Origin of the sequence: Sulfitobacter mediterraneus, assembly GCF_003054325.1 — a bacterium.
GTDB lineage: Bacteria > Pseudomonadota > Alphaproteobacteria > Rhodobacterales > Rhodobacteraceae > Sulfitobacter > Sulfitobacter mediterraneus.
On sequence record NZ_QBKU01000009.1, the window covers coordinates 1 to 57,005 of the forward strand.

51 protein-coding genes and 1 tRNA gene (1 of these 52 running past the window's edge) are annotated in these 57,005 nt (G+C 60.4%); 27 read left to right on the forward strand and 25 right to left on the reverse strand.

Annotated elements, in window-relative coordinates:
- Nucleotides 1-103: 103 nt before the first annotated feature.
- The 3 genes from C8N31_RS14395 to C8N31_RS14405 all read right to left on the reverse strand — a co-directional run bounded on the left by C8N31_RS14395 (nt 104) and on the right by C8N31_RS14405 (nt 2,592).
- Nucleotides 104-178, reverse strand: a tRNA-Gln gene (locus C8N31_RS14395).
- Between the two features lie 57 nt (nt 179-235).
- Nucleotides 236-1,555, reverse strand: coding sequence for a mechanosensitive ion channel domain-containing protein (locus tag C8N31_RS14400; protein WP_037917559.1), 1,320 nt, complete (start codon nt 1,553-1,555; stop codon nt 236-238).
- Nucleotides 1,556-1,599: 44 nt separating this feature from the next.
- Nucleotides 1,600-2,592, reverse strand: a complete 993-nt coding sequence (locus C8N31_RS14405) for an NADPH:quinone reductase (RefSeq protein ID WP_025046667.1) — start codon at nt 2,590-2,592, stop codon at nt 1,600-1,602.
- A 58-nt stretch (nt 2,593-2,650) separates the two neighbouring features.
- Between C8N31_RS14405 and C8N31_RS14410 the strand changes: the two genes are divergently transcribed.
- Nucleotides 2,651-3,559, forward strand: coding sequence for a haloalkane dehalogenase (locus C8N31_RS14410; protein ID WP_025046666.1), 909 nt, complete (start codon nt 2,651-2,653; stop codon nt 3,557-3,559).
- A 40-nt stretch (nt 3,560-3,599) separates the two neighbouring features.
- Here the strand turns inward: C8N31_RS14410 and C8N31_RS14415 are convergent, their stop codons facing one another.
- Entirely contained in the window at nt 3,600-4,109 is a 510-nt protein-coding gene (locus C8N31_RS14415) for an SH3 domain-containing protein (protein ID WP_025046665.1), read from the reverse strand.
- Between the two features lie 124 nt (nt 4,110-4,233).
- Here C8N31_RS14415 and C8N31_RS14420 point away from each other — a divergent pair, with 124 nt between their 5' ends.
- From C8N31_RS14420 to C8N31_RS14430, 3 genes are all read left to right on the forward strand, one after another.
- On the forward strand, nt 4,234-5,220 hold the full coding sequence (locus C8N31_RS14420; protein ID WP_025046664.1) for a 2-hydroxyacid dehydrogenase: 987 nt from the start codon (nt 4,234-4,236) through the stop codon (nt 5,218-5,220).
- 110 nt (nt 5,221-5,330) lie between these two features.
- On the forward strand, nt 5,331-7,109 hold the full coding sequence (gene ggt, locus C8N31_RS14425; protein ID WP_025046663.1) for a gamma-glutamyltransferase: 1,779 nt from the start codon (nt 5,331-5,333) through the stop codon (nt 7,107-7,109).
- A gap of 13 nt (nt 7,110-7,122) precedes the next feature.
- Complete coding sequence (locus C8N31_RS14430; RefSeq protein ID WP_025046662.1) at nt 7,123-8,529, forward strand: FAD-binding oxidoreductase; 1,407 nt, start codon at nt 7,123-7,125, stop codon at nt 8,527-8,529.
- Nucleotides 8,530-8,570: 41 nt separating this feature from the next.
- Here the strand turns inward: C8N31_RS14430 and C8N31_RS14435 are convergent, their stop codons facing one another.
- On the reverse strand, nt 8,571-10,148 hold the full coding sequence (locus C8N31_RS14435) for an MHYT domain-containing protein (RefSeq protein WP_025046661.1): 1,578 nt from the start codon (nt 10,146-10,148) through the stop codon (nt 8,571-8,573).
- Between the two features lie 338 nt (nt 10,149-10,486).
- Between C8N31_RS14435 and C8N31_RS14440 the strand changes: the two genes are divergently transcribed.
- Complete coding sequence (locus C8N31_RS14440) at nt 10,487-12,979, forward strand: GcvT family protein (RefSeq protein ID WP_025046660.1); 2,493 nt, start codon at nt 10,487-10,489, stop codon at nt 12,977-12,979.
- Nucleotides 12,980-13,050: 71 nt separating this feature from the next.
- Here C8N31_RS14440 and C8N31_RS14445 read toward each other — a convergent pair whose 3' ends face one another.
- From C8N31_RS14445 to C8N31_RS14465, 5 genes are all read right to left on the reverse strand, one after another.
- Nucleotides 13,051-13,668, reverse strand: a complete 618-nt coding sequence (locus tag C8N31_RS14445) for a GH25 family lysozyme (RefSeq protein WP_338063687.1) — start codon at nt 13,666-13,668, stop codon at nt 13,051-13,053.
- A 174-nt stretch (nt 13,669-13,842) separates the two neighbouring features.
- Nucleotides 13,843-14,493, reverse strand: coding sequence for a DUF938 domain-containing protein (locus tag C8N31_RS14450; protein ID WP_025046659.1), 651 nt, complete (start codon nt 14,491-14,493; stop codon nt 13,843-13,845).
- Nucleotides 14,490-15,569, reverse strand: a complete 1,080-nt coding sequence (locus C8N31_RS14455) for an NAD(P)/FAD-dependent oxidoreductase (protein WP_025046658.1) — start codon at nt 15,567-15,569, stop codon at nt 14,490-14,492. The genes C8N31_RS14450 and C8N31_RS14455 overlap by 4 nt, the downstream gene beginning before the upstream one ends.
- Complete coding sequence (locus C8N31_RS14460) at nt 15,562-16,506, reverse strand: aldo/keto reductase (protein WP_025046657.1); 945 nt, start codon at nt 16,504-16,506, stop codon at nt 15,562-15,564. Before C8N31_RS14460 ends, C8N31_RS14455 begins: the two co-directional genes overlap by 8 nt.
- A gap of 47 nt (nt 16,507-16,553) precedes the next feature.
- Nucleotides 16,554-17,162 carry a glutathione S-transferase family protein gene (locus C8N31_RS14465; RefSeq protein WP_025046656.1) on the reverse strand — a complete coding sequence of 203 codons (609 nt, stop codon included), beginning with the start codon at nt 17,160-17,162 and terminating at the stop codon, nt 16,554-16,556.
- A gap of 70 nt (nt 17,163-17,232) precedes the next feature.
- On the opposite strand from C8N31_RS14465, the gene C8N31_RS14470 reads away from it, so the two are divergent.
- Nucleotides 17,233-17,628: an ectoine synthase gene (locus C8N31_RS14470; protein WP_025046655.1), complete on the forward strand. Its 396-nt coding sequence runs from the start codon at nt 17,233-17,235 to the stop codon at nt 17,626-17,628.
- A 12-nt stretch (nt 17,629-17,640) separates the two neighbouring features.
- Here C8N31_RS14470 and C8N31_RS14475 read toward each other — a convergent pair whose 3' ends face one another.
- Entirely contained in the window at nt 17,641-18,183 is a 543-nt protein-coding gene (locus C8N31_RS14475; protein ID WP_025046654.1) for a winged helix-turn-helix transcriptional regulator, read from the reverse strand.
- A 39-nt stretch (nt 18,184-18,222) separates the two neighbouring features.
- On the opposite strand from C8N31_RS14475, the gene C8N31_RS14480 reads away from it, so the two are divergent.
- Complete coding sequence (locus C8N31_RS14480; RefSeq protein ID WP_025046653.1) at nt 18,223-18,603, forward strand: VOC family protein; 381 nt, start codon at nt 18,223-18,225, stop codon at nt 18,601-18,603.
- 437 nt (nt 18,604-19,040) lie between these two features.
- Here C8N31_RS14480 and C8N31_RS14485 read toward each other — a convergent pair whose 3' ends face one another.
- From C8N31_RS14485 to xdhA, 9 genes are all read right to left on the reverse strand, one after another.
- Entirely contained in the window at nt 19,041-20,060 is a 1,020-nt protein-coding gene (locus tag C8N31_RS14485) for an NAD(P)H-dependent flavin oxidoreductase (protein ID WP_025046652.1), read from the reverse strand.
- A 211-nt stretch (nt 20,061-20,271) separates the two neighbouring features.
- Nucleotides 20,272-21,345, reverse strand: a complete 1,074-nt coding sequence (locus C8N31_RS14490) for a BMP family ABC transporter substrate-binding protein (RefSeq protein WP_025046651.1) — start codon at nt 21,343-21,345, stop codon at nt 20,272-20,274.
- A gap of 58 nt (nt 21,346-21,403) precedes the next feature.
- Nucleotides 21,404-22,324 carry an ABC transporter permease gene (locus C8N31_RS14495; protein WP_025046650.1) on the reverse strand — a complete coding sequence of 307 codons (921 nt, stop codon included), beginning with the start codon at nt 22,322-22,324 and terminating at the stop codon, nt 21,404-21,406.
- A complete protein-coding gene (locus tag C8N31_RS14500; protein WP_025046649.1) occupies nt 22,324-22,620 on the reverse strand; it encodes a hypothetical protein in 297 nt (98 codons plus the stop codon). Before C8N31_RS14500 ends, C8N31_RS14495 begins: the two co-directional genes overlap by 1 nt.
- Entirely contained in the window at nt 22,620-23,702 is a 1,083-nt protein-coding gene (locus C8N31_RS14505) for an ABC transporter permease (protein WP_025046648.1), read from the reverse strand. The genes C8N31_RS14500 and C8N31_RS14505 overlap by 1 nt, the downstream gene beginning before the upstream one ends.
- 48 nt (nt 23,703-23,750) lie before the next feature.
- Nucleotides 23,751-25,271, reverse strand: a complete 1,521-nt coding sequence (locus C8N31_RS14510) for an ABC transporter ATP-binding protein (protein ID WP_025046647.1) — start codon at nt 25,269-25,271, stop codon at nt 23,751-23,753.
- Entirely contained in the window at nt 25,268-26,215 is a 948-nt protein-coding gene (gene xdhC / locus C8N31_RS14515; RefSeq protein WP_338063688.1) for a xanthine dehydrogenase accessory protein XdhC, read from the reverse strand. Before xdhC ends, C8N31_RS14510 begins: the two co-directional genes overlap by 4 nt.
- Nucleotides 26,215-28,608, reverse strand: coding sequence for a xanthine dehydrogenase molybdopterin binding subunit (gene xdhB, locus C8N31_RS14520; RefSeq protein ID WP_025046645.1), 2,394 nt, complete (start codon nt 28,606-28,608; stop codon nt 26,215-26,217). The genes xdhC and xdhB overlap by 1 nt, the downstream gene beginning before the upstream one ends.
- Nucleotides 28,605-29,993 (reverse strand): xanthine dehydrogenase small subunit, encoded by a 1,389-nt coding sequence (xdhA, locus tag C8N31_RS14525; protein ID WP_025046644.1) that lies wholly within the window; start codon nt 29,991-29,993, stop codon nt 28,605-28,607. The genes xdhB and xdhA overlap by 4 nt, the downstream gene beginning before the upstream one ends.
- A 213-nt stretch (nt 29,994-30,206) precedes the next feature.
- On the opposite strand from xdhA, the gene dnaE reads away from it, so the two are divergent.
- Both dnaE and C8N31_RS14535 read left to right on the forward strand, forming a co-directional pair.
- On the forward strand, nt 30,207-33,713 hold the full coding sequence (gene dnaE, locus C8N31_RS14530) for a DNA polymerase III subunit alpha (protein WP_025046643.1): 3,507 nt from the start codon (nt 30,207-30,209) through the stop codon (nt 33,711-33,713).
- Nucleotides 33,714-33,783: 70 nt separating this feature from the next.
- Complete coding sequence (locus tag C8N31_RS14535) at nt 33,784-34,788, forward strand: hypothetical protein (RefSeq protein ID WP_025046642.1); 1,005 nt, start codon at nt 33,784-33,786, stop codon at nt 34,786-34,788.
- Between the two features lie 139 nt (nt 34,789-34,927).
- Here the strand turns inward: C8N31_RS14535 and C8N31_RS14540 are convergent, their stop codons facing one another.
- Nucleotides 34,928-35,122 carry a SlyX family protein gene (locus C8N31_RS14540; protein ID WP_025046641.1) on the reverse strand — a complete coding sequence of 65 codons (195 nt, stop codon included), beginning with the start codon at nt 35,120-35,122 and terminating at the stop codon, nt 34,928-34,930.
- Nucleotides 35,123-35,288: 166 nt separating this feature from the next.
- Here C8N31_RS14540 and hisS point away from each other — a divergent pair, with 166 nt between their 5' ends.
- From hisS to hisG, 3 genes are read left to right on the forward strand one after another with little or no spacing between them, the layout of a single operon-like run.
- Nucleotides 35,289-36,785 (forward strand): histidine--tRNA ligase, encoded by a 1,497-nt coding sequence (gene hisS, locus C8N31_RS14545; protein ID WP_025046640.1) that lies wholly within the window; start codon nt 35,289-35,291, stop codon nt 36,783-36,785.
- Entirely contained in the window at nt 36,785-37,864 is a 1,080-nt protein-coding gene (locus C8N31_RS14550) for an ATP phosphoribosyltransferase regulatory subunit (RefSeq protein ID WP_025046639.1), read from the forward strand. The genes hisS and C8N31_RS14550 overlap by 1 nt, the downstream gene beginning before the upstream one ends.
- Nucleotides 37,861-38,550, forward strand: a complete 690-nt coding sequence (gene hisG / locus C8N31_RS14555) for an ATP phosphoribosyltransferase (protein WP_025046638.1) — start codon at nt 37,861-37,863, stop codon at nt 38,548-38,550. The genes C8N31_RS14550 and hisG overlap by 4 nt, the downstream gene beginning before the upstream one ends.
- Nucleotides 38,551-38,635: 85 nt before the next feature.
- On the opposite strand, the gene C8N31_RS14560 is transcribed toward hisG, so the two are convergent.
- Nucleotides 38,636-39,067 carry a DUF1489 family protein gene (locus C8N31_RS14560; protein ID WP_025046637.1) on the reverse strand — a complete coding sequence of 144 codons (432 nt, stop codon included), beginning with the start codon at nt 39,065-39,067 and terminating at the stop codon, nt 38,636-38,638.
- Nucleotides 39,068-39,260: 193 nt separating this feature from the next.
- Here C8N31_RS14560 and C8N31_RS14565 point away from each other — a divergent pair, with 193 nt between their 5' ends.
- The 8 genes from C8N31_RS14565 to C8N31_RS14600 all read left to right on the forward strand — a co-directional run bounded on the left by C8N31_RS14565 (nt 39,261) and on the right by C8N31_RS14600 (nt 50,128).
- Complete coding sequence (locus tag C8N31_RS14565; RefSeq protein WP_025046636.1) at nt 39,261-41,528, forward strand: adenosylcobalamin-dependent ribonucleoside-diphosphate reductase; 2,268 nt, start codon at nt 39,261-39,263, stop codon at nt 41,526-41,528.
- A gap of 38 nt (nt 41,529-41,566) precedes the next feature.
- Nucleotides 41,567-43,183, forward strand: a complete 1,617-nt coding sequence (locus tag C8N31_RS14570) for a GMC family oxidoreductase (RefSeq protein ID WP_025046635.1) — start codon at nt 41,567-41,569, stop codon at nt 43,181-43,183.
- 69 nt (nt 43,184-43,252) lie between these two features.
- Nucleotides 43,253-43,939: a DUF2461 domain-containing protein gene (locus C8N31_RS14575; RefSeq protein ID WP_025046634.1), complete on the forward strand. Its 687-nt coding sequence runs from the start codon at nt 43,253-43,255 to the stop codon at nt 43,937-43,939.
- A gap of 228 nt (nt 43,940-44,167) precedes the next feature.
- A complete protein-coding gene (locus tag C8N31_RS14580) occupies nt 44,168-45,187 on the forward strand; it encodes a BMP family protein (protein ID WP_025046633.1) in 1,020 nt (339 codons plus the stop codon).
- Nucleotides 45,188-46,738, forward strand: a complete 1,551-nt coding sequence (locus C8N31_RS14585; RefSeq protein ID WP_025046632.1) for an ABC transporter ATP-binding protein — start codon at nt 45,188-45,190, stop codon at nt 46,736-46,738. It begins immediately after the preceding gene.
- A complete protein-coding gene (locus C8N31_RS14590) occupies nt 46,728-47,777 on the forward strand; it encodes an ABC transporter permease (RefSeq protein ID WP_025046631.1) in 1,050 nt (349 codons plus the stop codon). The genes C8N31_RS14585 and C8N31_RS14590 overlap by 11 nt, the downstream gene beginning before the upstream one ends.
- Nucleotides 47,777-48,721 carry an ABC transporter permease gene (locus C8N31_RS14595; RefSeq protein ID WP_025046630.1) on the forward strand — a complete coding sequence of 315 codons (945 nt, stop codon included), beginning with the start codon at nt 47,777-47,779 and terminating at the stop codon, nt 48,719-48,721. Before C8N31_RS14590 ends, C8N31_RS14595 begins: the two co-directional genes overlap by 1 nt.
- 126 nt (nt 48,722-48,847) lie before the next feature.
- Nucleotides 48,848-50,128, forward strand: a complete 1,281-nt coding sequence (locus C8N31_RS14600) for an amidohydrolase family protein (protein WP_025046629.1) — start codon at nt 48,848-48,850, stop codon at nt 50,126-50,128.
- Here C8N31_RS14600 and C8N31_RS14605 read toward each other — a convergent pair whose 3' ends face one another.
- Nucleotides 50,129-51,007 (reverse strand): glucosamine kinase nucleotide-binding domain-containing protein, encoded by an 879-nt coding sequence (locus C8N31_RS14605; RefSeq protein ID WP_025046628.1) that lies wholly within the window; start codon nt 51,005-51,007, stop codon nt 50,129-50,131. It abuts the gene before it with no gap.
- Nucleotides 51,008-51,190: 183 nt separating this feature from the next.
- Between C8N31_RS14605 and gap the strand changes: the two genes are divergently transcribed.
- Entirely contained in the window at nt 51,191-52,219 is a 1,029-nt protein-coding gene (gene gap / locus C8N31_RS14610; RefSeq protein ID WP_025046627.1) for a type I glyceraldehyde-3-phosphate dehydrogenase, read from the forward strand.
- Nucleotides 52,220-52,414: 195 nt separating this feature from the next.
- Here gap and C8N31_RS14615 read toward each other — a convergent pair whose 3' ends face one another.
- A complete protein-coding gene (locus C8N31_RS14615; protein WP_025046626.1) occupies nt 52,415-52,942 on the reverse strand; it encodes a winged helix DNA-binding protein in 528 nt (175 codons plus the stop codon).
- Nucleotides 52,943-53,164: 222 nt separating this feature from the next.
- On the opposite strand from C8N31_RS14615, the gene C8N31_RS14620 reads away from it, so the two are divergent.
- Complete coding sequence (locus C8N31_RS14620) at nt 53,165-54,238, forward strand: Hint domain-containing protein (protein ID WP_025046625.1); 1,074 nt, start codon at nt 53,165-53,167, stop codon at nt 54,236-54,238.
- Nucleotides 54,239-54,303: 65 nt separating this feature from the next.
- On the opposite strand, the gene C8N31_RS14625 is transcribed toward C8N31_RS14620, so the two are convergent.
- Entirely contained in the window at nt 54,304-54,873 is a 570-nt protein-coding gene (locus tag C8N31_RS14625) for a TlpA disulfide reductase family protein (protein ID WP_025046624.1), read from the reverse strand.
- A gap of 22 nt (nt 54,874-54,895) precedes the next feature.
- On the opposite strand from C8N31_RS14625, the gene argH reads away from it, so the two are divergent.
- The 5 genes in view from argH to lysA are tightly spaced (at most 41 nt apart) and all read left to right on the forward strand, a layout consistent with a single transcriptional unit that may run on beyond the window.
- The gene (gene argH / locus C8N31_RS14630) at nt 54,896-56,287 is read left to right on the forward strand and encodes an argininosuccinate lyase (RefSeq protein ID WP_025046623.1); all 1,392 of its coding nucleotides are present in this window, start codon (nt 54,896-54,898) and stop codon (nt 56,285-56,287) included.
- Complete coding sequence (locus C8N31_RS20390) at nt 56,284-56,454, forward strand: hypothetical protein (protein WP_156026849.1); 171 nt, start codon at nt 56,284-56,286, stop codon at nt 56,452-56,454. Before argH ends, C8N31_RS20390 begins: the two co-directional genes overlap by 4 nt.
- The gene (locus C8N31_RS20395) at nt 56,451-56,624 is read left to right on the forward strand and encodes a hypothetical protein (protein ID WP_156026846.1); all 174 of its coding nucleotides are present in this window, start codon (nt 56,451-56,453) and stop codon (nt 56,622-56,624) included. Before C8N31_RS20390 ends, C8N31_RS20395 begins: the two co-directional genes overlap by 4 nt.
- A gap of 1 nt (nt 56,625) precedes the next feature.
- Nucleotides 56,626-56,943: a DUF2834 domain-containing protein gene (locus tag C8N31_RS14635; RefSeq protein WP_025046622.1), complete on the forward strand. Its 318-nt coding sequence runs from the start codon at nt 56,626-56,628 to the stop codon at nt 56,941-56,943.
- A 41-nt stretch (nt 56,944-56,984) separates the two neighbouring features.
- Nucleotides 56,985-57,005: the beginning of a diaminopimelate decarboxylase gene (gene lysA / locus C8N31_RS14640; RefSeq protein WP_025046621.1), read on the forward strand. The gene runs 1,245 nt beyond the window's last position; 21 of the gene's 1,266 nt are visible here — the first part of the coding sequence; it begins with the start codon at nt 56,985-56,987; the stop codon falls past the right edge of the window.

The window sequence follows — 57,005 nt, forward strand, 5'->3', positions numbered from 1 at the left end:
ATAGGACCTCCCCTCAGGAATACCAAGTCAGGGGGGGCATTTTCGGGGGCATTCCTGGCCTCAGAGACACCCCAGAAGTAACGGTTCATCATGTACGGAAGAGTGGCTGGGATGGTAGGATTCGAACCTACGGTACACTGTACCAAAAACAGTTGCCTTACCACTTGGCTACATCCCAACTGAGGGGCTAATTAAGGGGACTGGGCGCTGGGTGCAAGCCTGTTTTCGCAAAAAGTTATTCCTCGGACGCATTCATATTCAGAAGATCGCGGCGGGCCAGTTCTGCGCGCTCTTGATCGACGATTTTTTCAAGCTCTTTGTCGGCTGTCGCTTCCACGTCCTGAACCGGTGCAGGGGCAGGGGGGCGCGTTTGCTCCGATTTTGTTGACGTTTCTGCGGGGGCCTTCAAAATCTCAGGCAGATTTTCAATCCGGTAGCTGGGCACGGGCGCGGCCATGTCTGCCCCGTCCAGCGCCGCTTGGGTCAGGCGGATCGCCTCGCTCCGGGCCAGAACGATGCTGGTCTCATTTTGATCAATCCACGCCGCCATCATCAAAGTGATCCAGAAATCATCGACCGATTCCACCCAGACCGACACCTCGGGGCTGTCCAGCACAAAAGGCAGATCGTTCAATGTCTGCAACGCCAGTTGACGTGCGGCGTCCAGATCTGTGTCCGAGGCGACACACAGCGCAAAGGTAAAGCGGCGCTCTGCGTTGCGGGAGAAGTTCACGATGCGGCTTTTGAAGACGGTCGCATTGGGGATCCGAATGTGATTGCCATCAAAGCTGAGCAAGATAGTGGCGCGGCTGGTCAGACGGATCACCTTGCCGGTGTCGCCGTTGATCTCGACCGTATCATTGGGGCGGAAGGGCTGGCGGATCGACAGCATGATCGAGGCGATGAAATTCTCCACCGTGTCGCGCACCGCAAAACCGATGGCGAGGCCGACAATCCCGGCCGCGCCCAAAATGCCCGACAGCAGCGCCGTTGCGCCGACGATGTCCAGCGCCACAACCAAGCCGCCGATCACAAACAACAGACGCAGGATCTGGCGGTAGATATCGGCGATAAAGGCGTTGGGCGACAACCTGTCCCAAGGCTGACGCAAACGGGCGATGAAAAACCCGGCAAACACGATCAGGACAAAGACACCCAGCGCGATCAGTGCCAGCGGCAAGAACGCCACCAACTGCACGGCGCGGGCCTTGAAACGGTCCACCGCGGGGTTCAGCCGGCGGGCCACATCCGTGGTCTCGAACACCTCGTTCTCGATCGCAACCACGCCCTCGACCCGGCCCACCAGCTCTGACAGGCGCACCGCCGTTGCCGTATCAAGCGTTGTGCCGCGCAGGGTGACAATGCCGGAGGACACTGTCACGCTGATGTCTTCATAGCCCTCCAGCTCGCCCAGAATATCGCGGATGCGCGTGGCAATCGCGGCATCGGCGCTGGCGTTGTCTTCGATGGCGATGGTGCCGTTGGGTTGGTCCACGCTTTGGGCGAGGGCGGCAAACGGCAGGAACAGGCACAAGATCAGGGCAGAAAGGCGCATAACAATATCCGTGGTAAAATCCGCCCCGATCTTAGGTTGCGCCCCTAGCTTTGACAATCAATCAGGATCGCCCCGGATCGCTCGGCGGCCTCAACCGCTTGATGCGCTTGCACGGTTTCGGCCAGCGGATAGATTTTCTCAACCGGGCAGTCCAACCCACCATCGGTCAGCGCGTTGTGCAGCCGGGTGATGGTCTGCTCCCGCTCGGCGGGGGGCAGCAGATAGATCAGGATGATGTCGATGGTCACCGCCTTGAACAGCAGCGGATAGAACGGCAGCGTGGGTGAGAGCTCCTTGGCCGCGCCATAGGCGGCAATCCGGCCATTTGGCGCGATCACCTCGGTGTCCATGGCGATGTTGATGCCGAACTCCACCTCGACAATGGTTTCGACAAATGCGCCATCATTGGCCGCCAATACTTGCGCAGGCAAATCATCGGCGCGGTAGTCGATCACATGGTCGGCGCCGGCCGCCCGTACCGCTTCCATATCCTTGGGGCTACAGGTCGCGATCACCTTTGCGCCGCCCCATTTCGCCAACTGCACGGCCAGCAGCCCCACGGTCCCCGCGCCGCCTTGGATCAAAACGGTGTCCCCCGCAACATCGCCGCCGCCAAAGACCGCATGGCAGGCGGTCAGCCCCGGAATGCCAAGGCTTGCCCCGGTTTCAAAACTGACGGCATCGGGCAGGGGCACGGCTTGCTGCGCAGGCAGGGTGATGTGGCTGGCCGCTGTGCCAAAGGGGCGTTGCCATTGGCCATTCCAGATCCAGACCCGTTGCCCGACGCGGGCCGCATCCACGCCTGCGCCGACCGCAACGACTTCGCCTGCGCCATCACTGTGCGGAATGATCTGGTCAAAGGCGGGTTTGGTCACGCCGGGCCGCCCGCCAGCGCGGGATTTGACGTCGGAGGGGTTCACCCCGGAATAGACCAGCTTGACCGTGACCTCGCCCGCCGCCGGATCGGGGCAGGGCAGGTCGGCGGATTTTAATACATCTGCGGCGCTTCCAAAGCTGTCATAGGTGATGGCGTGCATGGTTTGGTCCTTGAATGGGGAATGTGTCACGGCTTACCCTGATGCAAAGGAGAGACCCATGCAATTCCTACGGACCGATGATGCCCACTTTGACGGGCTAAGCGATTATGCTTTTTCCCCCAATTACCTAGAGGTGGATGACACCGAAGGTGGCGTCTTGCGTGTGCATTTTATTGACGAAGGGCCGCGCGATGCTGCGCCTGTACTGTTGATGCACGGGGAGCCGACCTGGAGCTATCTTTATCGCCATATGATCCCGCCGCTGGTGGCCGCAGGGCACCGGGTGATTGCGCCGGATCTGGTTGGGTTTGGCCGGTCCGACAAACCCACCGCGTTGGAAGATTACACCTACCAGCGGCACGTTGATTGGATGGTGTCCGCCGTGCAGCAGTTGGACCTGCAAGGGATCACGCTCTTTGCGCAGGACTGGGGCGGGCTGATCGGCCTGCGGCTTGTTGCCGCGATGCCGGATCGTTTTGCCCGCCTTGTGGTTGGCAACACCGCGCTGCCCACAGGAGATCAACCGATGAACAAGGCATTTGAAAGCTGGCGGGAATACGCATTGACAGTGCCGGACTTCAACGTAGGCCGGATCGTCTATGGCGGCACCACCACCAAGCTGACAGAGGCCGAGGTTGCCGCCTACAACGCGCCATTCCCCGAGGGCCGGTATCAGGCAGGCGCGCGTAAATTTCCGGCACTGGTGCCCTGCACACCGGATGATCCGGCGGCCCCGGCAAACCGGGCGGCATGGCAGGTGCTATCGGGGCTGAGCCTGCCAGTGCTGACCACCTTTGGCGCGGATGACAAGATCATGGCTGGGGTGGAAAAAGTGTTTCAAAGCCAGATGCCCGGCGCGGCAGGGCAGGATCATGTGATCTTGCCGGAAGCAGGACATTTCCTGCAAGAGGACGTTGGCCCGGAACTGGCGCGCCGCATCGCTGAATTTATTGAAAAGACCTGCTAAGGGTTGTGGGTGGTTTGGCCAAGTCCCTGAGATTGCGCTGTTATTTTCGGATCTCATGGGCGGCCACGCCCCAAACCCGTGCCTTGGGAGCCCATCCTTTGTAACCGCCTGAGCGCAATTCACACCATTCGGTGCCGCAATCGCCAAGCCGTGCCACCACGCCAATTTCCAGCGCCGCAGTCACAGGGGCATTGGGGTCAGGGCGCACATGCAGCGGCAACATGTCTTGCTCAACCAGAACCGTGCGGGTGCCCGACAGCAGCGAATAATGCACCCAGCCGCCCATGCCGTCGCGGTCTTCGACGCGGCGCCAATGGCCATGCTCAGCGGTGATGCGCAGCGGCATATCGCGGCGCTTGAACACCCAATCAATCCGGTGCGACAGGGACGGGCCGCGGCGCACATTGCCCTCAGAGGCCTTCATCGACACAAACCGCGGGAGCGGCAGATGGGTCACTGAACCTGTTTCCCCTGCCTGCACGGCGGCATGCGGGGCGAATGCCACAAGGGCCAGCGCCAAAATGGCGCTTTGCAACTTTGTTATGATCATGGGTGCTGCCTGCACTGTCATACTGATTTGTTTGCTCTTTTGCGGCGCGGGGTTCTTGTGCCTCGTCGCTGCATGAGACACCATGCCTTTCAAATAGACTGAGGCCAAGGCCGGGGAGATAAGCATGGCAAAGAAACGGTTGAGTGTTGTAGTCACGCGACGGTTGCCGGATGCCGTGGAAACACGGCTGTCCGAACTTTTTGATGTGCGGTTGCGCGAAGACGACACGCCAATGACCCGAACCGAACTGATCGAAGCGATAAAAACCGCCGATGTTCTGGTGCCGACCGTCACCGACGAAATTGACGCCGCATTGATCGGGCAAGCCGGTGAACAGCTCAAGCTGATCGCGAACTACGGGGCAGGGGTGGATCACATTGACGTTGCCACCGCCCGCCAGCGCGGGGTGCTGGTCAGCAATACGCCGGGCGTTCTGACCGATGACACAGCTGATATGACCATGGCCCTTATCCTGTCGGTCACGCGCCGGATGTCCGAAGGCATGGCGCAGATGCAAAAAGGCACCTGGTCAGGTTGGGCGCCCACGGCATTGCTGGGTGGGCGCGTCAGCGGCCGGCGGCTTGGCATTCTGGGTATGGGCCGCATTGGTCAAGCCGTGGCCCGCCGCGCCCATGCCTTTGGGATGCAGGTGCATTACCACAACCGCCGCCGCCTGCACGACCAGATCGAAGCGGATCTTGAGGCGACCTATTGGGAAAGCCTGGATCAGATGGTGGCGCGGATGGATGTGATCAGCATCAATTGCCCGCACACCCCCAGCACCTTCCATCTGATGAACGCGCGGCGCTTGAAGCTGATGAAACCGGACGCTGTGATCGTGAACACCTCGCGCGGGGAAGTCATTGATGAAAACGCGCTCACGCGGATGCTGCGCGCAGGCGAGATCAAGGGCGCAGGGCTGGACGTTTATGAGCATGGCACGCAGGTCAACCCGCGCCTGCGCGAATTGGAAAATGTCGTGCTGCTGCCGCATATGGGATCGGCGACTGTAGAGGGCCGGATGGAGATGGGCGAGAAGGTGATCATCAACATCAAGACCTTTGATGACGGCCACCGCCCGCCAGATCAGGTCGTTCCGTCGATGCTTTAGGGTGCCGGTGCGGGCAAGCCCGCAAGTGATTTATATAGGGATGAAGGGGCTTTGCCCCCTCAAACTCCCCCAGAATATTTTGAGCCAAAAAAGGGTAAAGGAGCGGTGTCATGCGATTTGCTTTGGTAGGACTTGCCTTGTGTCTTGGATCAGCTGCGCCAGCGCAGCAGGTGGCAGACAGCGTTGCGCCCGAGGCGTCAGGGGCGGGTGTCTTTGCAAATCTTCCGGCGGGTTTGGCGGCATCGGCCGGGGCCAAGGCGCAGGGCCGTCCGGTCGCGGCGGACAATTGGATGGTCGCGGCGGCCAATCCCCATGCGGTGCAAGCCGGGGCAGATGTGCTCGCGGCGGGTGGCACGGCGGCGGATGCCTTGGTGGCCGTGCAGGCAATGTTGGGTCTGGTCGAACCGCAAAGCTCCGGTCTGGGGGGCGGCGCGTTTCTGGTTTGGTATGACGCTGACACGGGGGCAGTGACCACGCTTGATGGCCGGGAAACCGCGCCCTTGGCGGCGACGCCGCAGTTGTTTCAGGATGAAACGGGCGCACCGCTGAAGTTTTTTGATGCGGTTGTGGGCGGACGGTCTGTTGGCACGCCCGGCACGCCGGCGCTGATGACGGACGTACATGCCCGCTGGGGCAATCGCGACTGGGCGTCTTTGCTCACCCCGGCGCAGCAATTGGCGCAGGACGGGTTTGCCGTATCGCCGCGTTTGGCCAAGCTGGTGGCCGGTGATGCGGCACGTTTGGCAACTTCGCCAGACACGGCGGCGTATTTTTTGCCGGAAGGGGTGCCGATTGAAGTGGGGGCCAACCTGCGCAATCCGGCCTATGCCCAGACACTTGCGACATTTGCCAAGGATGGAGCGGGAGCGTTTTATGGCGGTGCCATCGGGCGGCAGATCGTTGCGGCTGTTCAGGGTGCAACTGGCAATCCCGGTGTACTGTCCGAGATGGATCTGGCGATCTATCAGGTCAAGGAACGCGCCGCTGTCTGCGCGCCCTATCGCGGCCATGAGGTTTGCGGCATGGGGCCGCCATCCTCGGGCGCGGTGGCGGTTGGGCAGATCCTAGGGCTGCTCGAAGGTTCCGACCTGAGTGCCGGACCGCTTGACCCAGAGGTGCGCCGTTTGATGGGGGATGCAGGGCGCTTGGCCTTTGCCGACCGCGGCCGCTATCTGGCGGACAGCGATTATGTGCCGGTCCCGGTGCAGGGATTGCTGGAACCGGGTTATCTGGCGGAGAGGGCGACATTGCTTTCCGGGGCGGCAGCGCTAACCGAAGTGGCGCCGGGCAATCCGGCCTTTGATCATGCGCTGAACTGGGCTGACGACGCGTCGATTGAACTGCCCTCGACCAGCCATGTGTCGATTGTTGACAGCTATGGCAATGTGGCCAGTATGACCACCACCATTGAAAACGGCTTTGGCTCGCGCGTGATGGCGGGTGGTTTTCTGCTTAACAACGAATTGACGGATTTTTCCTTCCGTTCGCACCGCGACGGGGTGCCGATCGCCAATCGGGTAGAGCCGGGCAAGCGGCCACGGTCCTCTATGGCACCGAGCATTGTATTGAAAGACGGCAAACCCGTGCTGGCCGTGGGCAGCCCCGGTGGCAGCCGCATCATAGGATATGTCGCTCAGGCCATCGTCGGGGTGATCGACTGGGGGCTGGATGTGCAGCAGGCGGTGATGGTGCCCCATGCGGTCAACCGCTTTGGCACCTATGATCTGGAGGCGGGCACACAAGCCGAAACACTGGCCGCCCCGCTTGAGGCGATGGGGTTTGAGGTGAACGCGCGGGGGCTGACCTCTGGTCTGCATCTGATTGCCATTGGCGATGACCTGCAAGGCGGGGCCGACCCGCGCCGCGAAGGCATCGCATACGGAGAATAAAGGGAGAGAGAGTATGGGGCACGCCGCAACCTTGCCGCGCAACGAAGAGGGGATCGCCACTGTTGTGGGGATCTTGAAGCAACAGTTTGGCGAACGGCTGCAAACCGGGCATTCGATCCGCGAACAGCACGGCCATACCACCACATGGATCGAAAACCAGATGCCCGATGCGGTGGTGTTTGCCCAATCCACGCAAGAGGTTTCGGACATTGTCAAAGCCTGCGCCGCGCACAAGGTGCCGGTGATCGCCTATGGCACGGGCACCTCGCTTGAGGGGCATGTCAACGCGCCCGCGGGCGGCATTTCCGTCGATCTCAGCCAGATGGATCAGGTGCTTGAGGTCAACGCAGGTGATCTCGATTGCCGGGTACAGCCGGGCGTGACCCGCGAGGCGCTCAATACCCATCTGCGCGATCAGGGGCTGTTCTTTCCGATTGATCCGGGGGCCAACGCCTCTCTCGGGGGGATGACGGCGACGCGGGCCTCCGGCACCAATGCGGTGCGTTACGGCACGATGAAGGACAACGTGCTGAGCCTTGAGGCGGTGATGCCGGACGGCACGGTGATCCGCACTGCCAGCCGGGCGCGGAAATCGTCGGCAGGTTATGATCTGACCCGGCTTATGGTCGGCTCTGAGGGGACGCTGGGGATGATCACCGAGATCACCTTGCGGCTGCAGGGCATTCCCGAGGCGATCTCGGCGGCGCGATGTTCCTTTCCCAGCGTTGAGGCGGCGTCAAAAACCGTGATGGCGGTGATCCAATATGGCCTGCCTGTGGCGCGGATCGAATTGATGGATGCGCAATTGGTCAAGGCGGTGAACGCCTATTCCAAACTGTCCCTGCCGGAAACGCCGCTGCTACTGCTGGAATTTCACGGCTCGGAGGCAGGGGTGGCCGAACAGGCCGAAACCTTCGGCATGTTGGCCGAAGAGGAAGGCGGCACCGGCTACGAGGCCACCGCAACCTTGGAAGAGCGCAACAAGCTGTGGCAGGCGCGCCATGATGCCTATTGGGCGATGATCCAGGCCTGTCCGGGGCGCAAGGGTATTGCCACCGATGTCTGCGTGCCGATCTCGCGCTTTGCCGAAGCTGTGACGGCAGCAGAGGCCAAAGCGACAGAGATGAACCTCTTTGCGCCGATTGTGGGTCATGCGGGAGACGGCAACTTTCACGCCTCCATCATGATCGACATGGAAGATGCTGATGAAGTGGTCCGCGCGGGGGCATTTGTGAGCTGGCTCAATGAACTGGCCATTTCCATGGACGGCACCTGCACCGGGGAACATGGCATCGGGCAGGGCAAACGCCCCTATCTGATCAAGGAACTGGGCGCTGGCACCGTGGGCATCATGGGTGCGATCAAATCCGCGATTGACCCGGACAATATCATGAACCCCGGTAAGATTTTGCCGGAGTGACGTGGGGGGCATCCTGCCCCGGACCCAAGCAAGGTGAGGTGCTAGCCTGCGTTTGCCAAGCGAAAGCTGGGGCGTGCTTGTGATGTTGCGGCGGCGGGTAGGTCTTTGGTGACAACCGCCGAGGCCGGCAAAGACAGTGTAAAGGTTGTGCCAGCCCCCAGATAGCTGCGCACCTTGATGTCGCCGCCATGGGCAATGGCCAGCCGTTTGCAGATCGCCAGCCCAAGGCCGGTGCCGCCTTCGGATCTGTTATCTGCGGTCTCAACCTGCTGGAACGCCTGAAAAATGCGGTCCAGATGTTCCTCGGGGATGCCGCAGCCGTTGTCGCGCACATCAATGGTAAACCCGTCCTTCGACAGTTGCGCGGACAGTGCAATCTTTGATCCGTTGGAAAACTTCACCGCATTACCGACAAGGTTGATCAGTATCTGCAAAATCCGGCCACGGTCCGCAAGCGCCTCGATCTGTTCGGACTGGACCTCAAGCGAAATGGACTTGTCCAGTGCCAGTTTCTCAAACTGATCGGCAACCTGATCAAGCAAGGCAGGCAGTGGAAAGGTCTCTTTTGTCAATTTGGCGTCGTCCAGCTCCATGCTGGTGTAGTCGAGGATCTCATTGATCAGCGTCAAAAGATGGTCCGCCGCCACGGTGATTTTCTGCCCGTAAAGCTCGGCCTGTTCGCCAATGGGATTGGGCCTGAGGTCAAGCGGTTCACCATTGCGGGCGGCCACTTTTTCGTGGTGTTCCTTAAGCTTGGTCAGGATCCCCGCGTACCCCAGAACGATGGTTAGCGGCGTGCGCAGCTCATGGCTCAACACGCTCATAAACTCGGATTTGGCGCGGCTGGCTTCCTCGGCAGCGTTGCGCGCTTCGGTCAATTCCTTGATGCTTTCAAGACGGATGCGGTTTTCCACGGCATAGCTCATGAACCCTCCGACAACGATCAAGACCGCGGTGCCCGCAATCGCCAGCGCCAGCATTTTGAAAGCCTCAGGATTCACAAATTCGCCGGAAATGTTCATCGGCTCGACGTGAAATGCGGTCATGCCGGTGAAATGCAGGCTGACGATACCAACGGTCAATGCGCCGGTCATCTGAAACTCGCTCCAGCGTTTGGTCTTGCTGCCCAGACAAAGAGCCAGAGCGGCAAAAACAACCGCAAGAACAATGGAAATCGCAAGAAAGCTTTTGTCCCAAAAGACCACGCCCTGCACACGATAGGCGATCATCCCGGCATAGTGCATTCCGGCAATGGCAAGGCCAAGGATCGCACCGCCAAATACCGGGGCAAGTCGCATCTTGGACAGGCTGGCAAAAAGCACCCCAAGGGCGCTGCCCGCAATTGCGATGATCAGGGACAGAATGGTCAATGTGTAGTCAAAATTCACCGGTGCGCTGGGGCGATAGCCAAGCATCGCAATGAAATGGGTACACCAGATTGTCACACCTGCGGTCAGGGCCGTCAGAAAATGCCACGAAATCGCGCGGTGTTTGGGTCGCAACTGCGCGGATTTATAAAGCCGCGAGGTGACCCAGCTGCCAAACGCACAAAGCAATCCGGCCACAAGGACCAAACTAAGATCATGTTCAACGGTGATACAGGAAATGACTGTTAACATTAAAAACAAACCGGGGCTGACAATAATTGCGCCGACAAGTTGCAAAGCTTTGTGTTCGGAGTGGGGCGGTTTGCAGCCATTATTTGGATCGCAGCAACACTCGCCAGAAATCAGGCACCACGTCGGCCGGGCTTGATCCCTTGATGCCAATAGATAAAATCAGACCTCTGGCGCCTGCTTTCTGCCCCCGGATTTCGTCAAATTTTCACGAAACAGGTCACTTTACGTCACCACGGCAGAGCGCAGGTCGGTTTTTTGCCATGTTGGGTCGGCTGGTGCCCGCGTTTTGAAAGGCCAATCCGTAAAACAGGATCAACTGAGATCAAAGGAATCGTCATATGAAAACGCAAGTCAAAGCATTGGTCGTGGGCGGGGGTGCTGTCGGCACGTCCATCGCCTATCACCTCGCCCGTGCGGGCTGGGATGATGTTATGTTGCTGGAACGGGATGAACTGACCTCCGGCTCCACTTGGCATGCGGCGGGGTTGCTGCCGTATTTCAACATGTCCTATGCCACGACGCATATTCATGACTATTCCATCAAGTTCTACAAAACGCTGGAAGAAGAGACCGGGCTGAACGCCGGTTTTGCCGTTGTTGGCAACCTGCGCATGGCCCAAACGGACGCGCGTATGGACGAATATATGCTCTACGCCTCCACTGCCGAAACCTGCGGTGTGCCGTATGAGTTCATGACCCCCGATGAGGTCAAAGCGAAATGGCCACTGATCCGCACCGAGGATCTCAAGGGCGCCCTTTATCACCAGACCGACGGCTACATTAACCCCGCCGATGTCACCATGGCGATGGCCAAAGGTGCCCGTCAGCGCGGCGTGATGATCGAACGCAAATGGCAGGCCGATGCCTTCCACTGGAACGGCGAAGCATGGGAAGTCACCGCAACCAAGATGATTGAAAAGGGCGGCAACCTTGTGCCCTCCGACGAACAGATCGTCATCACCGCTGAACATGTCGTGACCGCCAGCGGCAACCACGCACAGCGCACCGCGCAGATGCTGGGCATCAAAATGCCTGCCATCCCGGTTGAGCACCAGTTTATCGTTATGGATCAAGATCCCGAACTGGTGAAATTCCGCGGCGAAGGCCATGCCGAACATCCCGTCATCCGCGACGCCGACGCGCAGTCCTATGTGCGCGAAGAACGCGGCGGCTGGATCTTGGGCGTCTATGAAAAGGATGCGCCAGCGCGTTTTGAATACGGCGTGCCAGACAGCTTCCGCGCGGACTTGTTCCAACTGGACCTAGAGCGGATCGAAGACCAATACGCCGCGATGATCCACCGCGTGCCGTCCTGCGAAGATTGCGGTCTCAAGGACGATTTCAACGGTCCGATCTGCTACACCCCCGATGGCAACCCGCTTGTCGGTCCCGCACCGGGCCTGCGCAACATGTGGCTGGCCGAAGGTTTCTCTTTCGGCATCACCGCTGCGGGCGGCACCGGCTATTACCTTGCCCAGATGATGGTCGAGGGCGAGGCCGAGATCGACATGGCGTCGCTTGACCCCAAACGCTATGGCAACTGGATGACCACCGAATTTGCCGCGCGCAAAAACGAAGAGTGCTACGACCACGTCTATGTCCTGCACCACCCGGACGAAGAGCGCCCCGCCTGCCGCCCTCTGCGCACCTCGCCGTCTTATGACCGTCAGGCCGCACGCGGCGCGCAATTTGGCTGGGTCAACGGCTGGGAACGCCCCAACTACTTTGCCCCAGAAGGGTTCAACGATCACGACAGCCGCAGCTTCCGCCGGGGCGGTTGGTGGCAATACGCCGTGGAAGAGGCCAAAGCCGTGCGCGAAGGTGTTGGCCTGATCGACGCCACAGCCTTTACCAAGCATGTGGTCAAAGGGCCGGGCGCAACCCAGTTCTTGGATTGGTTCACCTGTAACAAACTGCCTTCTGTGGGCCGGATCAACCTGACCTATGCGCTGACTTCCCATGGCACCACGCGCACCGAATACACCATCGTGCGCACTGGCACTGACTCGTACTATCTGGTCTCCGCCGGTGGTTGGACCGCCTATGACAGCGACTATCTGCGCAAGGCGATCGAGGATAAAGCGCCCGAATTTGGCTACATCGAATGCCACGATGTGACCACGCAATGGGGTGTTTTTGCCATCGCCGGCCCAAAATCCCGTGATGTTCTCAAAGAGATCATCAAAGATGCAGACCCAGAAACCGCCCTATCCAACAAGCGTTTCCCATGGCTGACCATGCGCAGCATCGAATTGGGCATGTGTCCGGTTCAGGCGATCCGCGTGGCCTATACGGGCGAATTGGGCTGGGAATTGCACCACCCCATCGAGATGCAGAACTATCTCTTTGATCAGCTTGAAAAAGCCGGTGAAAAGCACGGGATGAAGCTGGTCGGCGCACGGGCGCAAAACTGGCTGCGTCAGGAAAAATCCTACCGCGCCTTTGGCACCGAACTGGGCCGCGATGCGACCCCGCTTGAGGCCGATTTGCCACGCTTTGTTGACCTGAACAAAGACTTTTACGGCAAAGACGCGATGCAAAAGACCGGCATCCGCGCCAAATGCGTCACCATCCTGATCGACGGGCCGGATGACGCTGACCCGTGGGGCCGTGAGGTTCTTTATGTCGAAGGGGAACGCACGGGCCGTTTGACATCAGGCGGCTATTCCGTGGCCTTCGGCAAATCCATCGGCATGGGCTACGTCAAGCCAGAGCATGCGGTGGTCGGCACCAAGCTGAAGGTCAAAATGTTCGATCAGCTTTGGGATGCCGAAATTGTCGAAGACAGCCCCTATGACCCGAAAAACGCAACCATCCGCGTAGACGGTTAAACAAAACGTAGGCCGGGCATTTTTTGCCCGGCTTACCCACCCTATCCGCCAGAGATCTTAGGGTCCTGACCCTAGGGTGCAGCCCGCCGCGCGACCCATGCGTCCCACGCCGCTGCTGATCCTCCAAAGGCATTCAAATCCACCTCCCCGACAATCCCCGGAACACTCCCAGTTGCGGTGTATTGCCAGAACGTCCAGTTTTGGCCCGGATAGGCCTCTGCCGGTGTTTTGGCTGTGGTGCGCAGCCAGAAATCATACCCTTGAAACAGGCCCAGCCCATTCTCGGAAAAAAACTTGGGCGTGGTGTAGATGATCGGTCTTTGGCCATAATGTGCCTCCACGATCCGCAACCACTTGCGCATTTGCGCCCGCACCTCGGCGGCTGGAGGGCGCACATGGGCGCAGGTGGGTGAAAACGGGTTCCACTCCATATCCAGCACCGGCGGCAGGGCCCCGGCACTGCGCGGCACATTGCGAATGAACCATGCGGCCTGCACTTCGGGCGCGGTGCAGAAATAGTAGAAATGATAGGCGCCGCGATACATCCCTGCACGGCCCGCCCCGCGCCAATGGCTCTTGAACGATGGGTCGAGCAGATCACCACCCTCTGTGGCTTTCAGAAAGGCAAAGTTCACTCCGTTGCGCCGTGCGGTGTTCCAGTTGATACTTTTTTTGAAACCGCGCCGCATCAATCCCGTGAACGGCAAAGCGCGAGGGCTTGGGGTGGGCAAAATCAACCGGGTCCGTGTCACCAAACCGGGCGGGGAACAACACGCCGGGCTCTGCCGGTGGTCCGCTGGATCCGCCGCAGGCTGCAAGGGCAAGAAGGGCAAGAACAGCAAGGCACCGGGATAATTTCATGATCAAATCTTTCGCGCAACAAAAGCCAGATTGTTGGCGGGCATCTCAATGGTCCGCACCGCCGTCATCCCAGCATCCCCAAGCCAGCGATGCATGTCGAGCGTATCTTTGTAACCGATGGCCGGATCGGCGGTGCGCAGCTGATCGTCAAACCGCACATCGCCGTCGCTGGTCAGCCGCCCCTCACGTTTGAACGGGCCATAAAGGACCAGCACCCCTTGCGGCCCCAGTGCCAGCGCAGCCTCGGTGATCACGGTCCGCACCTCCGCCTCGGAAATCAGATGCAAAAGGTTCACCAGCACAATCAGATCCAGCGGCGCATAGGTGCCATGCCATCCCGCCTCTGACGCATTAAGATGCGCGGCAGGGGCCACGTTGGCCAGCCTCGCCTCGGCCACATGGGCATCAATACTGGCAAGGCGCTCCGCCTCAATATCCGTCGGCTGCCAGTGAATCTCCGGCAGGGCAGTGGCAAATTCCACGATATGCTGTCCCGTGCCGCTGGCTATCTCCAGCGCCCGCCCCGCCTTTGGCGCATGGTTCACAAGCAAATCACTGAGGGCCAGCGCATTCCGCGCCGCCGCAGGGGCGTGCAGTTTTGCGCCGTCTTGGGCGATGGCCACACTGGCGGTTGAGGGCAACTTCCGGGTCATGTCCGCAACCGATCCGGCAAAAGCTGCGCCACCAGATCGTGGGGCAGGGCAGGCGTCACCCCACGCACCAGATCAGCCAGCAATTGCGATGCCGCCGGGGCGGTCTGAAACCCATAGCCGCCTTGCCCGGCGCACCAGATGAAATCCGGCTCATCCGGATCAGGCCCTAAAACCAGCGCTTTGTCGGGCGCAAAACTGCGCAAGCCCGCCCAAGAGGCCAACAGCCGCGTGACCGGCGTGCGCACCATGCCCTCGTACCGCGCCAGCCCCTCGGCCAGCACCATATCGTCGGCCCATGCATCCTGCGGCGCAACCACGTCTTCATCGGCGGGAGAGACCAGCAATGCACCCGCATCAGGCTTGGCATACCAGCTTTCGCCAACGCCAAAGAACATCGGCCAATCCCGCAGATCACGGTCTTCGGGCGCTGGAATGCGGGCCATGGACCTGCGGCGCGGTGTGATCCCTATCGGCGCAATGCCTGCGGCTTGTGCCACCGTATCGGCCCATGCCCCTGCCGCATTGACCAGCTTGGCCGCATCATAGGTCTGGCCTCCGGCCACAACCTGCCAACCATCCGTTTGACGGGTGATCGCCGTGACCTCGGCCTTGGTGACAATTGCACCGCCGTTGCGCCGGATCTGCCGGATGAAATCCTGCATCAAACGGTCGGTATCGATGTCATAGCCGGCTTCGTGATAGCCGGCGAACGTGAACTTGGCCGGATCAAGGATCGGGACAAGCTCCACCGCGCGGTCCTTGGAAATCCGTTCGATGCCCATAGTAACCACATCATCGTCAAACGCCTCGGCGTCCTCGCGGGCAGCGATGATCATCAGCCCGCGCGGGCTGAGATATCCGCCATTGGCCTCGCGGTGGTATTGGGCGCTGGCCTTGTTCAGTGCAACAGTGCTGGGCAATCCGTAGTTCTGTTCAAACATCGCCGCCGAACGACCAGAGGCATGATACCCCGTGGCCTGTTCCCGTTCGAGTACTGTAACGCTGAAATGCTCCGACAGCCGCGCCGCTGCCGACAGCCCGGCAATGCCGCCGCCGATAACAACAATATCACTCACCTTGTTCCTCCAACCGGTCCGTGGCCGGGGGCGGCGTCACGGAAAGCGCGGTGATCTGATCATAAAGCGGATCAGACATCACATAGCTCAGCGCCGCCAACGAAGGCTGCAATTGTGCGGCGCTGCGGGCGGAAATGATCGGCGAGGGTGCGGTGGGATGTTTGGCCACCCATGCCACGGCCAATGTCGCTGGATGTACGCCAACCTCCGCCGCGATCTGGCTCAACCCCTTTGCCGCATCATGCATCTGTTGCTGGCCATATCGTGCGGCATAGCGGCTGTCTTGCGCCAGACGCCCCGCGTCATCACCCGCCGCATATTTCCCGGTCAACAACCCCCCGCCCAGCGGCGAATAGGGCGCAACAAGAATGCCCAGATCATCCGCCATTGGCAGGATCTCGACCTCGGCCTGCCGCTTGACCAGATTGTACATCGGTTGCAGCACCGCGATCCCAAGATCAAATTTAGCCGCGATGTTGGCGGCCTTGACCACCTGCCAGGCGGCAAAATTCGATAGGCCGACATGGCGGATATGCCCACGCTCCCTCAAATCGGCGAGGGCCTCAAAGCTTTCGTGCATATCGGTGTCCGGATCGAACCGGTGCAGGTACAGCACATCCAAAGTGTCCAGATCCATCCGCTGCCGTGAGGTTTCCGCCGAGGTCAGCAGGTTATCGCGCCCCGCGCCGCCATCATAGGCGGCCTTGGTCGCAATGATCAGATCCTCGCGCCGGTCCTGCACAAACTGGCCCAAAAGCGTTTCTGATGCGCCGCCCGTGTAAACATGCGCCGTGTCAAAATGGGTGATGCCAGCCGCAATGCAGGCATCAAACATCTCGCGCGACTGCGCTTCATCGGCGCGTCCGCCAAATTGCATGGTGCCAAAGGCAAAGCGGCTGGCGGGGGTGCCATTGGGGCTGGTCAATGTCTGTTTCATCCCGCGACGGTGGCACGCGGCGCGAGGCGGTGCAATGGGGCGCGGCGCTACTCTTCGGACTTTTCCAACGCCCGTTGATAGGCGGGCCGGTTCTGGATCATCTGGACAAATCCGGCCAGCGCGGGAAAGTCCTTGGCCCGTTCCTGCCGCATGGCAATTTCCGCTGGGAAGCTCAGCATGATATCCGCCGCCGACAGGCTGTCTTGCACAAAATGCCCCGAGGGCCGCACGAGGCTGTTCATATAACGGTAGTGGTTGTCCAATTCCGCCGTGATGCGCGGATGCAGCGGTTTGCCCGCATCCCCCAAGCGCCCGACATAAAGGTTCAACAAGATCGGCGTCATCGCCGAGCCTTCGGCGAAATGCATCAGCTCCAGATGTCGCAGATAGGCTGCCGTGTCCCGCTCTGGGATCATCTCTGGCGCATAACGGCCGCAAAGCACCTCAACGATTGCCGCACTTTCGGTGATCAAGGTGCCATCCAGTTCAATCATCGGGGATTTGCCCAAGGGGTGCACCAGTTGCAATTCCGGCGGCGCCAGATTGGTCTGCGCGTCCCGCTTGTAATGGGCGATGGTATAGGGCTCGCCCAGTTCCTCCAGCAGCCACAAAACGCGGTGCGAACGGGATCGGTTGAGGTGGTGAACATGGATCATGGCATGGACTTTCAAATGCGGCTGTTGTCAGTCTAGACCTTGGATGCGGAATGAAAAGGGATGCGGTGAAATGATTGTTCTCGATCACAGACAATTGCGCGGCACAGACCGAGATGCCGCCGGGCCGGGCTGGACCAGCCTGCGGCTTTTGGTGAAATCTGACGGCATGGGGTTTTCGATGACGGAAACGCAAGTCCTGCCCGGCGCGGTGCTGCGGCTGGAATACAAACACCACATCGAGGCCTGCTATTGCATTGGCGGGGCAGGGACGGTGATTGAGCTGGACAGCGGCACGCGCCACGAGATCACACCGGGGGTGCTATACGCCCCCAACGCCCATGACCGGCACGAGGTCCATGTGCCAGAGGACGGCGAGGCGCTGCATTTGATCTGCGTCTTCTCACCCGCGTTGCAAGGCGATGAGGTGCACGGGCCAGATGGCAGCTATGCCGCGCCGGAGGGGTGAGATGGCGGGGCGCTACTCGAACCTGATTGCGGGCGCGGTGATCTTGCTGATCACTGCACCGGTGTTCACCGCACGATAAATAGATCTGGGCGGGCGGGCGTCCTGATCAACGCTGCGGCACACCCACTGCCTGCTTTCCATCGCCTTCAACGATTGGGACAAAGCCCGATCCGTGATGCTGCGCAGATTTCGTTTGATCTGGTTGAAATGGCGTGGCGCATAAAGCGAGGTCAGAACCGGCAATGTCCATGACCTGCGCAGCAGTTCGCGACCTTCCTCCACCGGAACGCTTTGAATTTTGCTGGCGATTGCAGCCGCGGCAATGCCCTGCGCCGTCAGGCGGAACTCCGGGCGCAAAGGATGACCATAACCGGGGTTTCTTTCCACCAGCCCCATCTTGATCAGGTGATCCATGCTTTGGGCAAATGCCGTCCGGCTCGCCCCGGTCGCAGCCAGCAAAGGCGCCTGCCGCGCCGCGATGCCCTCGTGCAGTTTTGACAGAATGGGCAGCGCCCATGCGCGCGAGGTAATGTTGACAAACAACTCAATGTCCATAAAGTATAGTTAGTATATTTAGAATCAAAAGGAAAGACCATGCCCCTCATTTCGTTGGACAAGACCATCACCATCGCCCTTTCCGTCAAAGACCGGCACGCCAGCGCCGCATGGTATGAACGCATGCTGGGGTTTGAAACGCTCTACCACGCCGACGAGGCGGGCTGGTCAGAGCTGCAAACCAACACGGCAGGCGTCACGATCGGCCTGGGCGAGCACACAAAACCCGCTCCCGGCAATTGTGTGCCGGTGTTTGGCACCGCTGATCTGGATGCCGGACGCCAAGCGCTGGAACAGGCCGATGTCAAATTCGATGGCCCAACCGATGTGGTCGAAGGGATGGTTAAGACAGCAACGTTCTATGACCCCGATGGCAACGCCTTGATGCTTGCCGAAGATCTCACCGGACAGGCGGAATAGGGTGAAACGGGCCAGAGGCGGGTAAAAACGGCTATCCGGCCAATTTTGGCCGGGTAGATGCAATTGGTTTGTGGCAGATGTCGGCTATGCGGACTTAGCTGCCCATAAAGTGCCACCGCGCCCGAACCGAGGGGCAGGAAGCAAAGCGCCCGCCCCGTCAAACCCTAGGTTTGCCTTCGGCAAAACGGGGCGGTTCGGGCGCTGCCAAATCGGAGATTTGGCAATTCGGCTTCATCTCATAGGATATCAAAAGGCTCATAGCTGACATCCGACTGTCTTCCTCAGCCCTCCCAGCAGGCAAGCAAGCTTCATCGCCATCATTCTGCTGCGGTCTGGGCGGAGTAATCAAGACAGCTTTCACCGCGGCAGATCAGACCCCCAACAACCACTGTCAGCCCGAATGCCCGATCAAAATCCCGCAATGAACCTGGCAAAGATCAAAGCGCAGAAACGCCTCTTTGCAGTAGCCTCCTCGCATCGTGATAGATCTCTTCGACGATATCGGCGGCCGGCATCATTTCGCGCACAAGTGACACACCTTGCCCTGACCAAAGCGACATCGCCTCCACGTCACCAGAGGTTTCGGGCAGGGGGGTATAGCTTTGATACCGGACAACCGGATCGCCATTTGGGCGTGCGCCAATCTGTTCATCCTCATTTGGCCTGAGACCGGGGGCAGATCCTCCTGCCTCCAACCAGCCTCGCGAGGTTGTATTGGACAAGGCCCGATGCGGCGCGTCTGGCCAGCCGACGTCATATAGGTCATGCGCCCATTGCGTATCGGCCTCTGAGGCCAGCAAAATCCGGTCGCGGTACACCTCGTGAATTGTCGCCTCCGAACTGGCCAACAGCCGTGTTCCGATCCAAACACCCGATGCGCCCAGCATCATGGCGGCTGCCATGCCCCGTCCGTCGGCGATCCCGCCTGCGGCCACGACCGGAATATCGACCGCATCCACCACGGAAGGGATCAGGGCCATGGTCGACACCTGCCCCCAAACGTGACCTCCGGCCTCCCAACCCTGCGCAACAATCACGTCGGCACCGGCCTTGGCAGCTGTTTTCGCTTCCTTGGCGTTTCCGACGCTCGCCAGCACCTTCAATCCACCTGCCTTTGCCCGCGCAATGGCCGATGGCTCCATTCCCCAGAACAATGACACGCCATGCACCCCTTCGGCGATGCAGGCGTCCAGTTGTTCCTGATAGGGGAAAGACAGGTTCAGATTTACCGCAAAATTCCGATCCGTCAGGGCGCGCAGCGCATCAATCCCCCGATGCACCTGATCCTTCGGCCTTCCCCAAAGGGGTATGACACCATACCCGCCCGCATTGCAGACCGCAGCCACCAGTTCCGGCCCTGCCGCGCCGGCCATCGGGGCTGAGAAAATTGGTTTTGTAACTTGCAAGATATCCAAAAGGTGCATCGGCAAAGAGTCTCCTTTATTGATGCTCTGCATTGAGCGTCCAACATGTGGTGCTGTCAATTAAGCTTAGGCATCATTTGGGCTTTCCCAAACCTCTGATATGGAAGTTGAGATGCATGCCCGTGCCATATCAATGGCCAATCCCCGCCAGTCCGGTTTCGTTTGAATGCAGGGCAGAACCCTATCCACAACAAAAAAGCCCCGCAAAACGCGGGGCCTTTCTATTTCTCAAAGCATGATCCGCTTATTGCGGGATCGTGCCCTCGATGCCTTCGACGTAGAAGTTCATGCCAGCCAGCGTGCCATCATCAGCTGTCGCACCATCGGCCAGAAACGCGCTGCCGTCCTGCTTGTTCAGCGGGCCGGTGAAGGCGTGGTAAGACCCATCGGCCAATGCCGCCTTCAGCGCCAGTGCCTCTTCCTTGACTTTGGCAGGCACCGCATCGGAAATCTCGCCAATGCCAACCATGCCTGCGCCGATGCCATCCCATGTGTCTGTGCTTTCCCATGTGCCATCCATCACGGCCTTGGTCCGTGCGATGTAGTAAGGCGCCCAGTCATCAATGATCGAAGACACACGCGGATGTGGTGCATATTGACCCATGTCAGAGGCCTGACCAAACGTAATTACATTGCCCGCTTCCTGCGCTGCGGCCTGCGGCGCGGTGGAATCGGTGTGCTGCAAAATCACGTCAGCGCCCTGTTCGATCAGAACCTTGGCGGCATCCGCCTCTTTGGCCGGATCAAACCATGTGTAGGCCCAAACGATCTTGAACTGCACATCAGGGTTCACCTTACGCGCGTGGATAAAGGCAGAGTTGATCCCACGGATCACTTCGGGGATCGGATAAGACCCGATATAACCGATGATGTTGCTCTCGGTCATGGACCCGGCAATATGGCCCTGAATGGCGCGGCCTTCATAGAAACGTGCCGAATAGGTCGATACGTTGTCTGCCCGCTTGTAGCCGGTCGCATGCTCGAACTTCACCTTCGGGAATTTCTTGGCGACATTGATCGTTGGATCCATATAGCCGAAAGACGTGGTGAAAATCAGATCCGCACCGTCCAGCGCCATCTGCGTCATCACCCGCTCGGAATCCGGGCCCTCGGCCACGTTCTCAACGAACACGGTCTCAACCTTGTCGCCGAATTCTTCTTCAACGGCCAAACGGCCCTTGTTGTGTTCATATGTCCAGCCGCCATCGCCAACTGGTCCAACATAGACAAAACCAACCTTGGTCTTGTCGTCAGCCGCCGCCGCCGTGGCCAGCCCCAGCGCAAGCGCCGCGCTTGTCAAAAGTGCAGAGAGTTTCATTCAGGGTTCCCCATTGATTTGGCCCCGGATGATCCGGGGCAGTGGTCTGATTTGGCCTCTAATGCGAGGCATGGAAGGTGCGGCCAAGCGAGGCCGGAGCCGCCGATTTGTCCGCCGACAGGATCACCAACACGATGATCGTGATAACATAAGGCGACATTGCCAGATACTCGACAGGAATGGCAACGCCTGCGCCCTGCAAGTTCAGCTGTAATTGTGTAATGCCGCCAAAAAGATAAGCACCCAGCAACAGCCGCCAGGGCTTCCAACTGGCAAACACAACCAGCGCGAGCGCGATCCAGCCAACACCGGCGGTCATGCCTTCGGTCCATTGCGGCACGCGGATCAGGCTGATGTAAGCCCCGCCGATACCCGCGCAGGCCCCACCAAACATGATCGCCAAGGTGCGAATGCGCACCACCTTATAGCCCAAAGCATGCGCCGCATCATGGCTTTCGCCCACCGCGCGCAGGATCAGCCCGGCACGGGTGAATTTCAACACCGCCCAAACCCCGGCGACCAGGGCAATGCCCAGATAAAGAATGATGTCATGGGTGAACAGGATCGGCCCGATCACCGGAATATCCGCCAATGGGCCAAAGTTGATATCGCCCAGCCGTGGCGGTTTGATCCCGACGTAAGATTGCCCCAAAAGCGCCGAAAGCCCCAGCCCGAACAGCGTCAGCGCCAGACCAGAGGCGACCTGATTGGCCAGAGTGATCTGCGTCAGGAACGCGAAAAGCAAGCTCAGCGCCGCACCCCCAACCGCCGCCGCCACAAAGCCCAGCATCGGCGACCCGGTTTCCACGGCCGTGGCAAAACCACAGATCGCCCCGGTGATCATCATCCCCTCAACCCCGAGGTTCAGCACCCCGGATTTTTCGACAACGAGTTCGCCAATGGCCGCAAAGATCAGCGGTGTCGCGGCCACGAGGAAACCGGCGATAAACAGGATTGGGTTGATTGCTGAAAGGTCCATTAGACTTCTCCCGCCAGTTTCAGGCCGATCCAAGAGCCGCAGATCGCGCCAATCCAAAACCCGGTTAGTTCAGTCAGACTTCTTTCCCGCCTCTCTTTCGGCGAAAAGACGAGCGCGAAGCAATATCCCGCAAACGGAGCGCCTGTAATGAGCAGAAGCAAAAGAATTCCAGGCATGCCTGAGAAGGGAAACAAGAACATCATCGGCACTACGGAAAGTGGCGTGAAGGCCAGAACCGCGAATACGGCACCAGAAACGCCAAAGGCTTTAACGAGAACTCCGATCAGGGTATCCATCACGCCACCTCCGCCCGGCCAAAGCGCAGCCGGTAATTTGTGAACATATCCAGCGCCAGCAGGAAAAACAAAAGCATCCCCTGAAACACCTGAATGGCAGCGGCAGGCAGGCCCAGATTGCTCTGCGCGATGTCCCCGCCAATATAGGTCAGCGCCATAAGCAGCCCGGCCAGCAGAATGCCAACCGGATGCAACCGGCCCAAAAACGCCACGATAATCGCGGTGAACCCATAGCCAACGTTGAAATCAATGGTCACCTGACCCGCGGGACCAGAAACCTCGAACAGCCCCGCCAAACCTGCCAGCAGCCCCGACATGCCCATGCAGAACAACACCAGCCGCGTTGGGTTCACCCCTGAAAACTTTGCCGCACGCGGCGCTTCGCCGGTGACGCGAATGGCAAAGCCAAGGCGGTGCTTGCTCAGCAGCACATAGGCAAAGATCACCGCGATCATCGCCGCGACGACACCCCAATGCATGCCGGAACCGGCAATCAGATCGGCGTTATACGCACTCTCATATTGTTGCAGGTTGCGCGAGCCGGGAAACCCGAACCCTTCGGGATTTTTCAACAATCCCAATGACATGGACGCCAAGAATTGCTCTGCCACATAGACCAGCATCAAGGACACCAAAATCTCGTTGGTGCCAAAACGCACCTTCAAAAACGCCGGGATCATCGCCCAAAGCCAGCCACCAAAGCCCCCCGCCATCACCATCAACGGAAAGATGTACCATCCCTCAAGCGGATAGAACGCCAGCCCCATTCCCGCGCCAAACAGCGCGCCCATGATGTATTGCCCCTCGGCCCCGATGTTCCAGATCCCCGCCTTGAACCCAAGGCTGAGCCCGATCGCAATCAGCACCAGCGGCGCGCCTTTGATCAACAGTTGCGGGCGATAATAGAACGCAAACTCACCAAAGAGCGGCTCCCAGAAAATCGTCTGGATCGAGGTCAACGGATCTTTGCCAAGCGCTATAAACAGCAGCCCGCCAAACACCATCGTCGCCACAACCGCCAACAACGGCGTCGCCAGCGAAAATGCACGGCTTGGTTCTGGTCGCTTTTCCAACCGGATCATGCGCGGCCCCCTGCTTCATTTGGCAAGAAAAACTCCTGCGCTGCGTGATCAAACATGCGCCACCTCCATGCCATGCGCCCCGCCCATCATCAGGCCAATCTCATCCACCGTCAGATCATGCGCGGGCCGTGGCGGCGACAACCGCCCTTCGTTCAATGCCGCGAACCGATCGGAGATTTCCATCAACTCGTCCAGATCCTGGCTGATCACCACCAGCGCCGTGCCATTCTCCGCCAGATCCAGAAGCGCCTGCCGGATCGACGCCGCGGCAGAGGCATCCACGCCCCATGTCGGCTGGTTCACTACCAACAGTTCTGGCCGTTGTAAAACCTCGCGGCCAATGACAAATTTCTGCAGATTTCCGCCCGACAGCGACCGCGCTGCGTTGCCGGGGCCGGGGGTGCGCACGTCAAATTGCGCAATGATTTTTTCGGCAAACTGCCGCGCCGCGCCCCAGTTGAGCAACCCGCCCTTTTCCAGCCCTTCACGGGCGGCTCCGGTCAACATGGCATTTTCCGTCAGCGACATATCGGGCGCGGCGGCATGGCCCAGCCGTTCTTCTGGCGCGGTCAGAATGCCCAGCCCCCGGCGCGGGTTCGGGCCAAGCAGGCCGACCTCGCGCCCCTGAAACAGGATCATCCCCGGCGTGGTCAACATCTCGCCGGACAATGCCGCCAGCAATTCGTCCTGCCCGTTGCCCGCAACCCCGCCAATGCCCAAAACCTCGCCGCGCCGCACCTCCACGGAAATGTCGCGCAGGGGCATGCCAAAAGCGCTTTGCGATTTTGCCGAAAGTGATTTCAGCTCCAGCACCACCTCGCCGGGGGTTTTGCCCGCCCGTGTCGGGGTTTGCAAAACTGTGCCCACCATCATCTCGGCCATATCGCGGGCCGATGTTTCGGCAGGAACACATTCCCCCACCACCTTGCCGAGCCGCAGAATCGTCGCGCCATCGCATAGGGCGCGGATCTCTTCCAGCTTGTGTGAAATATACAGGATCGCCGTGCCCTCGGCGCTGAGCTTGCGCAGGGTTTTGAACAGGATTTCAACCTCTTGCGGGGTCAATACGCTGGTTGGCTCGTCCATGATCAACAGCTTGGGTTCCTGAAGCAGACAACGAATAATCTCAACCCGCTGCCGTTCCCCCGCGGACAGATCCCCCACCACACGGTCGGGCGACAGCGGCAAACCATAGGTGTCCGACACATCGCGGATCTGCTGGCTCAGCGCGTTCAGTTTGGGGGCATTCTCCATGCCAAGAGCGATATTCTCCGCCACGGTCAGCGCGTCAAACAGCGAGAAATGCTGGAACACCATGCCAACCCCAGCCGCCCGCGCCGCGCGTGGCTCTGCCGGAGCAAAGGCCTCGCCGTTCATTTTCATGCTGCCTGCGTCCGGCTTGACCAAGCCATAGATCATCTTGACCAGCGTCGATTTACCCGCGCCATTTTCGCCCAGCAGGGCATGCACTTCGCCGGGCATAATGGCGAGGGAAACGCTGTCGTTGGCGACAACGCCCGGATAGGCTTTGGTCAACCCGGTGAGATCAAGTAGGGGCGTGTCGGTCATGAATGGCTCACTTTCCGGGGCGTTGAAACAGGCGCTAGCATATGCGCCGCGATGCTTAGCGCAATGGCTTGCGGGTGTTTTCCAAAGGCTGGATCGCCAATCGGACAAGCAATGCGGGAAATTTGGGCGGGGGCATGTCCCAATGCCGCAAGCCGTTTGCGGAACCGCGCCCATTTGGTGGCTGATCCGATCAATCCGGCATGGCCAAAATCGCGGCGCAGCAGGTGGTGACACAGCTCCAGATCATAGTCATGCTCGGGGGTCATGATGTAATGCGCCGCATCGGGCGCGGCCTTGGCCATCACCTCGGTCGGCATCGCCGCATCACTGCGCACGCCCATCGGCACATCCGCCAATTGCTCTAGCCGCAGGTCGGTCAACACCACGTCAAACTGCGGCAACGGGGCCAAGACCGCAGCCAATGCTTTGCCCACATGCCCCGCGCCATAGATCACCACCTGCTGTTGCGGCTGCCACAATGCCTCGGCCAACCACCCGTTTTGATAGGTCAGGGGCAGGGGCGCTGGGCCAGCCGCCGCACGGGCCAGTTTCCGGTGCAGCTTTTCAGGGAGCGCCGCCTCTGCATCGGGGGACACCGCCCGCGCATGAATCGCCGGATAGTCGCTGCGCCAACCGGCCAGTGTCTCTGGGTCAAACACCTCCGTGACCACAGTAACCGCACCGCCGCAGCATTGATTGAGCGCCGGACCCAGCGCCGCCCGCCGCAGATGCAGCCTCTGATCACCCGCCAACATCTTGCGGGCCTGTTCCATACATTGCAGCTCAAGCTGGCCGCCGCCAATCGTGCCGGAACTACCGCCATCCCAGACCAGCATCGCGGTTCCCGCCTGCCTGGGGGCCGACCCTTGCACCTGCGCCAGAACGATCCGTGCCACTTTGCCGTGGTGCTGGGTCGCTTGGGTCAGGGCCGCCAGATCAAACATCAGTTGCGTGCCTTTTGGACGGCCCGCAACACCCCTTCGGCGGTCGCGGGCGCTTGCAGATCACCGTAAGCGGCACCGCAAGCCGAAACCGCATCGCTGAGCGCCATGAATGCCGAAATGCCCAGCATGAATGGCGGCTCGCCCACCGCTTTGGACCGGTAAATCGTCTGCGCCGGGTTCGGCTCATCCCAAAGCGCGACGTTGAACACATCAGGCCGGTCCGAACAGGCCGGGATCTTGTAGGTTGATGGCGCGTGGGTGCGCAAGTTGCCTTTGTCGTCCCAGACCAGTTCTTCGGTGGTCAGCCAACCTGCCCCTTGCACATAGCCACCCTCGACCTGCCCGATATCAAGCGCAGGGTTCAAGGACGCCCCTGCATCATGCAGGATATCAGTGCGCAAAATCCGGTTCTCGCCGGTCAGCGTGTCAATCACCACCTCCGTGCAAGCCGCACCATAGGCGAAATAGAAAAACGGCCTGCCGCGCCCGGCGATCCGGTCCCATTCGATATCCGGCGTTTTGTAAAATCCGGTAGACGACAGGCTGATCCGGTTCTCATAAGCCGAAGCCGCAGCAGCGGCAAAGCTGATCCGCTCAGCGCCTGCCTGAACCATGCCACCGTCAAATGCGATGTCCCTCGCGTCGCAGCGATACCGCTCCGCCAGATGCGCGGCAATCCTGCCGCGAATGGTGTCGCAAGCGTTTTGCACCGCCATCCCGTTCAGATCGGAACCAGAGGAAGCCGCCGTGGCTGAGGTGTTAGGCACCTTGCCCGTGTCGGTCGCGGTGATCTTGACCGCTTCCAAAGGCACGCCAAACCTGCTGGCCGCGACCTGTGCTATCTTCTGAAACAGCCCTTGCCCCATCTCGGTGCCGCCATGGTTCAGGTGGATCGAACCGTCCTGATAGACATGCACCAACGCGCCGGCCTGATTGAGATGGGTCAGCGTGAAGGAAATGCCAAACTTCACCGGCGTCATTGCAATGCCGCGTTTCAACACCGGCTGATCGGCATTCCATGCCGCAATCGCGGCGCGGCGCGCTTGGTAATCGGCGCTGTCTGCAAGCCGGTCCGTCAGGGCGTTGATAATGCAATCGGTGACCGGCTGATGATAGGGCGTGGTCTGTCCCCCGCTTTGCGGAACAGATACATCCCCCGATGCCTGCGGCGCCCCGCGTGAGGCCAGATCGCCCGCGTCTGCCGGAACCTCGCGCCCGTCGATCGCTTTGCCTGCCGATGTTTCCTGTCGGTTGTCGGCATAATAATTCGCCCGCCGCACCGCCAATGGATCAAGGCCTAGCTCTTGCGCCAGATGATCCATGACCTTTTCAATGCCCAGCACCCCCTGCGGCCCGCCAAACCCGCGATAGGCCGTGGCCGATTGCGTGTTGGTGCGCAGCCGGTGCGAGGTGATGCGCACATGTTCCAGATGATAGGCGTTGTCGGAATGCAGCATGGCGCGGTCCGCCACCGGCAGGCTCAGATCCATCGCCCAGCCACAGCGGGTGTAATGGGTAAATTCAATCGCCTGAATGCGCCCATCGGCGTCATGGCCCACGGTATAATCAATGCGGAAATCATGGCGTTTGCCGGTGATGATCATATCGTCATCGCGGTCATAGCGCATCTTGCAGCAGCGCCCGGTCTCCATCGCTGCTACGGCGCAGGCCACCGCCAATGCGTTGCCCTGACTTTCCTTGCCGCCAAATCCGCCGCCCATCCGCCGGGTTTCCACCCGCACCGCATGCATGGGCTGGCCGATGGCATGGGCCACCTTGTGTTGGATTTCCGTCGGGTGTTGGGTGGAGCTGTGCACCACCATATCGCCATTATCCTGAGGCAAGGCCAGCGCGGCCTGTCCCTCAAGATAGAAATGTTCCTGTCCGCCCATCTCCATACGGCCGCTCAGGCGCATCGGGGCATCCTCCAGCGCAGCGTCCGGTTCACCCTTTTGATAAATGCGCGGCCCATCTTCAAACCGCGCATCTGCGGCCAGCGCCGCTTCGATGGTCAAAATAGGCGTCTCTTCGGCAATCTCGATCCGGCCCAGCTTGGCCGCCATGCGGGCCGCCAGATGCGAGGTGGCAATGACCAGAAAGATCGGCTGCCCGACGTAATGCACCCTGCCGTCCGCCAGCAGCGGCTCATCATGGTTTGACGGGGACACGTCGCAATCATGCGCCAGATCATCCGCCGTCAAAACCCGCACCACGCCCGGCGCGTCTGCCGCGGCGCTGAGGTCCGTTGCAGTGATCCTGCCTGCCGCCACGGTGCTGAGGCCAAAGGCCAGATGCAATGTGCCCTGCGGCGTGGGGATGTCATCAACATATCGCGCCGCACCCGTCACATGCAGGCGGGCGGCGTCATGGGGCAGGGACTTGGCCACGCTCATAGCGAAACCTCCTGCACGTTGGTCTGATGTCCCTGCATCTCATGCAAGTACCGCAGCAGCATGTTCTGCGCCGTTTCTAGCCGGTAGCCGGCACTGGCCCGCATGTCCGACAGGGGGGCAAAATCATCCGCCATCGCCGCCATTGCGGCCCGCATCGTGGCCTCGCTAAAGGGCTGCTCGATCATCGCCGCCTCTGCCGCCGCAGCGCGTTTGGGAATGCCAGCCATACCGCCATAGGCCAACCGCGCCTCGGTGATTGTGTCGCCCTCTCGGATGATCGACAAACAGCCGCAAACCGCAGAAATATCCTGATCAAAACGCTTGGACAGCTTGTAACAGCGCAGGGTGTCTTTCTGTTTCGGCACGCTCACCGCCTCGACAAATTCACCCGGCGCCCGGTCCTGCTTGCCGTAGTCCAAGAAGAAATCCTCAAGCGCGATCTCACGCCGCGCACCGCCCTTGCACAGATGTAACCTTGCGCCCAGCGCGATCAACGCGGGCGGGCCGTCGCCGATGGGCGATCCGTTCGCAATGTTCCCGCCAATCGTCGCGGCATTGCGCACCTGCACGGACCCATAACGCCGGATCATCGCGGCAAAGCTGGGGTAATAGGGGGCAATCGCCGCCTCAACATCTGTCATCGTGGTCATCGCGCCAAAGCGGATTGTGTCCGCCCCATCCTCGACGCCGCGCAGATCGGCGCAGCGGCCCAGAAATGCCACATCGCCCAGATCGCGGAACTGTTTTGTTACCCAAAGCCCCACATCCGTGGCCCCCGCCACCAATGTCGCTTCTGGATGGGCCTCAAACCACATCGCCAGTTCATCTGCGCTGGAAGGCTGCACCACATTTGCAGCCAGCGCATCCGCAACCTCCGCCGCCTGAGGCAAACCGCCCCGCAGATCGCGCAGATGCTCCGGCACCGGCGTGCCTTCTGCCGCCTCGGCGGCCCGGATGATCGGCGCATAGCCGGTGCAGCGGCACAGGTTCCCCGCCAGCTGCACGTCATGATCCCGCGCCCCGTTCAAATGTGCAGTGGCCATCGACACCACAAAACCCGGCGTGCAAAATCCGCATTGGCTGCCGTGATGCTCCACCATCGCTTGCTGCGCGGGGTGCATGGCTCCGTCCGGCGCGGCCAGACCTTCGATTGTCGTCACCCGCTTGCCGTTGATCTGCGGCAGAAACAGGATGCAGCCGTTCAACGCCCGGCTTCCAGCCTCATCGGTGATCATCACCGTGCAGGCACCGCAATCGCCCTCGTTGCAGCCTTCCTTGGTGCCCGTCAGACCGCGCGCCTCGCGCAGCCAGTCCAGCAATGTTGTCGTCGGAGATACGCCAGTAAGCGACACAACCTCTTCGTTGAGAAGAAAAGTGATGTCCATGTGTTTGACCAGCCGCGGTACTAAAGGGCCCAAGGGGTGCGCGGCGTTCGATGCGGCGTAGAACGCGGCGCGGGCAATATCAGCACTCAGGCTAGTCGGGGGCAGGGCCATTTGGCAAGCGTTTTACGGCCTCATTTGCGGCGGGATGCGCAAATGGCTGTCAAGCAAACTCTGGCTCTGGCGGTGGCAGGGCGGCTGGCTTAACCTACGGTCATGACCGACACACCCCGATTCATTCACCTGCGCACCCATTCCGAATATTCCCTTCTCGAAGGGGCGCTGCGGCTGAAAAAGCTGCCCGGCATGTGTCGCGATATGGGCATGCCCGCGCTGGCCCTGACCGACACCAACAACATGTTTGCGGCGCTGGAATATTCCGTTGCAATGGCGGGCGCCGGGGTGCAGCCGATCATCGGCTGTCAGGTTGATCTGGCCTATGTCCAGGTGCAGCCGGGCGAAAAGCCCCGCGATCCTGCGCCGGTGGTTCTGCTGGCCCAGACCGAGGCGGGTTATGAAAACCTGATGAAGCTGAACTCCTGTCTGTACATCGACAAGGGCGGTGCGCTCCCCGAGGTGACACTGGACGAGCTTGAGGCATTGAGCGCCGATGTGATCTGCCTCACCGGCGGTGCGGACGGCCCGGTGGGCCAACTGCTGCAAAATGGCCAACGCCCCGCCGCCGAGACGCTGATGGCGCGGCTGCACAAGGCCTTTGGCAACCGGCTTTATGTTGAGTTGCAGCGCCATCCGGGCGAAGACGGCCTGCCCGAAAACGAACGCCTGACCGAACGCGGCTTTATCGAGATGGCCTATGCGATGGACATCCCGCTGGTTGCCACCAACGATGTCTATTTCCCGGACACCAAGATGTACGAGGCCCATGATGCGCTGATCTGCATCTCCGAAGGGGCTTACGTGGATCAACAAGACCCGCGTCGCCGCCTGACCGCGCAACACTACTTCAAAACGCCAGCCGAAATGGCGACCCTCTTTGCCGACCTGCCCGAGGCGCTGTCCAACACTGTTGAGATTGCCAAACGCTGCGCCTTCATGGCCTATCGCCGTGCGCCGATCCTGCCGAAATTCGCCGATGACGAGATCGAAGAGCTCAAGCGCCAATCCCACGCGGGCCTCAAGGCGCGGCTGGCCGTCATCCCCCATGCCACCAGCGTCGAGGAATATGAAAAACGCCTCGATTTCGAACTCGGCATCATCGAAGGCATGGGGTTTCCCGGCTATTTTCTGATCGTTGCGGATTTTATCAAATGGGCCAAGGACCACGACATTCCGGTGGGTCCGGGGCGGGGGTCCGGTGCGGGCTCTCTTGTGGCCTATGCGCTGACCATCACGGACCTTGATCCGCTGCGCTATCAACTGCTGTTTGAACGCTTCCTCAATCCTGAACGGGTCTCGATGCCCGACTTCGACATCGATTTTTGTATGGACCGCCGCGAAGAGGTGATCCGCTATGTGCAAGAGAAATATGGCCGCGACAAAGTGGGCCAGATCATCACCTTCGGTGCGCTTTTGTCCAAGGCGGCGGTGCGCGACATCGGGCGGGTGCTGCAAATGCCATACGGGCAGGTGGATCGCCTGTCCAAGATGATCCCGGTCGAAGGGGTCAAACCGGTCTCCATCGAAAAGGCATTGGCGGACGAGCCGCGCCTGCGCGAAGAGGCCAAAAACGAAGAGGTCGTCGCGCGATTGCTGGAATACGGCCAACAGGTCGAAGGGCTGCTGCGCAACGCCTCGACCCACGCCGCGGGCGTGGTGATCGGGGACCGCCCCTTGGATGCGCTTGTCCCGCTCTATCAGGATCCGCGCTCCGACATGCCCGCAACCCAGTTCAACATGAAATGGGTGGAACAGGCCGGTCTGGTCAAGTTCGACTTTCTCGGCCTGAAAACCCTGACCGTGATCCAGAACGCGGTGGATCAGATCAAATCTTCGGGCCGGCATCTGCACATCGCGGCGGATGGCTCCGAACTGTTTGAGCCGCCCGAAGGGTTGATCGACGACATCGCCACCATCCCGCTGGATGATGAGGCGTCTTACAAACTTTATGCCAGCGCCAAAACCGTGGCCGTGTTTCAGGTGGAAAGCTCGGGCATGATGGATGCGCTCAAGCGGATGAAACCCACCTGCATCGAAGACATCGTGGCGTTGGTGGCCCTCTACCGCCCCGGCCCGATGGAGAACATCCCGACCTATTGCGAGGTCAAGAACGGCAAACGCGAACGCGAATCTGTACACCCTTCGATTGATCACATCTTGGAGGAAACCCAAGGCATCATTGTCTATCAGGAACAGGTGATGCAGATCGCACAGGTCATGGCCGGATACAGCCTTGGCGGCGCCGACCTGCTGCGCCGGGCGATGGGTAAAAAGATCGCCGAAGAGATGGCCAAGGAACGCCCCAAATTCGAAAAGGGCGCGATGGAAAACGGGGTGGACAAGAAAAAAGCCGCCGAAGTTTTCGACCTTCTGGAAAAATTCGCCAACTACGGCTTTAACAAATCCCACGCTGCGGCCTATGCGGTGGTCAGTTATCAAACCGCATGGCTCAAGGCCAACCACCCGGTCGAGTTTATGGCCGGCGTGATGAACTGCGATATCCACCTCACGGATAAACTGGCGATCTATTTTGAAGAGGTGCGCAAACGGCTCGAACTGCCTTGGGTGCCGCCCTGTGTGAACCGCTCCGATGCAACGTTCAAAGTGGTGGACGGGGCGCTGGTCTATGCGCTGGGCGCGTTGAAAAACGTTGGCGTTGAGGCGATGAAACTGATCACCGATGGCCGAACTGTCGAAGGCGTGGACAAACCCTTTGCCACGCTCTTTGATCTTGCCCGCCGGGTCGATCTCAAACGGGTGGGCAAGCGGCCACTGGAAATGCTCGCCCGCTCCGGTGCCTTTGACCAGCTTGACCCAAACCGCCGCCGCGTGTTTCAGGCACTCGATCCGCTGGTCAACTACTCCGCCGCAATCCACGAACAAAAAGCCTCCAATCAGGTCTCGCTCTTTGGTGAGGCGGGCGATGATCTGCCTGAGCCGCGCATGTTGCCCAGCGACGATTGGCTGCCTGCCGAACGCCTGACCGAAGAGTTCAAGGCCGTGGGCTTTTATCTCTCTGGACACCCGCTGGACGACTATATGGGGCCGCTGAAACGCAAGGGCGTTCTCACCTTGGACGAAGTCACCGCCAAGGCCGAGGGCGGCGCATTGGTCGCCAAGATTGCGGGCGTTGTCGCCGGTCGGCAGGAACGCAAATCGGCACGCGGCAACCGCTTTGCCTTTGCACAATTGTCCGACACGACGGGCGGTTACGAGGTTACACTGTTCTCTGACACGCTTGAGGCCGCACGCGAACACCTTGAAACCGGATCAAAGGTTGTGGTCACAGTCGAGGCCACGATGGAAAGTGATCAGCTCAAGCTCTTGGGCCGGTCCGTCACCCCGATCGACACTGCCGTCGCCGATGCAGGCAGCATGGGCTTGCGGGTTTTCATCGACGAACCCGCCGCCATCGCCGCCGTGGCAGGTGTGCTCCAAGGTGCGCCCCAAGCCATTCGCGGGCGCGGCCCGGTGCAACTGTGCCTGATGGACCCCAGCCTGCCCGGCGAGGTCGAGGTGGACCTTGGCCGCGAGTTCCCTGTAACGCCCCAGATCAAAGGCGCGATCCGGTCGCTGGGCGGGGTTTTGGAAGTGCAGGAAATCTAGAAAATCGTCCGGCTCAGTGGACGCGCGGCCTCCTTTGGTTTAGTTAACGCCGGTGCGGGAGGGGGGATCCATGCTCAAAAAACTGTGCCTTGTGGCCCTGTTGGCCAGTGTTGCCGCCTGCGGTGATCCGCTGCGCAATCTGGATCGGCTGTCGGATGTGGATCTGGCCGAAACCGAACCCGTGGCACAGGCGCTCCCGACCGAAGCCGAGATCGCCCGCGAGGGCTTTCTTGGGACAACCGCGGCTGATCCAGCCACCAACACCGCCGCGCAGTTGCAGCCCGCAGACCCCGCGCCGGAAAAACGCGGCGGTCTTCTGGGCCTGCTGCGCCGCGTGGTGCCGAACACCGACCCAGCCTCGCAAGATACCGCTGCCATCGCGCCCGTGGTTCTGGACACCGAAACAGCCCCCCAAACCCCAGTTGAGCAAACCACCACAGTGCTGGGGACAACCCCGGAAGACCCCGCCACGGACGAACCGGTCCTCTTGGCCAGTCTGACCCCCACCGAAGAAACCCCGCGCAAACGCGCCGGACTGTTTGCCCGCATCGCTGCCCCGAAAAAGGACAAGCCGCGCACCGGCCCTGATGCGGCGGACGTGTCCTATGGCACGATCCTGCCCTACGGCGTCATCGCCCGCGTCTGCGAGGCCCGCCGCAAACCAATGGGCCGTAAGGTGGAGAAAGCCAACGCGCGCGGCTTTGCCCTGTTTGACAGCGATCCCGATTCCGCCGCGCCCCGCACCTTTTACCTCACCGGATTTCCGGACGGCTGCCCGCGCCAATTGACCGCTGCCAGCGTCCTGCTGGGGGCGCCTTCGTTTTATGAGCAACTGCACTATGGCCCCGCAGGCAAACATCTGGCTTACGGCGACACAGACAAAGCCTACGAAAAGGTCAAATCCCGCGTTTGCGGTGCCCGCAAAGGCAAACCCTGCGGCAGCAAGATCGGCCAGCTTGAGAAAAGCACGTTTTTTGTGAACACCTATGAACGCTTTGGCGGCAATGCCCGGTGGTCAGAATTGTTGATCCACGACGGTGAAGTGCTGGCCGCCTCTCTCAAAAGCAACGACTGACATAGCCCCGGAATTTTTAAAAATTCCGAACCGATTTCTTTAAAGAAATCGCCACCAACCGCAACAGCGGCACCCGGACGTGCCCCGCATTCTTGAAAGAATGCGCAGCGATCTTTTCAAAAAGATCGCCGCCAGCCGATCAATAATGCGGCGGACGCTCATCCCCGATCACCACCGCTCCGCCGCCTGAGGAATCGCGCTCACCCTCGCGCTGCATCAACATATGAACCCGGCGGTTCAACGTGGTGATCTCGCCCTCTTGCCGCGCCACGATCTCGGAAAGGTCATCCACCATCCGTGTCAGATGCGCGATCTGTTCTTCCAGCTTTTCCATGAGCACTCTCCTTGTTGCCGCGCTGCCCTAACATGCCTTACCCGGCGTGACAAAGGCCAGACCGCAACCGCCCCTGCGACACCATCAACCCCGCCATTGCTTGCCCTCTGACAGGGGCTGGGGTAGATGCGAGACGCGCGAAATCACGCCTCAAGGAACATGATCCATGACCAAACCCAAAAAGACCCCACGCCCCAAGGCGGAAACGCCCAAGGGTTTCCGCGACTATTTCGGCAGCGAAGTCACCCATCGCGCTGAAATGCTGTCCAAAATTGCGGCGGTCTATCATCGGTACGGCTTTGACGCATTGGAAAGTTCCGGCGTCGAAACGGTTGAGGCGCTGGGCAAATTCCTGCCCGATGTGGACCGCCCGAACGAGGGGGTTTTTGCATGGCAGGAAGACGCAGACTCAGACAAACCCGGCGATTGGCTGGCCCTGCGCTATGACCTGACCGCGCCGCTGGCCCGCGTCTATGCCCAGCACCAGAATGACCTGCCCAAACCCTACCGCCGATATGCAATGGGTCCGGTCTGGCGCAACGAAAAGCCGGGGCCGGGGCGTTTTCGTCAATTTTATCAATGTGATGCAGACACCGTTGGCGCACCTTCCGTGGCCGCCGATGCTGAGATATGTGCGATGCTGGCCGATTGTCTCGAAGAAGTCGGGATTGACCGCGGCGATTACGTGGTACGTGTCAACAACCGCAAAGTGCTGAACGGCGTGATGGAAGTGGCCGGTCTTGCGGGCGAGGACAAAGAGGCCGAACGCGGCATTGTGCTGCGGGCCATCGACAAGCTCGACCGGCTTGGCCCGGACGGCGTGCGTGCGCTGCTGGGCGAAGGCCGCAAGGACGAAAGCGGCGACTTTACCAAGGGTGCGGGGCTGGATGACACGCAAGCCGAAGTGGTCATGGGCTTTATGGATGCCAAGCGTTCTACCGGCGCTGAAACCGTTGCCCGCCTACGTGAACTGGTTGATGGATCGACCATTGGTGCGCAGGGCGTGGACGAGCTGGAACTGATCGCAGATCTGCTCAGCGCTGGCGGCTATGGCCCCGACCGGATCGTCACCGACCCTTCTGTTGTCCGCGGCCTTGGCTATTACACCGGACCCGTCTACGAGGCCGAGCTGACCTTCGACATTCAGGACGAAAAAGGCCGCACCCGCAACTTTGGTTCTGTCGCGGGGGGCGGGCGTTATGACGATCTGGTCAAACGCTTCACCGGACAAGAGGTGCCTGCAACGGGTGTTTCCATCGGGGTGGACCGCCTGTTGGCCGCGCTGGATGCCAAAGGGCGTCTGGACAAAACGGCGGATGGCCCCGTTGTCGTCACCGTGATGGATAAGGCCCGTATGGCCGATTATCAGACCATGGTCGCCGAATTGCGGCAGGCGGGCATCCGCGCTGAGGTCTATCTGGGCAACCCCAAGAACTTCGGTAACCAACTGAAATACGCAGACAAACGCGGCAGCCCTGTCGCGGTGATCGAAGGCGGGGATGAACATGAAAAAGGCGTGGTGCAGATCAAGGATCTGATCCTTGGCGCCAAACTGGCCGAGAACGCCAGTCTGGAGGAATGGAAAGACCGGCCCAGCCAATACGAAGTGCCGCGCGACCAACTGATCGCCAAGGTGCGCGAAATTCTGGACCTGCACAGCTGATGCCAACCCGTTCTGAAACACTGGCCTGCGCTGCGGGTCTGCGGGCGTTGTTCGAGGCGCAGGGCGCGGCCCTTGTCGAACCACCGATCCTGCAACCCGCCGATACCCTGCTGGAGCTTTACGGCGAGGACATCCGCGCCCGCGCCTATGTGACCTCTGATGCCCTGCGGGGCGAACAGATGCTGCGCCCCGACTTTACGGTGCCAGTGGTGCAAATGCATATGCGCGAAGGCGCAGAGCCGGCCCGTTATACCTACGCAGGCGAGGTCTTCCGGCGGCAGGAACATGACCCCAGCCGCGCCAATGAATATATTCAGGTCGGCTATGAGGTCTTTGACCGCACCGATCCCGCTGCCGCAGACGCCGAGGTCTTTGCCCTGATTGCAGCTGGCCTGAAAAACCTGCCCGTTGCGCCAGTGACGGGCGACATCGGCGTGCTAATGGCTGCGGTGGAAGGGCTCAACACCACGGCGCGGCGCAAACATGCGCTGATGCGGCATATCTGGAGGCCGCGCCGGTTTCGCGGGTTGCTCGAACGGTTCGCAGGCCGCACGCCTGTGCCGCCCACCCGCGCCGCCCTGCTGGCCGGAGAGGCGCCCAAAGGCGCGCCGCTTGTGGGCCTGCGCAGCGCCGCCGAGATCGACGCAAGGGTGGCCGCCCTGCGCGAAGACGCCGCTGCCGATCCGATTTCGGCCCGCGATGTGGACCTGATCGAAGTGTTGCTCGAAGTGCGTGAAACCATGCCAAACGCCCTCAGCCGCCTGCATGATCTGGCGGTAGACCTGCCCTCAATTGCGCCCGCCGTGGCGCGGGTGGCGGCACGGGAAAAGGCACTGCAAGCCCGCGGCGTGAATACGGGTGATCTGATCTTTGAGGCCAGCTATGGCCGCGCCTCGATGGAATATTATGATGGCTTTGTCTTTGGGTTCCGCGCCGAGACCCGCCCGGATCTGCCCGCCATTGCCAGCGGCGGACGCTATGATGCGCTCACCCGGCAATTGGGGCAGGGCGACGAGATTCCGGCGGTGGGCGGCGTGATGCGCCCCGGATTGATGTTGCTACTGGAGGGCAAGGCATGACGCTGAAACTTGGCGTGCCGTCCAAAGGGCGGCTGATGGAAAAGACCTTTGAATGGTTCGGCGCGCGCGGCATCACCCTGCAGCGCACCGGCAACGAACGCGAATATGCAGGCGCGGTGGAAGGCATCGACAACGTCAGCCTGATCCTGCTGTCTGCGGGGGAAATCCCCCGCGAACTGGCCGCAGGGCGCATTCATCTGGGCGTCACCGGCACCGATCTGGTGCGCGAAAAACTGGCGCTTTGGGACCAATTGGTTGAGCCACTAGAAGAATTGCAGTTTGGCCATGCCGACCTGATCATCGCAGTGCCACAAGCCTGGGTCGATGTGGACACACTGGATGATCTGGACGCCGCCGCCGCGGCCTTCCGCCAGCATCACGGGTTCCGGATGCGGATCGCCACAAAATACCACCGACTGGTCCGCGAGTTCCTGCGCAGCGGCGGCGTGGCCGATTACGCGCTGGTCGACAGCCAGGGCGCGACCGAAGGCACCGTGAAAAACGAAACCGCCGAGGCCGTGGCGGATATCACCTCAAGCGGCGAAACACTGCGGGCGAACCATTTGAAGATCTTGAGTGATGGATTGGTCTTGCAGTCGCAAGCCACGCTCTGGCGCAGCCGCATGGCAGAAATGAGCGATCTCGATCGCAAGACCCTTGGCGAGATCAATCGCCGTTTGGGGTGAGGTGGCGTTGAACCGGGGGCCAGCCCCCGGACCCCCGGAATATTTAGGGCCAAAAAGGGGGAAGTGGTGGCGCTGCCTAAACGGCTCAGAGCACGCCAATTTCCGCGAGAGCCTGATTGAGTTCCACCGGCAAAGCCTCTTCGTTTTCGCGGCCCTCGGGCAGGTCCAGAGGTGCGTCTTGGGTGGTGAGGTAACGCCAGCCTTGAAAGGGGCGGCGCAGACTGCTTTGGGTGCGGACCAGTTGCGGGTCAAGAACGATGGCGCAGCGGCGGATGCCGTCTGATCCGATTTGTTCGTCCAGCCGCAGGATGCGCTGGCGACATTGGATCGCGCCTTTGATCACCCAAAAGATCGATCCGCCGTTCAAAATCTCGGCCTCGCGTTTGGGCCACATGCGTGTGACGTGCCGTGGCAGCCCATCGGCGGTTTGCGCCCGTTTTGTGGCGTGCCATTCGGCCAGCCCTTCGACGGTTTCGGTTCCGACAGAAAGCTTGATCAGGTTCACGGTTGAGGTCATGAGGTTTCATCGCATTTAACGGATTTGAGGGCAAGAGGCTTTGCATCGCATTTTACCTGATATTGTTGTTGCGCCAGCAAAGGTCACAACATATAGAAATCGTCCGGGCATTTGAAATCACCCGTTTCAGAATCCCGCCGCCCCGCCTAAGATAAAGATCTCCCTGCCAATGCCTGCTCAGAAAGCCCCTGCTATGACCCGTTTTGCCGCCCCGATTGCCGAACAAATCTGGGATATGAAATACCGTTTCAAAGCGGCCGATGGCACGCCCAAGGATGCCACTGTCGAAGACAGCTGGCGGCGTATTGCGCGGGATCTGGCGCGGGTTGAAGACGATGCCGCGCAGTGGGAAGATCGGTTTTACACCGCGCTTGAAGACTTCAAATACCTGCCCGCAGGCCGGATCACCGCCGGCGCTGGCACCGCGCGGCGCGTGACGTTGTTCAACTGCTTTGTTATGGGCACCGTCCCCGACAGCATGAGCGGCATTTTTGATATGCTCAAAGAGGCCGCGCTGACCATGCAGCAGGGCGGCGGCATTGGTTATGATTTTTCAACCATCCGCCCCAAGGGCGCGGATGTTCTGGGCGTATCGGCAGATGCCTCCGGCCCGCTGAGCTTTATGGATGTGTGGGATGCGATGTGCCGCACGATTATGTCAGCCGGATCGCGGCGCGGTGCGATGATGGCGACCATGCGCTGCGATCACCCCGATATCGAGGATTTCATCACCGCCAAATCCGACCCCGCCCGCCTGCGTATGTTCAACATGTCGGTTCTGGTCACGGATGATTTCATGGAAGCGGTCAAAGCTGACGGTTCCTGGGAGCTGACGTTCAACGATCGGGTCTATCACACGGTGCAGGCCCGCGATCTGTGGAACAAGATCATGCAGGCCACCTATGATTATGCCGAACCGGGTGTGATTTTCATCGACCGGATCAATGCGGCCAACAACCTCAGCTATTGCGAAACCATCGCCGCCACCAACCCTTGCGGCGAACAGCCACTGCCGCCCTATGGCGCTTGCCTGCTCGGCTCGATCAACCTTGCGCGTCTGGTGTCGGACCCGTTTGGCGATGACAGCCAACTGGACGAGGCCGCGCTGCAAGAACTTGTCGCCACCGCCGTGCGGATGATGGACAACGTTGTGGACGTCTCAAAGTTCCCGCTTGAGGCTCAGGCCCGCGAGGCGCAAGCCAAACGCCGGATCGGGCTGGGGGTCACGGGCCTTGCCGATGCGCTTTTGATGGTCGGCCAACGCTATGGCTCTGATGAAGCGGCGGCGCAAACCGAAAGCTGGCTCAAGGCGATTGCGCGGGCGGCCTACTTGGCGTCGGTTGATCTGGCTAAGGAAAAGGGCGCCTTCCCGCTGTTTGATGCGGACGCCTACCTCGCCTCCGGCACCATGCAGCAGATGGACGACGATGTGCGCGACGCGATCCGCGAACATGGCATCCGCAACGCGCTTTTGACCTCCATCGCGCCCACCGGCACGATCAGCCTTTATGCCGGCAACGTCAGTTCGGGGATCGAGCCGGTCTTTGCCTATGCCTACACCCGCAAGGTCTTGCAAAAGGATGGCTCGCGCACCGAAGAGGAGGTGGTCGATTACGCGGTGCAAATGTGGCGCGACCTGAAAGGCGATGCGCCGTTGCCCGACTATTTTGTCAACGCCCAGACGCTTGCCCCTTCCGATCACGTCAAGATGCAGGCGGCGGCGCAGAAATGGGTCGATAGCTCCATCTCGAAAACCATCAACTGCCCCGAAGATATTGATTTTGACGCCTTCAAAGATGTCTACATGCAGGCCTGGGACAGCGGCTGTAAGGGCTGCACCACCTACCGGCCCAATGATGTGACCGGATCGGTGCTGAGCGTGAACGAAGACACCAAGGCCGACAAACCCGTGCCCGTCGATGAGGGCGGAGAGGTGGTCTATATGTCCGAACCGCTGGACCGTCCGGCGGATCTGGAGGGCAACACCTACAAGGTCAAATGGCCCGACAGCGAACATGCCATCTACATCACAATCAATGACATCGTGCTGAACGGCCACCGCCGCCCCTTCGAGGTGTTCATCAACTCCAAGAATATGGAGCATTTTGCATGGACGGTTGCACTCACGCGGATGATCTCGGCGGTGTTCCGGCGCGGCGGCGATGTGTCCTTTGTGGTTGAGGAACTCAAGGCGGTCTTTGACCCGCGTGGCGGAGCATGGATGCAGGGCAAATACATCCCCTCCATCCTTGCGGCCATCGGCGGTGTCATCGAACAGCATATGATCGCGACCGGTTTCATCGCGGGCGAGGGCATGGGGCTGAAAAACGATCCCAAAGCGCAAGTCGTCGGCCTTGACGCCCCACGGGGCAAATCCTGCCCGTCCTGCGGCCAATACGACCTGCGCATGGTCGAAGGCTGCATGACCTGCGCCTCTTGCGGGCACAGTAAATGCGGCTGAGCCAAGACGCATAAACAGCAGTTGAAGAAGGGCAGGGCATGACCACAACCACCACGCTGGACGGCACCTATGATTACATCATCATCGGCGCGGGCACGGCGGGTTGTGTTCTGGCCAACCGCTTGACCGAAGACCCCAAAACCCGCGTTTTGTTGCTGGAGGCAGGCGGCAAGGACAATTACCATTGGGTCAAAATTCCCGTCGGCTATCTCTATTGCATCGGCAATCCGCGGACCGACTGGATGATGAAAACCGCGGCAGAGCCGGGGTTGAACGGGCGGTCCTTGGTCTATCCGCGCGGCAAGGTTCTGGGCGGCTGCACCTCGGTCAATGGTATGATCTACATGCGCGGGCAGGCGGCGGATTATGACCGTTGGCGGCAGCTGGGCAACACCGGCTGGGGCTGGGATGACGTGCTGCCCTATTTCCTCAAGTCCGAAGACCATCACGCCGGCACATCGGATATGCACGGCGCGGGCGGTGAGTGGAAGGTCACGACCCAACGCCTCAGCTGGGACATTCTCAAAGCGGTGCAGGAGGGCGCCAAAGAATTTGGTATTCACCCCCGAGCCGATTTCAACGATGGCAATAACGAGGGGTCGGGCTTTTTCGAGGTCAATCAAAAGGCTGGTGTCAGATGGAGCACGGCAACCGGTTTTCTGCGCCCAGCGATGAACCGGCCCAACCTGCGGGTGCTGACCCACGCCCATACCGAAACCCTGATCCTTGAGGGCAAAACCGTCAAAGGCGTGCGGTACAACCGGCGCGGCCAAAGCTTTGAGGCCCATTGCACCGCCGAGGTGCTGCTGGCGGCAGGGGCGATCAACTCACCCAAGATTCTGGAGCATTCCGGCATTGGCCAACCCGATCACATCGCGGGGCTGGGTCTGACGCCGAAACATGATCTGCAAGGGGTGGGCGAGAACCTGCAGGACCATTTGCAGATCCGCACTGTGTACAAGGTCAGCAACGCCAAGACATTGAACACAATGGCCAATTCCCTGTTGGGCAAGGCACGGCTTGGCTTGCAATATCTGATCAGCCAAAGCGGCCCGCTGTCCATGGCGCCCAGCCAGTTTGGCATGTTCACCAAATCCGATCCCGCGCTGGAAACCCCGGATCTGGAATACCACGTACAACCCTTGTCGACCGACCGCCTTGGCGATCCGCTGCATCCGTTTCCGGCGATCACGGTTTCAGTCTGCAACCTGCGCCCTGACAGCATCGGCAGTTGTCATGCGACCTCAACCGATAGCGCCCAGCAACCGCATATCAAGCTCAACTACCTCTCTGCCCCGCGCGACAAACAGGTTGCGGTGACCTCGATCAAACAGGCCCGCGAGATCATGACCGCCGCCGCGCTCAAACCCTACACTCCTGAGGAAATCCTGCCCGGCCCCGACCATCAAAGCGATGCAGCATTGGTCGAACAGGCGGGCAATATCGCCACCACGATCTTTCACCCTGTTGGCACCTGCAAAATGGGTGCGGATGAAAACGCTGTGGTCGGAACCGACCTGCGGGTGCACGGGCTGAACGGGCTGCGGGTCATTGACGCCTCTGTGATGCCGCGCATCGTGTCGGGCAATACCGCATCGCCTGTGGTGATGATCGCGGAAAAGGCCGCCGATATGATCCGCGCCGCCGCGCGATAAGACTTCACTGTATTCAACCGCGCTTGCGGCCCTATACTGGCGGCAACACTGATTGTTCAGGGGGATCACATGACAAAAGCGGACCCATCCACGCCGCCCGACGGCTTTACCCAGATGATCGACGACAGCAACGCCTTCTTTGCCGAGCTGCGCCAGAACAACACCAAAGACTGGTTCAATCCCCGCAAGGATCACTACAACACCGCGATCAAGAAACCGGCAGAGTTCTTTGCCGATCTGCTGGCCGAGGATTTCAGCCGGATCTCCGGCAAGCCCTTCAAGCCCAAGCTGTTTCGCATCTACCGCGATGTGCGGTTTTCCAAGGACAAGACCCCGCTCAATGCGCATCTGCACATGATGTGGTCACAGGCCGGGGATGATCCCTTTGCGCCGTTCTTTTTCTTTGGCTCCGAGCCGGGCGAGATGACCGTTGGCTTTGGCATCGGCGGGTTCAAGGGTGAAACCCTGACCCGGTTCCGCGCCTTTGTGGACCGCGACGGGGATGAATTGGCCGACCTGATAGATGCCACTGGCTTCCAGTTCTCCACATGGGGTGCGCCGCCGCTCAAAAAGGTGCCAAAACCCTATGCCGAAGATCACCCTCATGGCGATCTGCTCAAACGCAAGAACCTGATCCTCAGCGGCCCGATGGATGACACATGGCGGCACGCCGAGGGCGGATTGGTCAAAGCGGTGCGATCCGAGTTTGAAAAAGCCCGTCCTGTGATGAAACTTTGGGAGGACCGGCTCGCGTGAGAAACGCCCGCCTCCGCCGCGCCGCAGCATCAGACGCCAGCCCCTTGGAAAGGCCGAACCTTTTCCAACCTGCCCAAGATTTCGCCCATCAGACGTCTTGCCCGCACAAGTCTTTGGCAGTTACAAATTCAAGGCCTAAGCTTGCCAAAGCCCGACACAGAAAGCTTGACTCAAGGCGATTTTAACCAAACGGTAAAAAATATCAGACGTCCAACTGGGGGATAACCAATGAATAAGCCACAAACCAATAGTATCACACGCCGCAGATTGCTCGGCAGTGCCGCGGTTCTGCTGGGGGCCGCTGCCTTTGCGCCCAAGGCCGCCTTTGCTGCAGACAAGATCAAGGTCGCGGGCATTTACACCGTACCTGTCGAACAACAATGGGTCAGCCGCATCCACAAAGCTGCCGAAACCGCGCAGGCCCGCGGCGACATTGAATACACCTTTACCGAAAACGTCTCCAACACCGATTATGCCCGCGTGATGCGCGAATATGCCGAAAGCGGCAACACCCTGATCATCGGCGAGGTCTTTGGCGCCGAGCAGGAAGCCCGCGAAGTGGCGGCAGACTATCCAAATGTGGCCTTCCTTATGGGGTCCAGTTTCAAGCAGGACGCGGCGCTGCCGAACTTCTCTGTTTTTGACAACTACATCCAGGACGCTGCCTATCTGTCCGGCATCATCGCTGGCGCGATGACCAAATCGGGCAACATCGGCATGGTCGGCGGCTTCCCGATCCCCGAGGTGAACCGTTTGATGCATGCCTTCATGGCGGGCGCGGCGGAAATGAACCCGGATATCAAGTTCCAGGTCAGCTTCATCGGCTCATGGTTCGATCCGCCCAAGGCCAAAGAAACCGCCTTTGCGATGATCGAAAATGGCGCGGATCTGCTCTATGCCGAACGCTTTGGCGTGTCGGACGCGGCGCAGGAAAAAGGGGTGCTGGCCATCGGCAATGTGATCGACACCCAAGCCGATTATCCCGAAACGGTTGTCGCCTCCGCAATCTGGCATTTTGAGCCGACGCTGGATGCCGCGATTGCCGCGGTGCAGGCGGGCAATTTCACTGCCGATGACTATGGCAAATATTCCTTCATGGCCGAAGGCGGCTCTTCGCTTGCGCCACTTGGCGCCTTCGAGGGCAAAGTTCCCGAAGCGGCGATGAAACTGGTCATGGAAAAAGAAGCAGCGATCAAAGACGGCTCTTTCAGCGTCACAATCAACGACGAAGAACCGAAGTCTTCTTAAATGACAAATCATAAAGAGGCGCAGGTTGTCCTGCGCCTCGACAATATCACCAAAAGATTTGGCAGCCTGACAGCCAATGACGCGATCAGCTTTGATCTCGCGCAGGGCGAAGTGATTGCTTTGCTTGGCGAAAACGGCGCGGGCAAGACCACGTTGATGAACATCCTCTTTGGCCATTACACGGCTGACGAGGGCCGCGTAGAGGTGTTTGGTCAGGCATTGCCGCCCGGCAATCCCCGAGCCGCATTGGCGGCGGGGGTCGGCATGGTGCATCAGCATTTCACGCTGGCCGACAATATGACCGTGCTGGAAAACATCGTGCTGGGCACAGCCCCCCTGTGGAAGCTCGGCTTTGGCAAGGCAGCGGCGCGGCGGCGCATCCTTGCGCTGGTGCAGGACTATGGCTTGCAGGTCGATCCGGATGCCCAAGTGGGCAGCTTGACCGTGGGCGAACGCCAGCGCGTCGAGATCCTCAAAGCGCTCTACCGCGATGCCCGCATTCTGATCCTTGATGAACCCACCGCCGTGCTGACCCCGCAGGAAACCGATGACTTGTTTGCCACCATGCGCAAGGCCGTGGCGCTGGGTCTGTCGGTCATTTTTATCTCTCACAAGCTGCATGAGGTCACAGCGATCTCCAACCGGGTTGTGGTGTTGCGCCACGGCAAATTGGTGGCCGAGGCCCGCACCGCCGACACCGACAAACATATTCTGGCACAGATGATGGTCGGCGAAGAAGTCGCGCCGCCTTCCGTGCGTGCTGCCAATCCCGGCGATGTTCTGATTGCCCTCGATCAGGTCTCAACCCCTGATCGCGGCAGCGCACCGGGGCTGAAATCCGTCAACCTGAACCTGCGGGCAGGGCAGATCATTGGCCTTGCGGGTGTCTCTGGCAACGGGCAGGCGGCGCTGGCCGATCTGATTGGCGGCTTGATCGCCCCGGCCTCCGGCAGCCTGCGCATCCATGACGCCGCGCCAAAAAGCTGGACCCCGCGTGCAGCCCTTGCCGCCGGCATCGCCCGCATCCCCGAGGACCGCCACAAAACCGGCACCATCGCCGATTTTGACCTGACCGAAAACGCGGTGCTTGAGCTTTACACCAAACCGCCATTCAGCACCAAAGGCTGGATGCATTGGCAGGCCGCCCGCGATTTCACCCAAACTGTGATCGAAGGCTACGACGTGCGCTGCCCTGGCCCCGACACCCGCATCCGGCTGCTGTCCGGCGGCAATATGCAAAAGCTGATCCTGGGCCGGGTCCTTGAAACCACGCCCGAGGTGGTGCTGGCCAACCAACCCGTGCGCGGGCTGGACATCGGGGCGCTGACCTACGTGCATGAACAATTGCTGGCCGCCCGTGATCGCGGCGCGGCGGTGCTGCTGATCTCCGAAGATCTTGATGAGGTCACTGCATTGTCCGATGTCATCCATGTGATCTCCGAAGGGCGATTGTCGCCCGGATTTGAACGCGGCGCCCTTAGCACAACAGAACTGGGTGTCTGGATGGCCGGACACGGTTTTGAAGAGGAAGGGGGCAGTCATGCGGCTTGAACCTGTGGCCAACCCGACCCTGACACGGCAATTGGGCCTGCCTGCGCTGGCGCTTCTTTGCACAGTGGTGATTGCGTCTTTGCTGGCGATGATCGCGGGGGCGCAGCCGTTCTCGGTGCTGGGCCTGATTGTCAAAGGCGCGTTCGGCTCAAAATTTGCGGCGCTCGAAACCCTGAACCGCGCCACGCCGCTGATCTTCACCGGATTGGCTGTCGCCGTCGCCTTTCGTGCGCAGCTGTGGAACATCGGTGCCGAGGCGCAGCTTTATATGGGCGCGGTTGTGACCGTGGTCTTGGGCACCGGGGCGCTCTCGTGGCCCGCCTTTGCCCTGCTGCCTACAATCGCCATCGCCGCGATGCTGGCCGGGGCGGTGGCCCTGCTGGTGCCGACCTTCCTGAAAACCCGCTTTGGCGTCGATGAGGTGGTGACCACCCTGTTGCTGAATTTCGTGGTGCTTCTATGGGTCTCTATGCTGCTCGAAGGGGCGCTGAAAGATCCGATGGGCCTTGGCTGGCCCAAATCCGCCCGCCTGATTGCCGAGGCCCGTCTGCCACGTATCATGGACGGGCTACGCCTGCATTGGGGGTTTGGCCTTGCGCTGATCTCCGCGCTGGTGGTCTGGGTGATCCAGCGCCGTACAACGCTGGGCTATGAAATGCGGGCCGTGGGCCTGAATGCCGAGGCCGCGCGCTTTGCCGGTATCCCCGTCAACGCCGTGTTGATCAAAACCGCGCTGCTGTCTGGTGGCCTCGCCGCGCTGGCAGGCTTTTCCGAGGTCGCAGGCCTCAAGGGCAATCTGACTTTGGATATCTCCCCCGGCTTTGGCTACACCGGTATCATCGTGGCAATGCTGGCCCTGCTCAATCCGCTGGGCGTGGTGGTGGCGGCGCTGTTTGTGGCGGGTATTTTTGTGGGCGCCGACAGCATGAGCCGCGCCGCAGGCGTGCCGACCTATCTGGCCGATATTATGCTGGCCTTTGCCCTGCTGTTGATGGTGCTGGCGATTATGCTGACCAAATTCCGGGTGAGGCGCAGCTGATGGATATTCTCGACATTCTGATCTCCGCCAGTTTCTGGACCGCCGCAATCCGCATCGCATCGCCGTTGATCTTCGCCGCATTGGGAGAGTTGATTTGCGAACGCGCGGGTGTCCTGAACCTCGGGATCGAGGGCATCATGGTCGTGGGCGCATTTGCCGGATGGCTGACCGTCTATCTGGGCGGCGGTCTGTGGTTTGGTGTGGCGGTGGCGATGCTGTCGGGCATGGCCTTTGGCCTGCTGCACGCGACGCTGACCGTGCCCTTTGGCCTCAGCCAACATGTGGTCGGCCTTGGCATCACGCTGCTGGCCACGTCGCTGACCTACTATTGCTACCGCTTGGCATTGCCGTCCGTCACCTCGCCGCCCAAGATCGAAGCTTTCCAACCCTACGAAGTGCCGTTCCTGTCCGACATTCCACTGATCGGCGAGGCCGTGTTTTCACAAACCCCGCTCACCTATCTGGCCTTTGTGCTGGCCGTGGTGGTCAGCATCACACTTTACCGCACACCGCTGGGGCTGGCGGTGCGGGCGGCAGGTGAGAACCCTGCGGCGGTCGCGGCGCAGGGGCTTTCTGTCACGGGCATCCGCATGGGCGCAGTGATGGTCGGCAGCGGCTTGATGGCGGTCGGCGGGGCCTTCCTGACCATGAGCGCGTTCAACTCGTTCTTCTTTGAAATGGTCAACGGGCGCGGCTGGATCTGCATCGCGCTGGTGGTGTTCGGGTCGTGGAAGCCCGGCAAAACCTTGCTGGGCGCGGTGCTGTTTGCCGCCTTTGACGCGCTGCAAATCCGGGTGCAGCAAACTCCGCTGGGTGCGGACATTCCTTATCAGATCTTCCTGATGGCGCCCTATATCCTGTCCATTCTGGCGCTGGTGATCATGTCGCGCCGTGCGCAAGTGCCCGCCGCCCTGATGGTGCCGTTCAACAAGGGCGAACGGTGAGGACGTCTCACCAAGGGCTGGCCCTGACCGCGGGCGGGGCGAATGCCCCCGCCCATGGGGGCGGTCGGGGGCAGCCCGGCCTACGTCCGGGCGCAACCACATTTCCGACAGCACAGGAGCTTCTTCATGTTTGACCTGATCCTCAAAGGCGGCACCCTGCCGGATGGACGCACTGCCGACATCGGTATCACCGGCGCCACAATCACCGCCATCGAAGACCTCTCCTCCGCCGAAGCAGGCGAAGTGATCGACGCCAGCGGCGATCTGGTCAGCCCGCCCTTAGTCGATCCGCATTTCCACATGGACGCCACCCTCAGCTACGGCATTCCGCGCATCAACGCCTCCGGCACCCTGCTCGAAGGGATCGGCCTCTGGGGCGAGCTGAAACAGGTCATGCAACCGGATGAGATCAAAGCCCGCGCATTGGAATACTGCGATTGGGCCGCCTCATTAGGCCTGCTGTGCATCCGCAGCCACGTGGACACCTGCCACGACAGTCTGATCGGGGTCGAGGCGCTGCTAGAGGTCCGCAAAGAGGTGGCCGATTACATCGACCTGCAATTGGTCGCCTTCCCCCAGGACGGCCTCTACCGTGATCCAACCGCATTGCAAAACACCATCCGCGCCCTCGACATGGGCGTCGATGTGGTGGGCGGCATCCCGCATTTTGAACGCACTATGGCGGACGGTGCACGCTCCGTCACAGCCCTGTGCGAAATCGCGGCAGAACGCGGGCTGATGGTGGATATGCACTGCGATGAAACCGACGATCCGCATTCACGCCACATCGAAACGCTGGCCTATGAGACCCAGCGTCTGGGCCTGCAGGGCAGGGTGGCCGGATCACACCTCACATCGATGCATTCGATGGACAACTATTATGTCTCGAAGCTGTTGCCCCTGATGGCCGAGGCCGAGGTCGCCGCGATCCCCAATCCGCTGATCAACATCGTGCTGCAGGGGCGGCATGACACCTATCCCAAACGCCGCGGGCTGACGCGGGTCAAGGAAATGCAGGCCATGGGTATTGACGTCGGTTGGGGTCAGGATTGTGTGATGGACCCGTGGTATTCGATGGGTACCGGCGACATGCTGGATGTGGCCTTCATGGGCCTGCACGTGGCCCAGATGACCAGCCCCGACGAGATGCGCCGTTGCTTTGACATGGTCACCAATGTGAATGCCCGGATCATGGGGCTGGAGGATTACGGCCTGCGGGTCGGGGCCAAAGCCTCGATGGTGGTGCTGGACGCGGGCAACCCGATCGAGGCGCTGCGCCTCAGACCGGACCGCCTGTGCGTGATTGCAAGTGGCAAGGTGATCTCGCGCCAGTCGCGCAATGACGCCCGGCTGGACCTGCCGGGACGCCCCGCCAGCATCCGCCGCCGCCACAGCGCTCATTCGTGATCACTCAGCCAATGCCGCCCGCCCGGCCAGCGTAAATGCGCCTTGCAAGGCATTGCCCGCAGGCGGCGTCAAATGGCGGGTGAATGGTTCTGGCAGATAGGGCGCATAATGCGGCCCCACACCGCCAGAAAGGCAAAGCCGGTCACCGGCCGCGAACCCGAGCACACCCAGCGCTGATACGATAAACGCAGCGCCCTCCTGCATAAGGGCCAAACCGATCTCATCGCCGTCTTGCGCGGCGGGGATCACCTGCCGCGCCAATGCGGCATAATCCCCCGGTGCGGCAGAGGCGCTAAAGATCATCGCTTTTGCAGCCCCGCCAATCTCAGCCAAGACCTGCGTGCCAAGCGGGCTTTGCGCGATCATCCCGTCCTCGCCCATCATCGTCTTGCGCAGCAATTGATGACCCAGCCATGATCCCGATGCCTGATCTGACAAATGAAAACCCCAACCACTGACGGTCTTGATCACCCGGTCCTTCTGCCGGGCCACAATGGTGCCGGTGCCAAGGGTCACAACAAACCCGTCCGCTTCCTGCAATGCTCCGACAACGGCGGTGTCCCGGTCGCTGGTCACATGAACCGCACCATAGGCAAACTCCGCCGCGACCCGCGCCATTTCATCGGGAAAGTTGGCCCCTGCAAGCCCCATGAAAACACAGATGTTCGATGCAGGCGTGTCCTCCAGTCCCGCCTCGGCCAAGGCGGCGTTCATGGCGCTGCGAATGTTGCCCGTGGCCGCTTTGAAATTTGTACCAACATTGCCCAGTCCGCCCGCCGCTTCGCCAAGAATACCCCGGCGCAACGTGCCCGCCGCCGCCCGGCAACCGGTGCCGCCGCCATCCACGGCAATCAATACGGTGTCTTGTTGTTCTGTCATCCTACCCACCTTGTTGCCCGCATTTCCTAACGCGTCATAGCCCGCAAAGCCATCACCGCCGCAAGCAACCTGCCGATCAAATCACAATGCTGTTGCTGCGCTGCCCCCGATTAGCAGTTGAAAAAGATCTATGATAGCGCTAACAGTGAGCCAAATCGAAAAATCCGGCCATGAGGTGCTATTATGACAATCAAAATCGCGATCAATGGATTTGGCCGTATCGGCCGTTGCGTGCTGCGGGCGCTGCTGGAAAATGGCACCGACGGGATCGAGGTTGTTGCGATCAACGATCTGGCCGCACCGGAAACCCTGCTGCACCTGCTGAAATACGATTCCGTTCACGGACGCCTGCAAGGCAGCGCACGGCTGGAAGGTAACACGCTTCATGTCGGCCCCTACAGCATCCGCCTCACGGCAGAACGTGACCCGGCCAAACTGCCTTGGGCCGAGGTTGACATCGCCTATGAATGCACCGGCCTCTTTACCCAACGCGATGCCGCCGCCAAACATCTTGACAACGGCAGCAAACGGGTGCTGATCTCGGCCCCCGGCAAAGAGGTGGACCGCACCGTGGTCTACGGCGTCAACCATGATGAGTTGACCTTTGACGATGTGATCGTCTCAAACGCCTCCTGCACAACCAACTGCCTCGCGCCTCTGGCGATGGTGCTCGATGACCTCTGCGGCATTGAAACCGGCTATATGACCACAATCCACGCCTTCACCGGTGATCAACCCAGCCACGACACCGCACACCGCGATCCCTATCGCGGGCGGGCGGCATCGCTGTCGATGGTGCCCACCTCGACCGGCGCCGCAGCTGCAATCGCCCTGGTGCTCCCGGCACTGGAAGGGCGGCTCGAAGGATCTGCTGTTCGGGTGCCCACGGCCAATGTCTCGCTGGTCGATCTCAGCTTTGTGCCAAAACGCCAAGTCACAGCAGAGGACATCAACGCCGCCGTCGCCGCCGCTGCACAGGGACCGTTGGCAGGGGTGCTGTCCTTCGAAGACGATCCACTGGTCTCGGTTGATTTCAACCACGACAGCCACTCATCCTGCTTTGCCGCCGCCCAGACCAAGGTCACCGAGGGCGGCATGATCCGCGTGGTCAGCTGGTATGACAACGAATGGGGCTTTTCCAACCGGATGAACGACACGGCCCGCGTCATGGGCCAGTTGATGGAAACCGCACCCCTGAAACAATCAGCCTAACCGGCCAACGAACCGTTCAAGGGGGCCAGCCCCCACCGCCGCTGCGCGGCGCTCCCCCCGGAGGTTTTTCTGGCCAAATGAAGACAAGGACGCCTTTTTCTTCATTTGGCCCTTAAACCTCTGGGGTCCGGGGCAAGGCCCCGGGTGTCTGCGGCGGATACAGGCTTTTGATTTGAGCGTCGTATTGCCCCATCTTCAAAGCGAGGCCGCCGCGCGGCTGGCCTGGTCAAACTGCCCCGACATTGTGCGCAGGCTGGCGGCGACCTGACGCAACTCCTCGCCGCTGGTGTCCATGCGTCCGAGCCCCTCAAGAAGACAGGTCTGCCGGATCGTCCGGTATGCCTCGCACAGATCGCTGCCCGCCTTCGAGGTGCGATAAAACACTTCCTTGCCGCGTTTTTCCGCCTCGACCAGATCCGATTTCAACAGCTTGCGCAGCGCATAGTTGACCGTATGCGTGTCTTCGATGTTCAGCAGGAAACAAATGTCGGTCAGCCGTTTTTCCCGGCCACGGTGATTGGTGTTGTGCAGCACCAGAATTTCAAGCGGCGTCAGATCGGCATTGCCTGCCGCCGCCATGCAACGCGACATCCACCGGGTGAAGGCGTTGTAGGCAATGATCATCCCGTATTCGAGTTCGGAGGCCTCCCAGCCCTCACCCTCGGCCAGATGACGGGATGAAACGATGCGCCGTTCAGGCAGCGGTTTGGGCGTGTCAGCCATAATAATTCCTCAAAAAAAGCCGTCTAACGCTAACATTTTAACGATGATATGCAAGCGAAGTTGGGGTCAATGCACGCAGTTTTGACTGACCCGACAGCGTTTTGGTTATCCGGGCGCGACGACTCGCGTCGGTTGAGCGACACCGCAAATTTTCCCACTTCCCAGAGCACGTTGAATCTGTTAACTTTTCCTTAATAAAAAGACTGAGGCAGGTGGACAGCAATGAGAACGGGCTTTCGAGGCACGTTTGTCATAAGCTGGTCGCAAACAGAAATTGACGGCCTTGAGGCCGCGCCGGTGCAATCCCTGACAGTGGGGGCCGCATGGGCATGGCGCGGGGACGCCATCCGGGTGGATGGGCCAAGCGATGTTTTGCGGCTGGATCAGGCAGACGGAGCGGAAAATCTTCGCAAACGTGCAGCACGGATGGTGCACCGCCTTGTGGGCGCGGCCCTTGACCGTGAACCATCGCAGATCCGCAAGCCGGAGCGGGACGGCAATGAACCCCCTTTGATGGACAACAGCTTTGTCATCACGGATGGCGGCAAAAGTTATACCGTGACCTTGATCGAGGTCGGGCGCGGCAGTCAGCCTTTGTTGATGTTCCTGGACGAAATACCGCCGCGTGATTGTGAGCTTTGGATCGTGCATCACACGCTGAGCGCCGCGCCCACGGGTGATGTGGCCTCGGGTGATGGGGGCGTGATCTGTTTCACCCCCGGCACGATGATCCGCACGCCGGGCGGCCTGACCCGGATCGAAGAATTGCAAGAGGGCGACGCGGTCCAGACCAAAGACAACGGCGCCCAGCAGATCCGCTGGATCGGCAGCCGCCGCATGTCGGGTGCCCGGCTTTTTGCCATGCCCAAGCTGCGCCCGGTGCGCATTGCGGCGGGCCTGCTTGGCACGGATGTTCCCGAAGGTGATCTGGTGGTATCGCCCGAGCACCGCATCTTGATCAAAGGGCCGGTGGCGCTGGACCTGTTCAACACGCCAGAAGTTCTGGTTGCCGCCAAAGACCTGATCAACGGCACCTCGATCAGCGTGGACCTTCGGGTGCGCGAGGTGACCTACATCCATCTGCTGTTTGACCGCCATCAGGTCATGTGGGCCAATGGTGTCGAAACCGAAAGCTTCCATCCTGCATCGGCCTCCCTCAATGCGCTCGATGACAGCGACCGGGTGCGCCTGCTGGCGACGCACCCGTCGCTGGAGTTTGATCCGCATACCTATGGCAGCTTTGCCCGTCGGCATCTGTCAGGCTCAGAGGCGGCGATTTTGAACCACGCGGCCTAGGTATCAAACCTTGCCCCGAATTTTTCAAAAATTCGCACCGGAAATCTTGAAAATTTCCGCTTTCCTCAGCTGCCCGCAGCGTTGTTTATCAGGGCTTTGACAATTGCTTTGGCACTGTCACTGTCCCAAGTGGCATCGCCGCGCAGCCGCGCAATCTCGCGGCCCTCAGGATCCAAAATCACGGTGATCGGCAGACCAAAAACCGCCATCTGGCTGGCCAGTGCCTGTTTCGGGTCTTGGTGGCGGGGCAGGGCATCCACGCCGGCCTCCTTGAAGAACCGTTTGATGCCTTCGGGCGAATTGCGGCCCGCCGCGATGGTCAACACCTCGAAATGATCACCGCCAAATTCCTTTTGCAGTGCATTGATCTGCGGCATTTCCTTGCGGCAGGGCGCGCACCATGTCGCCCAGAAGTTCAGCAGGATGTATTTGCCGCGGTAATCCTCAAGCGTGGCTTTGCCGCCGTCGTCTTCCAGATCGAAGGCCGCGCCTGAGGTCGCCTTGGGCACGTCATGCACCACCAGCTTTTTCATGTCACCTGTCCGCAATGAGGTAATGTCCGGGCCTGCGGCGAAGGCAACATTTGCACCTGCCATAAGGGCCGTATACATGACAGCCAACGCGAATTTTTTCATCTGTCCCTCCGAGGGTTTATCAATGACTGACACGAAATCGAACAAGATGTGGGGCGGCCGCTTTGCCGCTGGGCCAGACGCGATCATGGAGGCCATTAACGCCTCGATCGGGTTTGACAAGCGGATGGCGGCGCAGGACATTGCCGGATCGCGTGCCCATGCTGCCATGCTGGCGGCCACGGGCATTCTGAGTGATAGCGATGCCGAGGCCATTCGGGAAGGCTTGCTCACGATCTTGTCAGAAATTGAGGGCGGGCAGTTTGAATTCTCAACCGCTCTGGAAGACATCCATATGAACGTCGAGGCACGTCTGAAAGAGGTGATCGGCGAACCTGCGGGCCGCCTGCACACCGGGCGCAGCCGCAACGATCAGGTGGCGACTGATTTCAAGCTTTGGACCCGTGATCAGTTTGACGCCTTTGAGGGCGGGCTACTGGCCTTGATCAATGCCCTGTTGGGGCAGGCCGAGGCGGGCGCCGATTGGGTGATGCCCGGTTTCACCCATCTTCAAACCGCACAGCCGGTGACATGGGGCCATCACATGATGGCCTATGTCGAGATGTTTGGCCGTGACCTGAGCCGGGTGCGCGATGCCCGTGCGCGGATGAACGAAAGCCCGCTGGGCGCGGCGGCGCTTGCCGGAACTTCCTTCCCGATTGACCGCGAGATGACCGCGCAGGCGCTTGGCTTTGACCGGCCCTCGGCCAATTCGCTGGACGCGGTCAGTGATCGTGATTTTGCGCTGGAATTTCTGTCATGTGCCAGCATTTGCGCCATGCACCTCAGCCGTTTTGCCGAAGAGCTGGTGATCTGGTCCTCGGCGCAGTTTCGTTTTGTGGCGCTGTCGGACCGGTTCTCGACCGGATCCTCGATCATGCCGCAGAAAAAGAACCCGGATGCAGCGGAATTGATCCGCGCCAAGGTGGGCCGGATCTTTGGTGCCAACACCGCGCTGATGATGGTGATGAAGGGGCTGCCGCTGACCTATTCCAAGGACATGCAGGAAGACAAGGAACAGGTGTTTGACGCCGCTGACAACCTGATGCTGGCCCTGGCCGCAATGGAAGGCATGGTGCGCGATATGAACGGCCAGCGCGAAAATCTGGCCGCCGCCGCGGGCAGCGGGTTCTCCACCGCAACCGACCTGGCCGATTGGCTGGTGCGGGTGCTGGGCCTGCCGTTCCGCGATGCGCACCACATCACCGGATCGCTGGTCGCCATGGCCGAGGGGCAGGGATGCGACCTGCCCGACCTGACGCTGGAGCAGATGCAAAGCGTGCATGCGCAGATCACCGGCGATGTTTTTGATGTGCTGGGTGTGGAAAATTCGGTGAACTCGCGTATGTCTTATGGTGGCACCGCGCCTGCACAGGTGCGCATGCAGATCAAACGCTGGAAGGACATCCTGTCATGAAACGCCTCATCGGACTGTTGGCCCTGACCGCGCTTGCCAGCTGCGGCGCGGATGGCGAGCCGGTCCGGCCGGCCGCCAACGACACGGCTGCGGAAGCTGTGGTTCTTGCTGCGGCCCTTGAAATGGAACAGTCCCTGTTCGGGCCCGCAAAAGGACAAAACACATGATCCGCATTGTCGCCCTCATCGGCGTGATCACATCGCTTGTGGGCTGCGGCCCGCCTGACCCCAACGACGATCCTGCCGGTTATTCCGACACCCGCCAGCAACCGACAAACACAACGCCGGGCATTCATGTGACCGGCTATATCAATGTCGGCGTGGCAAAGACCTTCTGAGATGTCAGCGCTGCGCCTTCTTTATCTGGCACTGGCGATCTGGGGTGCGGTGCATCCGATGTATTATTTCCTGCGCTGGTTCGGGCAAAACGGTTTTGACCTTGGCGGGATGGTAGAGGCCTGGCACGCCAATGCCGCCAGCAGCGGGCTGGTCTGGGATCTGACCATTGCCGCCGTTGCGCTGACGGTCTGGATCTTGGCTGAGGTTGCGGTGCGGCGAAACTGGACCGCGCTGATTGCCATTCCCGCAACCTTCTGTATTGGAGTAAGCTGTGGGCTGCCGCTTTATCTATTTCTGCGATCAGCACCCATCAGATAGCCGGGGAGCCTCCGGCGGGATTATTTAGGGCCAGAAAGAACATGGATCACTTTCTTTATCGT

What these genes read in the sequence shown, in the direction of transcription:
- C8N31_RS14590 (WP_025046631.1), top strand. Translation starts at nt 46,728, where the DNA reads ATGCGGCTTGAACCTGTGGCCAACCCGACCCTGACACGGCAATTGGGC.
- C8N31_RS14445 (WP_338063687.1), bottom strand. Translation starts at nt 13,668, where the DNA reads ATGCGGCGCGGTTTCAAAAAAAGTATCAACTGGAACACCGCACGGCGC.
- C8N31_RS14470 (WP_025046655.1), top strand. Translation starts at nt 17,233, where the DNA reads ATGATTGTTCTCGATCACAGACAATTGCGCGGCACAGACCGAGATGCC.
- C8N31_RS14495 (WP_025046650.1), bottom strand. Translation starts at nt 22,324, where the DNA reads ATGGACCTTTCAGCAATCAACCCAATCCTGTTTATCGCCGGTTTCCTC.
- C8N31_RS14570 (WP_025046635.1), top strand. Translation starts at nt 41,567, where the DNA reads ATGACCACAACCACCACGCTGGACGGCACCTATGATTACATCATCATC.
- C8N31_RS14465 (WP_025046656.1), bottom strand. Translation starts at nt 17,162, where the DNA reads ATGATCCATGTTCACCACCTCAACCGATCCCGTTCGCACCGCGTTTTG.
- C8N31_RS14605 (WP_025046628.1), bottom strand. Translation starts at nt 51,007, where the DNA reads ATGACAGAACAACAAGACACCGTATTGATTGCCGTGGATGGCGGCGGC.
- xdhC (WP_338063688.1), bottom strand. Translation starts at nt 26,215, where the DNA reads ATGTTTGATCTGGCGGCCCTGACCCAAGCGACCCAGCACCACGGCAAA.
- C8N31_RS14500 (WP_025046649.1), bottom strand. Translation starts at nt 22,620, where the DNA reads ATGGATACCCTGATCGGAGTTCTCGTTAAAGCCTTTGGCGTTTCTGGT.
- C8N31_RS14575 (WP_025046634.1), top strand. Translation starts at nt 43,253, where the DNA reads ATGACAAAAGCGGACCCATCCACGCCGCCCGACGGCTTTACCCAGATG.
- hisS (WP_025046640.1), top strand. Translation starts at nt 35,289, where the DNA reads ATGACCAAACCCAAAAAGACCCCACGCCCCAAGGCGGAAACGCCCAAG.
- C8N31_RS14430 (WP_025046662.1), top strand. Translation starts at nt 7,123, where the DNA reads ATGGGGCACGCCGCAACCTTGCCGCGCAACGAAGAGGGGATCGCCACT.
- C8N31_RS14620 (WP_025046625.1), top strand. Translation starts at nt 53,165, where the DNA reads ATGAGAACGGGCTTTCGAGGCACGTTTGTCATAAGCTGGTCGCAAACA.
- C8N31_RS14635 (WP_025046622.1), top strand. Translation starts at nt 56,626, where the DNA reads ATGTCAGCGCTGCGCCTTCTTTATCTGGCACTGGCGATCTGGGGTGCG.
- C8N31_RS14480 (WP_025046653.1), top strand. Translation starts at nt 18,223, where the DNA reads ATGCCCCTCATTTCGTTGGACAAGACCATCACCATCGCCCTTTCCGTC.
- C8N31_RS14600 (WP_025046629.1), top strand. Translation starts at nt 48,848, where the DNA reads ATGTTTGACCTGATCCTCAAAGGCGGCACCCTGCCGGATGGACGCACT.
- C8N31_RS14625 (WP_025046624.1), bottom strand. Translation starts at nt 54,873, where the DNA reads ATGAAAAAATTCGCGTTGGCTGTCATGTATACGGCCCTTATGGCAGGT.
- C8N31_RS14535 (WP_025046642.1), top strand. Translation starts at nt 33,784, where the DNA reads ATGCTCAAAAAACTGTGCCTTGTGGCCCTGTTGGCCAGTGTTGCCGCC.
- C8N31_RS14595 (WP_025046630.1), top strand. Translation starts at nt 47,777, where the DNA reads ATGGATATTCTCGACATTCTGATCTCCGCCAGTTTCTGGACCGCCGCA.
- C8N31_RS14405 (WP_025046667.1), bottom strand. Translation starts at nt 2,592, where the DNA reads ATGCACGCCATCACCTATGACAGCTTTGGAAGCGCCGCAGATGTATTA.
- C8N31_RS14415 (WP_025046665.1), bottom strand. Translation starts at nt 4,109, where the DNA reads ATGATCATAACAAAGTTGCAAAGCGCCATTTTGGCGCTGGCCCTTGTG.
- ggt (WP_025046663.1), top strand. Translation starts at nt 5,331, where the DNA reads ATGCGATTTGCTTTGGTAGGACTTGCCTTGTGTCTTGGATCAGCTGCG.
- C8N31_RS14460 (WP_025046657.1), bottom strand. Translation starts at nt 16,506, where the DNA reads ATGAAACAGACATTGACCAGCCCCAATGGCACCCCCGCCAGCCGCTTT.
- hisG (WP_025046638.1), top strand. Translation starts at nt 37,861, where the DNA reads ATGACGCTGAAACTTGGCGTGCCGTCCAAAGGGCGGCTGATGGAAAAG.
- C8N31_RS14585 (WP_025046632.1), top strand. Translation starts at nt 45,188, where the DNA reads ATGACAAATCATAAAGAGGCGCAGGTTGTCCTGCGCCTCGACAATATC.
- C8N31_RS14475 (WP_025046654.1), bottom strand. Translation starts at nt 18,183, where the DNA reads ATGGACATTGAGTTGTTTGTCAACATTACCTCGCGCGCATGGGCGCTG.
- C8N31_RS14490 (WP_025046651.1), bottom strand. Translation starts at nt 21,345, where the DNA reads ATGAAACTCTCTGCACTTTTGACAAGCGCGGCGCTTGCGCTGGGGCTG.
- C8N31_RS20390 (WP_156026849.1), top strand. Translation starts at nt 56,284, where the DNA reads ATGAAACGCCTCATCGGACTGTTGGCCCTGACCGCGCTTGCCAGCTGC.
- C8N31_RS14615 (WP_025046626.1), bottom strand. Translation starts at nt 52,942, where the DNA reads ATGGCTGACACGCCCAAACCGCTGCCTGAACGGCGCATCGTTTCATCC.
- C8N31_RS14560 (WP_025046637.1), bottom strand. Translation starts at nt 39,067, where the DNA reads ATGACCTCAACCGTGAACCTGATCAAGCTTTCTGTCGGAACCGAAACC.
- C8N31_RS20395 (WP_156026846.1), top strand. Translation starts at nt 56,451, where the DNA reads ATGATCCGCATTGTCGCCCTCATCGGCGTGATCACATCGCTTGTGGGC.
- C8N31_RS14450 (WP_025046659.1), bottom strand. Translation starts at nt 14,493, where the DNA reads ATGACCCGGAAGTTGCCCTCAACCGCCAGTGTGGCCATCGCCCAAGAC.
- argH (WP_025046623.1), top strand. Translation starts at nt 54,896, where the DNA reads ATGACTGACACGAAATCGAACAAGATGTGGGGCGGCCGCTTTGCCGCT.
- xdhA (WP_025046644.1), bottom strand. Translation starts at nt 29,993, where the DNA reads ATGGACATCACTTTTCTTCTCAACGAAGAGGTTGTGTCGCTTACTGGC.
- C8N31_RS14540 (WP_025046641.1), bottom strand. Translation starts at nt 35,122, where the DNA reads ATGGAAAAGCTGGAAGAACAGATCGCGCATCTGACACGGATGGTGGAT.
- xdhB (WP_025046645.1), bottom strand. Translation starts at nt 28,608, where the DNA reads ATGAGCGTGGCCAAGTCCCTGCCCCATGACGCCGCCCGCCTGCATGTG.
- C8N31_RS14565 (WP_025046636.1), top strand. Translation starts at nt 39,261, where the DNA reads ATGACCCGTTTTGCCGCCCCGATTGCCGAACAAATCTGGGATATGAAA.
- C8N31_RS14420 (WP_025046664.1), top strand. Translation starts at nt 4,234, where the DNA reads ATGGCAAAGAAACGGTTGAGTGTTGTAGTCACGCGACGGTTGCCGGAT.
- C8N31_RS14550 (WP_025046639.1), top strand. Translation starts at nt 36,785, where the DNA reads ATGCCAACCCGTTCTGAAACACTGGCCTGCGCTGCGGGTCTGCGGGCG.
- C8N31_RS14400 (WP_037917559.1), bottom strand. Translation starts at nt 1,555, where the DNA reads ATGCGCCTTTCTGCCCTGATCTTGTGCCTGTTCCTGCCGTTTGCCGCC.
- C8N31_RS14510 (WP_025046647.1), bottom strand. Translation starts at nt 25,271, where the DNA reads ATGACCGACACGCCCCTACTTGATCTCACCGGGTTGACCAAAGCCTAT.
- C8N31_RS14485 (WP_025046652.1), bottom strand. Translation starts at nt 20,060, where the DNA reads ATGCAGAGCATCAATAAAGGAGACTCTTTGCCGATGCACCTTTTGGAT.
- C8N31_RS14410 (WP_025046666.1), top strand. Translation starts at nt 2,651, where the DNA reads ATGCAATTCCTACGGACCGATGATGCCCACTTTGACGGGCTAAGCGAT.
- dnaE (WP_025046643.1), top strand. Translation starts at nt 30,207, where the DNA reads ATGACCGACACACCCCGATTCATTCACCTGCGCACCCATTCCGAATAT.
- gap (WP_025046627.1), top strand. Translation starts at nt 51,191, where the DNA reads ATGACAATCAAAATCGCGATCAATGGATTTGGCCGTATCGGCCGTTGC.
- C8N31_RS14580 (WP_025046633.1), top strand. Translation starts at nt 44,168, where the DNA reads ATGAATAAGCCACAAACCAATAGTATCACACGCCGCAGATTGCTCGGC.
- C8N31_RS14435 (WP_025046661.1), bottom strand. Translation starts at nt 10,148, where the DNA reads ATGTTAACAGTCATTTCCTGTATCACCGTTGAACATGATCTTAGTTTG.
- C8N31_RS14505 (WP_025046648.1), bottom strand. Translation starts at nt 23,702, where the DNA reads ATGATCCGGTTGGAAAAGCGACCAGAACCAAGCCGTGCATTTTCGCTG.
- C8N31_RS14440 (WP_025046660.1), top strand. Translation starts at nt 10,487, where the DNA reads ATGAAAACGCAAGTCAAAGCATTGGTCGTGGGCGGGGGTGCTGTCGGC.